This window comes from Nocardioides sp. (genome assembly GCF_036493135.1).
Classification (GTDB): domain Bacteria; phylum Actinomycetota; class Actinomycetes; order Propionibacteriales; family Nocardioidaceae; genus Nocardioides.
Window position 1 is genome coordinate 1 of record NZ_DASXQG010000045.1, and the last position, 57001, is coordinate 57001.

Annotated in this window: 56 protein-coding genes (1 of these 56 cut by a window edge); 16 read left to right on the forward strand and 40 right to left on the reverse strand. The window is 70.4% G+C overall.

Features of this window, described 5'->3' with window-relative positions:
- Positions 1–36 precede the first annotated feature (36 nt).
- Together infB and VGJ24_RS07065 are read right to left on the reverse strand one after the other, a co-directional pair.
- A complete protein-coding gene (infB, locus tag VGJ24_RS07060) occupies positions 37–2823 on the reverse strand; it encodes a translation initiation factor IF-2 (protein WP_331499807.1) in 2787 nt (928 codons plus the stop codon).
- Positions 2824–2963: 140 nt separating this feature from the next.
- Positions 2964–3278, reverse strand: a complete 315-nt coding sequence (locus tag VGJ24_RS07065; RefSeq protein ID WP_331499808.1) for a YlxR family protein — start codon at positions 3276–3278, stop codon at positions 2964–2966.
- Between the two features lie 71 nt (positions 3279–3349).
- Here VGJ24_RS07065 and VGJ24_RS07070 point away from each other — a divergent pair, with 71 nt between their 5' ends.
- Positions 3350–4081, forward strand: a complete 732-nt coding sequence (locus VGJ24_RS07070) for a hypothetical protein (RefSeq protein WP_331499809.1) — start codon at positions 3350–3352, stop codon at positions 4079–4081.
- 31 nt (positions 4082–4112) lie between these two features.
- Here VGJ24_RS07070 and VGJ24_RS07075 read toward each other — a convergent pair whose 3' ends face one another.
- From VGJ24_RS07075 to rimP, 3 genes are read right to left on the reverse strand one after another with little or no spacing between them, the layout of a single operon-like run.
- A complete protein-coding gene (locus VGJ24_RS07075) occupies positions 4113–4835 on the reverse strand; it encodes an aspartate/glutamate racemase family protein (RefSeq protein WP_331499810.1) in 723 nt (240 codons plus the stop codon).
- The gene (gene nusA, locus VGJ24_RS07080) at positions 4825–5790 is read right to left on the reverse strand and encodes a transcription termination factor NusA (protein ID WP_331499811.1); all 966 of its coding nucleotides are present in this window, start codon (positions 5788–5790) and stop codon (positions 4825–4827) included. The genes VGJ24_RS07075 and nusA overlap by 11 nt, the downstream gene beginning before the upstream one ends.
- Positions 5791–5793: 3 nt before the next feature.
- Positions 5794–6264, reverse strand: coding sequence for a ribosome maturation factor RimP (gene rimP, locus VGJ24_RS07085; protein ID WP_331499812.1), 471 nt, complete (start codon positions 6262–6264; stop codon positions 5794–5796).
- A gap of 131 nt (positions 6265–6395) precedes the next feature.
- Here rimP and VGJ24_RS07090 point away from each other — a divergent pair, with 131 nt between their 5' ends.
- Positions 6396–6845: a hypothetical protein gene (locus VGJ24_RS07090; RefSeq protein ID WP_331499813.1), complete on the forward strand. Its 450-nt coding sequence runs from the start codon at positions 6396–6398 to the stop codon at positions 6843–6845.
- Positions 6842–7273 (forward strand): DUF4439 domain-containing protein, encoded by a 432-nt coding sequence (locus tag VGJ24_RS07095; RefSeq protein WP_331499814.1) that lies wholly within the window; start codon positions 6842–6844, stop codon positions 7271–7273. Before VGJ24_RS07090 ends, VGJ24_RS07095 begins: the two co-directional genes overlap by 4 nt.
- 300 nt (positions 7274–7573) lie before the next feature.
- On the opposite strand, the gene VGJ24_RS07100 is transcribed toward VGJ24_RS07095, so the two are convergent.
- Positions 7574–8272: an HAD family hydrolase gene (locus tag VGJ24_RS07100; RefSeq protein ID WP_331499815.1), complete on the reverse strand. Its 699-nt coding sequence runs from the start codon at positions 8270–8272 to the stop codon at positions 7574–7576.
- Positions 8273–8294: 22 nt separating this feature from the next.
- On the opposite strand from VGJ24_RS07100, the gene VGJ24_RS07105 reads away from it, so the two are divergent.
- Complete coding sequence (locus VGJ24_RS07105) at positions 8295–9122, forward strand: aminoglycoside phosphotransferase family protein (protein ID WP_331499816.1); 828 nt, start codon at positions 8295–8297, stop codon at positions 9120–9122.
- A gap of 63 nt (positions 9123–9185) precedes the next feature.
- On the opposite strand, the gene VGJ24_RS07110 is transcribed toward VGJ24_RS07105, so the two are convergent.
- The 11 genes from VGJ24_RS07110 to VGJ24_RS07160 all read right to left on the reverse strand — a co-directional run bounded on the left by VGJ24_RS07110 (position 9186) and on the right by VGJ24_RS07160 (position 22887).
- Positions 9186–10958, reverse strand: a complete 1773-nt coding sequence (locus VGJ24_RS07110; RefSeq protein ID WP_331499817.1) for a proline--tRNA ligase — start codon at positions 10956–10958, stop codon at positions 9186–9188.
- 64 nt (positions 10959–11022) lie between these two features.
- Complete coding sequence (locus VGJ24_RS07115; RefSeq protein WP_331499819.1) at positions 11023–11880, reverse strand: GNAT family N-acetyltransferase; 858 nt, start codon at positions 11878–11880, stop codon at positions 11023–11025.
- A gap of 50 nt (positions 11881–11930) precedes the next feature.
- Positions 11931–13091, reverse strand: a complete 1161-nt coding sequence (locus VGJ24_RS07120; RefSeq protein WP_331499820.1) for an alkaline phosphatase family protein — start codon at positions 13089–13091, stop codon at positions 11931–11933.
- Entirely contained in the window at positions 13075–14226 is a 1152-nt protein-coding gene (gene ispG, locus VGJ24_RS07125) for a flavodoxin-dependent (E)-4-hydroxy-3-methylbut-2-enyl-diphosphate synthase (protein WP_331499821.1), read from the reverse strand. Before ispG ends, VGJ24_RS07120 begins: the two co-directional genes overlap by 17 nt.
- Before the next feature lie 77 nt (positions 14227–14303).
- Entirely contained in the window at positions 14304–16064 is a 1761-nt protein-coding gene (locus tag VGJ24_RS07130; protein WP_331499822.1) for a hypothetical protein, read from the reverse strand.
- 19 nt (positions 16065–16083) lie between these two features.
- Positions 16084–16509, reverse strand: coding sequence for a hypothetical protein (locus VGJ24_RS07135; protein ID WP_331499823.1), 426 nt, complete (start codon positions 16507–16509; stop codon positions 16084–16086).
- Positions 16510–16590: 81 nt separating this feature from the next.
- Complete coding sequence (locus VGJ24_RS07140) at positions 16591–17937, reverse strand: site-2 protease family protein (RefSeq protein WP_331499824.1); 1347 nt, start codon at positions 17935–17937, stop codon at positions 16591–16593.
- Entirely contained in the window at positions 17934–19034 is a 1101-nt protein-coding gene (locus tag VGJ24_RS07145; protein ID WP_331499825.1) for a 1-deoxy-D-xylulose-5-phosphate reductoisomerase, read from the reverse strand. The genes VGJ24_RS07140 and VGJ24_RS07145 overlap by 4 nt, the downstream gene beginning before the upstream one ends.
- A gap of 46 nt (positions 19035–19080) precedes the next feature.
- A complete protein-coding gene (locus VGJ24_RS07150) occupies positions 19081–19722 on the reverse strand; it encodes a hypothetical protein (protein WP_331499826.1) in 642 nt (213 codons plus the stop codon).
- Positions 19723–19747: 25 nt separating this feature from the next.
- Positions 19748–20020, reverse strand: a complete 273-nt coding sequence (locus VGJ24_RS07155) for a hypothetical protein (protein ID WP_331499827.1) — start codon at positions 20018–20020, stop codon at positions 19748–19750.
- Between the two features lie 47 nt (positions 20021–20067).
- Positions 20068–22887 carry a helix-turn-helix transcriptional regulator gene (locus tag VGJ24_RS07160; RefSeq protein ID WP_331499828.1) on the reverse strand — a complete coding sequence of 940 codons (2820 nt, stop codon included), beginning with the start codon at positions 22885–22887 and terminating at the stop codon, positions 20068–20070.
- A gap of 120 nt (positions 22888–23007) precedes the next feature.
- On the opposite strand from VGJ24_RS07160, the gene ddaH reads away from it, so the two are divergent.
- Positions 23008–23781, forward strand: a complete 774-nt coding sequence (gene ddaH, locus VGJ24_RS07165; RefSeq protein WP_331499829.1) for a dimethylargininase — start codon at positions 23008–23010, stop codon at positions 23779–23781.
- Positions 23782–23859: 78 nt separating this feature from the next.
- Here the strand turns inward: ddaH and VGJ24_RS07170 are convergent, their stop codons facing one another.
- Positions 23860–24555, reverse strand: a complete 696-nt coding sequence (locus tag VGJ24_RS07170) for a VOC family protein (RefSeq protein WP_331499830.1) — start codon at positions 24553–24555, stop codon at positions 23860–23862.
- A 164-nt stretch (positions 24556–24719) separates the two neighbouring features.
- On the opposite strand from VGJ24_RS07170, the gene gabT reads away from it, so the two are divergent.
- A complete protein-coding gene (gene gabT, locus VGJ24_RS07175; RefSeq protein ID WP_331499831.1) occupies positions 24720–26069 on the forward strand; it encodes a 4-aminobutyrate--2-oxoglutarate transaminase in 1350 nt (449 codons plus the stop codon).
- Positions 26070–26100: 31 nt separating this feature from the next.
- Complete coding sequence (locus VGJ24_RS07180; protein WP_331499832.1) at positions 26101–26616, forward strand: hypothetical protein; 516 nt, start codon at positions 26101–26103, stop codon at positions 26614–26616.
- A 50-nt stretch (positions 26617–26666) separates the two neighbouring features.
- On the opposite strand, the gene VGJ24_RS07185 is transcribed toward VGJ24_RS07180, so the two are convergent.
- Positions 26667–26831: a hypothetical protein gene (locus VGJ24_RS07185; RefSeq protein ID WP_331499833.1), complete on the reverse strand. Its 165-nt coding sequence runs from the start codon at positions 26829–26831 to the stop codon at positions 26667–26669.
- 12 nt (positions 26832–26843) lie between these two features.
- A complete protein-coding gene (locus tag VGJ24_RS07190; RefSeq protein ID WP_331499834.1) occupies positions 26844–27095 on the reverse strand; it encodes a DUF4242 domain-containing protein in 252 nt (83 codons plus the stop codon).
- Between the two features lie 55 nt (positions 27096–27150).
- Here VGJ24_RS07190 and VGJ24_RS07195 point away from each other — a divergent pair, with 55 nt between their 5' ends.
- Positions 27151–28236, forward strand: coding sequence for an AraC family transcriptional regulator (locus VGJ24_RS07195; RefSeq protein WP_331499835.1), 1086 nt, complete (start codon positions 27151–27153; stop codon positions 28234–28236).
- Positions 28233–29279 carry an LLM class flavin-dependent oxidoreductase gene (locus VGJ24_RS07200; protein WP_331499836.1) on the forward strand — a complete coding sequence of 349 codons (1047 nt, stop codon included), beginning with the start codon at positions 28233–28235 and terminating at the stop codon, positions 29277–29279. The genes VGJ24_RS07195 and VGJ24_RS07200 overlap by 4 nt, the downstream gene beginning before the upstream one ends.
- A gap of 1 nt (position 29280) precedes the next feature.
- Here VGJ24_RS07200 and VGJ24_RS07205 read toward each other — a convergent pair whose 3' ends face one another.
- From VGJ24_RS07205 to speB, 9 genes are all read right to left on the reverse strand, one after another.
- Positions 29281–30090, reverse strand: coding sequence for an ABC transporter permease (locus tag VGJ24_RS07205; protein ID WP_331499837.1), 810 nt, complete (start codon positions 30088–30090; stop codon positions 29281–29283).
- Positions 30087–30986 carry an ABC transporter permease gene (locus VGJ24_RS07210; RefSeq protein WP_331499838.1) on the reverse strand — a complete coding sequence of 300 codons (900 nt, stop codon included), beginning with the start codon at positions 30984–30986 and terminating at the stop codon, positions 30087–30089. The genes VGJ24_RS07205 and VGJ24_RS07210 overlap by 4 nt, the downstream gene beginning before the upstream one ends.
- Before the next feature lie 3 nt (positions 30987–30989).
- Positions 30990–32207 carry an ABC transporter substrate-binding protein gene (locus VGJ24_RS07215; protein WP_331499839.1) on the reverse strand — a complete coding sequence of 406 codons (1218 nt, stop codon included), beginning with the start codon at positions 32205–32207 and terminating at the stop codon, positions 30990–30992.
- Positions 32204–33253, reverse strand: a complete 1050-nt coding sequence (locus tag VGJ24_RS07220; protein ID WP_331499840.1) for an ABC transporter ATP-binding protein — start codon at positions 33251–33253, stop codon at positions 32204–32206. The genes VGJ24_RS07215 and VGJ24_RS07220 overlap by 4 nt, the downstream gene beginning before the upstream one ends.
- 1 nt (position 33254) lies before the next feature.
- Positions 33255–34469 carry a saccharopine dehydrogenase family protein gene (locus VGJ24_RS07225; protein WP_331499841.1) on the reverse strand — a complete coding sequence of 405 codons (1215 nt, stop codon included), beginning with the start codon at positions 34467–34469 and terminating at the stop codon, positions 33255–33257.
- Entirely contained in the window at positions 34466–35065 is a 600-nt protein-coding gene (locus tag VGJ24_RS07230) for an MBL fold metallo-hydrolase (RefSeq protein WP_331499842.1), read from the reverse strand. Before VGJ24_RS07230 ends, VGJ24_RS07225 begins: the two co-directional genes overlap by 4 nt.
- Before the next feature lie 2 nt (positions 35066–35067).
- On the reverse strand, positions 35068–36501 hold the full coding sequence (locus tag VGJ24_RS07235; RefSeq protein WP_331499843.1) for a gamma-aminobutyraldehyde dehydrogenase: 1434 nt from the start codon (positions 36499–36501) through the stop codon (positions 35068–35070).
- 108 nt (positions 36502–36609) lie between these two features.
- Positions 36610–38238 carry an amidohydrolase gene (locus tag VGJ24_RS07240; protein WP_331499844.1) on the reverse strand — a complete coding sequence of 543 codons (1629 nt, stop codon included), beginning with the start codon at positions 38236–38238 and terminating at the stop codon, positions 36610–36612.
- Complete coding sequence (gene speB, locus VGJ24_RS07245) at positions 38239–39240, reverse strand: agmatinase (RefSeq protein ID WP_331499845.1); 1002 nt, start codon at positions 39238–39240, stop codon at positions 38239–38241. It abuts the gene before it with no gap.
- A gap of 145 nt (positions 39241–39385) precedes the next feature.
- Between speB and VGJ24_RS07250 the strand changes: the two genes are divergently transcribed.
- Positions 39386–40822: an aspartate aminotransferase family protein gene (locus tag VGJ24_RS07250; RefSeq protein WP_331499847.1), complete on the forward strand. Its 1437-nt coding sequence runs from the start codon at positions 39386–39388 to the stop codon at positions 40820–40822.
- Positions 40823–40960: 138 nt separating this feature from the next.
- On the opposite strand, the gene VGJ24_RS07255 is transcribed toward VGJ24_RS07250, so the two are convergent.
- Genes VGJ24_RS07255 through VGJ24_RS07270 form a run of 4 tightly spaced genes read right to left on the reverse strand, consistent with a single transcriptional unit; the run spans position 40961 to position 44995 of the window.
- Positions 40961–41845, reverse strand: a complete 885-nt coding sequence (locus VGJ24_RS07255; protein WP_331499848.1) for an ABC transporter permease — start codon at positions 41843–41845, stop codon at positions 40961–40963.
- A 2-nt stretch (positions 41846–41847) separates the two neighbouring features.
- Positions 41848–42708 (reverse strand): ABC transporter permease, encoded by an 861-nt coding sequence (locus VGJ24_RS07260; protein ID WP_331499849.1) that lies wholly within the window; start codon positions 42706–42708, stop codon positions 41848–41850.
- Positions 42709–42717: 9 nt separating this feature from the next.
- Positions 42718–43887, reverse strand: a complete 1170-nt coding sequence (locus VGJ24_RS07265) for an ABC transporter ATP-binding protein (protein ID WP_331499851.1) — start codon at positions 43885–43887, stop codon at positions 42718–42720.
- Entirely contained in the window at positions 43871–44995 is a 1125-nt protein-coding gene (locus tag VGJ24_RS07270) for a spermidine/putrescine ABC transporter substrate-binding protein (RefSeq protein WP_331499852.1), read from the reverse strand. The genes VGJ24_RS07265 and VGJ24_RS07270 overlap by 17 nt, the downstream gene beginning before the upstream one ends.
- 236 nt (positions 44996–45231) lie before the next feature.
- On the opposite strand from VGJ24_RS07270, the gene VGJ24_RS07275 reads away from it, so the two are divergent.
- On the forward strand, positions 45232–45672 hold the full coding sequence (locus VGJ24_RS07275; protein ID WP_414691048.1) for an Lrp/AsnC family transcriptional regulator: 441 nt from the start codon (positions 45232–45234) through the stop codon (positions 45670–45672).
- Positions 45657–47066 (forward strand): FAD-binding oxidoreductase, encoded by a 1410-nt coding sequence (locus tag VGJ24_RS07280; protein WP_331499854.1) that lies wholly within the window; start codon positions 45657–45659, stop codon positions 47064–47066. The genes VGJ24_RS07275 and VGJ24_RS07280 overlap by 16 nt, the downstream gene beginning before the upstream one ends.
- 79 nt (positions 47067–47145) lie before the next feature.
- Here the strand turns inward: VGJ24_RS07280 and VGJ24_RS07285 are convergent, their stop codons facing one another.
- Entirely contained in the window at positions 47146–48564 is a 1419-nt protein-coding gene (locus tag VGJ24_RS07285; RefSeq protein WP_331499855.1) for a M1 family metallopeptidase, read from the reverse strand.
- A gap of 210 nt (positions 48565–48774) precedes the next feature.
- On the opposite strand from VGJ24_RS07285, the gene VGJ24_RS07290 reads away from it, so the two are divergent.
- Positions 48775–49680 carry a serine protein kinase RIO gene (locus VGJ24_RS07290; protein ID WP_331499856.1) on the forward strand — a complete coding sequence of 302 codons (906 nt, stop codon included), beginning with the start codon at positions 48775–48777 and terminating at the stop codon, positions 49678–49680.
- Positions 49681–49701: 21 nt separating this feature from the next.
- Positions 49702–50610: a Rossmann fold nucleotide-binding protein gene (locus VGJ24_RS07295; protein ID WP_331499857.1), complete on the forward strand. Its 909-nt coding sequence runs from the start codon at positions 49702–49704 to the stop codon at positions 50608–50610.
- 115 nt (positions 50611–50725) lie between these two features.
- On the opposite strand, the gene rlmN is transcribed toward VGJ24_RS07295, so the two are convergent.
- A complete protein-coding gene (gene rlmN / locus VGJ24_RS07300; RefSeq protein ID WP_331499858.1) occupies positions 50726–51862 on the reverse strand; it encodes a 23S rRNA (adenine(2503)-C(2))-methyltransferase RlmN in 1137 nt (378 codons plus the stop codon).
- Positions 51863–52023: 161 nt separating this feature from the next.
- Here rlmN and VGJ24_RS07305 point away from each other — a divergent pair, with 161 nt between their 5' ends.
- Together VGJ24_RS07305 and VGJ24_RS07310 are read left to right on the forward strand one after the other, a co-directional pair.
- Positions 52024–53559, forward strand: coding sequence for an MFS transporter (locus VGJ24_RS07305; protein ID WP_331499859.1), 1536 nt, complete (start codon positions 52024–52026; stop codon positions 53557–53559).
- Entirely contained in the window at positions 53522–54178 is a 657-nt protein-coding gene (locus VGJ24_RS07310) for a TetR family transcriptional regulator (protein ID WP_331499860.1), read from the forward strand. Before VGJ24_RS07305 ends, VGJ24_RS07310 begins: the two co-directional genes overlap by 38 nt.
- Here the strand turns inward: VGJ24_RS07310 and VGJ24_RS07315 are convergent.
- The 5 genes from VGJ24_RS07315 to VGJ24_RS07335 form a co-directional block, all read right to left on the reverse strand.
- Positions 54172–54690 carry a hypothetical protein gene (locus VGJ24_RS07315; RefSeq protein WP_331499861.1) on the reverse strand — a complete coding sequence of 173 codons (519 nt, stop codon included), beginning with the start codon at positions 54688–54690 and terminating at the stop codon, positions 54172–54174. The genes VGJ24_RS07310 and VGJ24_RS07315 overlap by 7 nt on opposite strands.
- Before the next feature lie 88 nt (positions 54691–54778).
- Positions 54779–55132: a hypothetical protein gene (locus tag VGJ24_RS07320; protein ID WP_331499862.1), complete on the reverse strand. Its 354-nt coding sequence runs from the start codon at positions 55130–55132 to the stop codon at positions 54779–54781.
- Positions 55129–55665 (reverse strand): histidine phosphatase family protein, encoded by a 537-nt coding sequence (locus VGJ24_RS07325; RefSeq protein WP_331499863.1) that lies wholly within the window; start codon positions 55663–55665, stop codon positions 55129–55131. Before VGJ24_RS07325 ends, VGJ24_RS07320 begins: the two co-directional genes overlap by 4 nt.
- Positions 55666–55667: 2 nt before the next feature.
- The gene (locus VGJ24_RS07330) at positions 55668–56507 is read right to left on the reverse strand and encodes a DUF3105 domain-containing protein (RefSeq protein ID WP_331499864.1); all 840 of its coding nucleotides are present in this window, start codon (positions 56505–56507) and stop codon (positions 55668–55670) included.
- Positions 56508–56587: 80 nt separating this feature from the next.
- A protein-coding gene (locus VGJ24_RS07335) for a phosphatidate cytidylyltransferase (RefSeq protein WP_331499865.1) crosses the window boundary here: on the reverse strand, positions 56588–57001 show its 3' portion. Its footprint extends 447 nt past the window's final position; only the last 414 of its 861 coding nucleotides appear in the window; its start codon lies off the right edge, out of view — the gene reads right to left on this strand; its stop codon occupies positions 56588–56590.

The following is a 57001-nucleotide window of genomic DNA, read 5'->3' on the forward strand; positions in this document are numbered from 1 at the left end:
ATCAGCGGTGAAACCGACACCCTGGAACGTGCTGGGTCAGGCGCGCGGGATCTCCCGCATCTCGAAGGCCTCGACGATGTCGCCCTCCTTGATGTCCTGGTAGTTCCGCAGCACGAGACCACACTCGAAGCCCTCGCGGACCTCGGAGGCGTCGTCCTTCTCCCGCTTCAGCGAGGCCAGGTCGAGGTTGTCTGCCACGACCGCACCATCGCGGATCACGCGGACCTTGGCGTTGCGCCGGATGACGCCGCTGGTGACCATGCAGCCGGCGATGTTGCCGATCTTCGACGAGCGGAAGATCGCGCGGATCTCCGCCTGGCCGAGTGTCGACTCCTCGTACTCCGGCTTGAGCATGCCCTTGAGCGCCGCCTCGATCTCCTCGATCGCGTTGTAGATGACCGAGTAGTAGCGGATCTCGACGCCTTCCTTGTCCGCCAGCTCGGTCGCCTTGCCCTGCGGGCGCACGTTGAAGCCGATGATGATCGCGTCGGAGGCCGCAGCCAGCATGACGTTGGTCTCGGTGATCGCACCGACTCCGCGGTCGATGACGCGCAGCGACACCTCGTCGCCGACGTCGATCTTGGCCAGCGAGTCCTCGAGGGCCTCGACCGAACCGGACACGTCGCCCTTGAGGATCAGGTTGAGCTCCTGGCTCTCGCCCTTCTCCATGGATGCCATGAAGTCCTCGAGGGTACGGCGTACCCGGCGCTGCGCCTGCATGGCCGCCCGCTCGCGGGACTCCCGCTTCTCGGCGATCTGGCGGGCCATCCGGTCGTCCTCGACGACCAGGAGGTTCTGACCCGCACCGGGCACGGCCGACAGGCCGAGCACCATCGCCGGCTGCGCCGGGAAGGCCTCGTCCATCGGCTCGCCGTGCTCGTCGAGGAGAGCACGGACGCGGCCGTGCGCCGGACCGGCGACGATCGAGTCGCCCACGCGGAGCGTGCCGCGCTGGACCAGCACCGTCGCGACCGGACCGCGGCCTCGGTCGAGGTGAGCCTCGACGACGAGACCCTGGGCGTCCTGCTCGGGGTTGGCGCGCAGGTCGAGCGACGCGTCGGCGGTCAGCACGATCGCCTCGAGCAGCTTGTCGAGGTTGAGCTCGGACTTGGCCGAGACGTCGACGAACATGGTGTCGCCGCCGTACTCCTCGGGGACGAGGCCGTACTCGGTCAGCTGGCCGCGGACCTTGGTCGGGTCGGCATCCGGCTTGTCGATCTTGTTCACCGCGACCACGATCGGCACCTCGGCCGCCTTGGCGTGGTTGAGCGCCTCCACGGTCTGGGGCATCACGCCGTCGTCGGCAGCGACCACGAGGACCGCGATGTCCGACGACTGCGACCCGCGGGCACGCATGGCCGTGAACGCCTCGTGACCCGGGGTGTCCAGGAAGGTGATCGCCCGCTCCGCACCGTCGACCTCGGTGCCCACCTGGTAGGCGCCGATGTGCTGGGTGATGCCGCCGGCCTCCTTGTCGACCACGTTGGCCGAGCGGAGGGCGTCGAGGAGCTTGGTCTTGCCGTGGTCGACGTGACCCATCACGGTGACGACCGGCGGACGGACGACGAGGTCGGCCTCATCGCCCTCGTCCTCGCCGAACTCGAGGTCGAACGACTCGAGCAGCTCTCGGTCCTCGTCCTCGGGCGAGACGACCTGGACGACGTAGTTGAGCTCCTCACCGAGCAGCTCGAGGGTCGCGTCGTTCACCGACTCGGTGGCGGTCACCATCTCGCCGAGCGAGAACAGCATCTGTACCAGCGACGCCGCGTCGACGTTGATCTTCTCGGCGAAGTCGGTCAGCGAGGAGCCGCGCGCGAGACGGACGGTCTCGCCGTTGCCCTTGCGGACACGCACGCCACCGATCGTCGGCGCCTCCATCTGCTCGAACTCCTGGCGACGCGCCCGCTTCGACTTGCGACCACGACGCGAGGGACCGCCGGGACGGCCGAACGCGCCCTGCGTCTGACCACGGCCACCGGGACGGCCACGGCCACCGGGGCCACCGCCGAACGCGGGACCGCCACGGCCCGGGGCACCGCCACCGGGACCGCCGCCACGGCTGGGCGCGCCGACGCCGCCGCGACCGGGAGCGCCGGCACCGCCGCGACTGGGTGCGCCGCCACGACCGGGCGCACCGCCGCGACCGGGACCACCCGCCGGGCCACCCGCGCCACCGGGGCCGCGGTTGGCACCGAAGGTGCTCGGGTTGCGAGCGATCATCGCCGGGTTGGGGCGCGGCATGCCGGGTCGGCCGCCGTTCGCGGGACGCGGCGGACGGCTGTCGTCGTCCTCGGTCTCGCGTGGCACGGGTGCCGGACGGCGACCCATGCCCTGGCTGGACGCGAACGGGTTGTTGCCCGGACGCGGCGTACCGGGGCGTGCGGCCGGGCGTGGTGCCGGCGGGGCCGGCGTGGCTGCCTGGGCCGCGGGTGCCTCGGGCGTCTCCGGCTCGGCCGGTGCGTCGGGCTCGTCGGTGGCCTCGGCCGCCGGACGCGGGCCGGGCTTGGGAGCCGAGGTCTCCGGCTCGCCCAGCACGGTCTCGTCGACGACCGCGGGCGCGGTGTCCTCGACAGCCGCGGCCGCCTTCTTCGGCGCGGCCTTCTTCGCCGCCGGCTTCTCGGCGGGCGCATCGGCCGGCTCTGCCTTGGCCCGGGCGGCAAGGAGGTTGTCGCCGTAGGTCTTCTTGAACTTCATCTCGACGGGAAGCTCGATCGTCGAGGAAGCAGACTTGACGAACTCGCCCATCTCCTTCAGCTTGTCGAGAACCTCTTTGCTCTCGATGCCGTAGGTCTTGGCGAGCTCGTGTACTCGGGTCTTGGCCACTTCTCTCCTTCTGGCCCAAGACCCGCTTCCCTCTCGCGAGGGGTGGATCTCAGACCGTTGGTGGGTGTTGCAAACTCATCGGGAGGTACTCATCGAGCGCTCATGAGCTGCTGCTCCAGTCCTGATCTGTCGGTCTTCGGTCACTGCTGTGTCACGAGTGAGGCGAGGTACGACGCCAGCGGTGCGCTGTCCAGCCCGGTGGTGACCCGAAGGGCCCTGCCGAACGCTCGACGGCGTACCGCGAGGTCGTAGCACGCGGAGGTGGGATGCAGGTGCGCCCCTCGCCCGGGCCGGGTGGCTGCCGGATCGGGCACCACGGCCGGTCGGCCGTCGGCATCCGAGCCGGCGGTCACCCGCAACAACTCGCTCTTCGCGGCCCGCTCTCGACACCCGATGCACGTCCGTACCGGTCCTAGGACCGGCGTGGAGGCAGGAGAAACCGATGCGCGAACCACTGTCCCCAACCCTACCCCGCGGCGGCCGTATTCCCCGAACCGGCCGTGGCGGGCGCGGCTATCGTGCGCCCGTGCCTCCGCTGCGTCCGCTCGCCACCCTGCTGGCCCCGGTGGCGCGCCGACTGGTGTATCCGGGCGCCGCGACCCGGTTACCGGCGGAGCGGACGGACCTCCAGCTGCGCGTCGACGGGGTCACCCTGCGCGGCTGGGAGGTCAACCCGGGCCGCGAGCACGCGTTGGTCTACTTCGGCGGGAACGGGGAGGGCGTGGAGTGGCTCGTGCCGGAGCTCGGGCGCCGGTTCCCCGACCACACGTCGTACCTGGTCGCCTATCGCGGGTACGGCGCGAGCGAGGGGACGCCCGGCGAACGGGTCCTCACCCAGGACGCCATGGTCGTCCACGACTTCGCCGCCGCTCGCCACGCGGGTCCGGTCGACGTGGCCGGCCGGAGCCTCGGTAGCGGGGTGGCGATGCAGGTCGCGGTGCGCCGTGCGGTCCAGCGGCTGGTCCTGATCACGCCGTTCGACAGCCTGGTCGCCACGGGGGCCGACCTGTTCCCGTGGCTGCCGGTACGCCACCTGCTCCGAGACCGGTGGGACTCCGCGGCGGTCGCCCACCGGTTGACCGCCCGGGTGCTCGTGGTCCGGGCAGGGCGTGACGATGTGGTCCGGCCCGCCCGCACCGACCGCCTGCTCGCGCTCCTGCCCGAGGACACCGCCGTGCTGGACCTGCCCGACGCGGCGCACGGGACGCTGCACGAGGACCCGGCGTACTGGCCCGCCATCGAGGACTTCCTGACCTGACGCCAGGTAGCCGTCGACGCCCTCGACCGGATCAGCGGCTCGGACTGAGCATCCAGTCCACCGCGGCCTCGGCGTGGAGCCTGGTGGAGTCGAAGACCGGGACCGTCGTGTCGTCGGCGCCCACCAGCAGCCCGATCTCGGTGCAGCCCAGGATCATGCCCTCGGCTCCGTCGGTCACCAGGTCGGCCATGATCTCGCGGTACGTCGCGCGTGACGTCTCGCGTACGACGTCACGGACCAGCTCGTCGTAGATGATCCGGTGCACCTCCGCCCGCGCCGGAGCGGGCGGCACCACGGCCTCGACCCCGCGACCGGCGAGCCGGTCGAGGAGGAACGACTCCTCCATGGTGTACGCCGTCCCCAGGAACCCGACCCGCTCCAGACCGGCGGCCGTGACCGCCGCCGCCGTCGCGTCGGCGATGTGCAGCAGTGGAAGACCGGCCGCACGCTCGACCTGGTCGGCCACCTTGTGCATCGTGTTCGTGGCGAGCAGGACGCCCTCGGCACCCGCAGCGGCGAAGCCCCGCGCCGCCTCGGCCAGGATCTCGGCGGTGCCCGCCCAGTCTCCCGCGTGCTGCCGGGCGGCGATCGGCTCGAAGTCGACGCTGTGCACCAGGAGGCGGGCGGAGTGCAGCCCGCCGAGTCGCTCGGCCACGCCGACGTTGAGGAGCCGGTAGTAGATCTCGGTGCTCGTCCAGCTCATCCCGCCCAGGACGCCGAGGAGCCGGGGCGCTCTCGTCTCATCACTCTTCATCGGAGCGGATGTCGATGCGCCACCCGGTCAACCGGGCGGCGAGGCGGGCGTTCTGCCCCTCCTTGCCGATCGCGAGCGACAGCTGGAAGTCGGGCACGACCACCCGCGCGGACTTCGCCTCGGCGTCGACCACCTCGACGCTGCTCACGCGCGCGGGCGACAGGGCGTTGGCGACGAACTCCGCGGGCTCCTCGGAGAAGTCGACGATGTCGATCTTCTCGCCGTGCAGCTCCGACATCACGTTGCGCACGCGCTGTCCCATCGGCCCGATGCACGAGCCCTTGGCGTTGACGCCCGCCGTCGACGACCGGACCGCGATCTTGGTGCGGTGGCCGGCCTCGCGGGCGATCGCGGAGATCTCGACGGTGCCGTCGGCGATCTCGGGCACCTCGAGCGCGAAGAGCTTCTTCACCAGGTTGGGGTGTGAGCGCGAGAGCGTGATCTGTGGTCCGCGCATCCCTTTGCGCACCGACACGACCAGGCACTTGATCCGCTCACCGTGCTGGTAGCGCTCCCCCGGGACCCGCTCGCCGAGTGGCAGCAGCGCCTCGAGCTTGCCGAGGTCGACCATCACGTCGTCGGGGTTGCGGCCCTGCTGGATGACACCGGAGATGAGGTCGCCCTCCTTGCCGGAGAACTCGCCGTACCGGACGTCGTCCTCGGCATCGCGCAGCCGCTGCAGCATGATCTGCTTCGCGGTCGTGGCCGCGATCCGCCCGAAGCCCTCGGGGGTGTCGTCGTACTCCGCGATCTGGTTGCCCTCGTCGTCGAGCTCGGCGGCGAACACGGTGACGTGGCCGCTCTTCCGGTCGAGCTGAACCCGCGCCTGCTCCACCGCGCCCGGGGTCTTGTGGTACGCCGTCAGCAGCGCCTGCTCGATGGCCTCGACGAGGACATCGAAGGAGATCTCCTTCTCGCGCTCGAGGGTGCGCAGGATCGTCAGGTCGATGTCCATGGCCTAGCGGTCCTTCCGGTTGAACTCGATCTGGACCAGCGCCTTCGCGATGGCGTCGAACTCCAGTCGGCGCGGTGTGCCCGAGACGTCGAGGGTCACTCCGGACTCGTCACTCTCACCGACCCGCCCGGTCAGTTGGGTGCCGTCGCGCAGAGCGGCCCGGACCAGCCGGTCGTGGTTGCGGCGCCAGTGACGCGGCGCGGTGAGCGGCCGGTCGACGCCCCGCGAGGTCACCTCGAGCGTGTAGGCCCGCTCGCCCATCAGGTCCTCGCCGTCGAGCTCTCGGGAGACCGCGCGGGTCGCCTCGGCGATGTCGTCGAGGGTGACGCCGCCGTCCTTGTCGACCGCGACCCGCAGCACGCGCTTCTTGCCGGCGGGCGTGAGCTCCACGGCCTCGAGATCGAGGCCGAGCACGGACAGCGGATCTCGGAGCGCACCGGAGATGCGGGAGCTGTCCGGACTGAGCGGGCTCACGACGCCACCTCCTGTGCTGTTGTCGTGGCCCACGATAGCGGGTGCCGGATGCCTCACCATCTCGCCGAACGGGGGACGAGCGAGGCGTGCGGAAGCCGGTCCGCGAGGCGCCCGGCGATAGGGTCGCGGGCGTGTCGGGCTCCCTTCTGTCGCGCCGTGCGCTGCTGCGTCTCGGCGGTGCCGTGGGAGTCCTGGGAGCCGGCCTCCTCGGCGGCTGTGACCTCGACCCCGGGTCGTCCTCGACGCCCACCGCGGTGCCGCCAAGCGACCCGGACCAGCACATCGTGCAGGCCGCCCGTGCGGAGCTGTCCGGCCTGGTGCTCCGGCTCTCGGCGACCGCCGGCGCCGGTTCCCTGGTTGCCTGCCACCGCGTGCAGCTGGCCGCGCTCGACGGCGATCCGGCGTCGACCACACGGCGCGGCCGGCCGCTGACGCCGGCCCAGACGGTGGCCCGCGAGCATCGGGCGGCCGAGCGGTTCACGCACTGGGCGGTCACCTGCCAGAACGGCGACCTCGCGCGCGTCCTCGCCTCCATCGCCGCGGGCATCCGGATGCAGCCCGTCCTCGGGGACGCGTCGTGAGCACGACGTCATCGGTCGACGCGCTCCAGCGGACGCTGGCGGCCGAGCACGCCGCGATCTTCGTGTTCGGCGCCCTGGGTGGCCGGGCCTCGGAGCTGTCGGATGCTCCCCTGCGCTCCGCGCTGTCTGCGGCGTACGACGTGCACCTGGAGCGCCGCAACCAGCTGCGGACGATGGTGACGACCGCGGGAGGTCACCCGGTCGCCGCCGAGCCGGCGTACCGGCTGCCGCGACCGTTGACCAACGCCGACCAGATCAAGGCCGAGGCACTCCGCATCGAACGCGCCTGCGTCACGACGTACGCCGCACTGGTCGCGGCGAGCGCGGGGCCGGACCGGCTCTGGGCGGTCGTGGCACTGGCAGCCACCGCCGTCGGCGAGAGAGCGTTCGGCGGGCGACCCGAGCCGCTGCCGGGGCTCGACGCCTGACGGACGACGGCCGGACAAGACGGCCGGACAAGACGGCCGGACAAGACGGCCGGAAGAGTCGGGCCGGGCAACGGAAGAGGCCCCCGGCCCAGACGGGCCAGGGGCGGACGCCTGGTGCTCCGAGGAATTCCCGAGACATTCCCCGAAGCACCAGGCGCCTGGCCAATTTGGGGGGAATCGGCCCGGGTCAGGATCCATGGGGGGGTGATCCATGACCCGTCATGCACAATCATGCAACGCGGGCGCCACACAAGGGCAACGGTTCGTGCCTCATGTTTGTGCAATGCCAAAAGATGAAGTTCAGAGAGCGGCCAGGGCTGCGGGCAACTCCGACAGCGCATGGACCACCGCGTCGGGCCTTCCTTCGGTGTGTCCCACCTGGCCCGACGGGATGGTGCTGAGCGGGATGTGCACCGTGTGCATCCCCGCCTGCTGGGCTCCCCAGACGTCGTCGAAGAGCCGATCGCCGACGTACACGCAGCGGGCCGGGTCGCCGACGCCGACGGCTTCCATCGCCGCGCGGAAGGCGCGCGGTGAGGGCTTGGTCCAGGGAATCTCGCTGGTGTACACGTCGCCGTCGATCAGGTCGTGGACCCCGTCGCGCTCGAAGAACGCGACGTGCCACTCGCGCGGCCAGATCGTGTTCGAGAGCACGCCGATCCGAAGCCCGTCTGCCCGCAGCCGCTCGAACAGCGGCCGCACCGCGGGGTCGGTATGGGTGTGCGGCTCCCAGAACTCGCGGTACGCCGTGAGCAGCGCCGGATCGTGGTCGAGCCCGGCCACCTCGAACAGGTCCGCGATGGTCGCGCTCTGCTGGCGGTCGCGTGACCTGCCCCAGACCACGTCGCCGGCCTGGTGCAGCGCGGCGCGCGACTGCTCGGGATCGTGCCCGGAGGTCGTGACGGCCGCGGCCAGGGCGAGCGACTCGGCGTGGAAGTCGATGTCGTGCCAGCGGGTCAAGGTGCCGCCCCAGTCGAAGATCACCGCATCGAGCTCCACGGCCCCGACCCTAGGACGACGTGTGCTGCGGCTCGAAATCGTGTTGCGGTCCGCCGCCCGGGACTGGTGGGGTCCGACCGTGGCGGACGACTTCGACGGCGGCTGGGACAACCGCGTCACCCTCGTGGACGGACGCTGGGTCGACCGGGCTCCGCGGTACCCGGACCGCGAGCCCCAGCTACGCCGTGAGGTGGGGTTGCTGCCCTGGCTGGCTCCCCTTCTGCCGTTGCCGATCCCCGTCCCCGAGATCGTCTCGGAGGACCCGTTCACGGTGCGCCACGAGTACCTGCCGGGCGATGCATGTCCCGGCACGTCGCCCGCGCACGGCGCTGCCATCGGCAGCTTCCTCCGGGCCTTGCACTCCGTGGATCCTGACGAGGCCGTGCACCAGGGTGCCCGCGACTCGGACGCGGCCCGCGGCGAGCTGCAGGGCACGCTGGCCCGGATGGAGCGCCTCGTGCTCCCGCTGCTGCCCGACCGTGCCGGCTCGAGTGGTCGGGCCCTCCTGGACCGGATGACCACCAGGCAGACCGCGAGCCGTCTGGTGCACGGCGACCTGGGTTCCGAGCACATCCGGGTCGTGGGCGAGCAGATCGGCGGAGTCATCGACTGGGGCGACACGTGTCTCACCGACCCGGCGGTGGATCTCGCATGGACGGCGCTGGGGTCGAGCGCGGCGTTCGCCGAGGCCGTGGTGGTGGCGTACCGACCCGACGAGGACCTGCTCGCCCGGGCCCGTGACTGGCACCTCCTCGGCCCCTGGCACGAGGTGCTCCACGGTCTCGACACCGACCAGCCGTCGTACGTCGAGAGCGGCCTCGCCGGCATCGTCGCCCGTCTGGAACGCTGACCACCGCCGAGTCGTCACGTGCCGACTCGGCGCGAAATCGACGTCGCTCTGCGCCGACTCGGGCTAGGAGCGGACCATGCGCACCAGGTGGTTGACGACGTGGTCCAAGGGGATCTCCTCGCGCTCGCCGGAGCGGCGGTCGCGGACCTCGATCGTGCCGTCGGCGAGGTTGCGGCCGATCACGACGATCGTGGGGACGCCGATGAGCTCGGCGTCCTTGAACTTCACACCGGGGCTGACCTTCTCGCGGTCGTCGTACAGGACGGTGACGCCGTCCGCGGCCAGCTCCCTGGCGATCCTGGAGGCGGCCGCGAAGATGGCCTCGTCCTTGCCGGTGGCGACCAGGTGGACGTCGGCCGGGGCGACGTTGCGGGGCCAGCACAGGCCGAGCTCGTCGAGGGTGCCCTCGGCGATGGCGGCGACGGCCCGCGAGGGACCGATGCCGTAGGAGCCCATGGTGACGGTGACGAGCTTGCCGTTCTCGTCGAGCACCTGGAGGCCGAGTGCGTCGGCGTACTTGCGTCCGAGCTGGAAGATGTGCCCCATCTCGATGCCGCGCGCCGTCTCGAGAGTGCCGACCTCGCAGTTCGGGCAGGGGTCGCCGTCCCAGACCTCGGCGGCCTCGATGGTGCCGTCGGGCGTGAAGTCGCGGCCCACGACCAGGTCCAGCACGTGGCTGCCCGTGACGTCGGCGCCGGTCACCCAGCGCGTGCCCTCGACGACCCGCGGGTCGACGAGATAGCGGATGCCGGAAGGCTGCTTCTCCCCCAGGGTCGCGGGGCCGATGTAGCCCTTGACCAGCGTGGGGTGCTTCGCCATCTCGGCCTCGTCCATCGGCTCGACCTCGATCGGCTCGAGCTGCCCGCCGAGGCGCTTCTGGTCGACCTCTCGGTCACCGGGTACGCCGATCGCGATCGGCTCGCGGGAGCCGTCGGGGTGCTTGAGCACGACGAGGACGTTCTTGAGCGTGTCGCTCGCCGTCCAGGGACGGTCGTCGCGGGGGTACTTCTCGTTGAGGTGGTCGACGAGCGTCTGGATGGTCGGCGTGTCCGGCGTCTCCTCCGCGTGCGCCTGGGGCGCGTCGTCGTACGCGACCGGCGCCGGCGGATGCACCTGGACCGCCTCGACGTTCGCGGCATAGTCGCAGTTGGTGCACCGGACGTAGGTGTCCTCGCCGACCGCCGCCTTGGCCAGGAACTCCTCGGACTTCGAGCCACCCATCGCACCCGACGTCGCCTTGACGATGACGTACTCGAAGCCGAGCTTGTCGAAGATCCGGATGTAGGCGTCGCGGTGTCGCTGGTACGACGCATCGAGGCCGGCATCGTCGATGTCGAACGAGTAGGAGTCCTTCATCGTGAACTCGCGGCCACGCAGCAGCCCGGCCCGCGGACGCGCCTCGTCGCGGTACTTGTTCTGGATCTGGTAGATCGACAGGGGCAGGTCCTTGTACGACGAGTACAGGTCTTTCACCACGAGGGTGAACATCTCCTCATGGGTGGGACCGAGCAGGTAGTCGCCGCCCTTGCGGTCCTTGAGCCGGAAGATGCTGTCGCCGTACTCGCTCCATCGACCGGTGGCCTCGTAGGGCTCGCGGGGCAGGAGCACCGGGAAGAGGAGCTCCTGCGCCCCGATCCCGTCCATCTCGTCGCGGATGATCGCGTCGATACGGCGAAGAACCCGCAGGCCGAGGGGCAGCCAGGTGTAGATGCCCGGGGCGTTGCGGCGGATGTAGCCCGCCCGGAGCAGCAACCTGTGGGAGGGCACCTCGGCGTCCGCCGGGTCGTCGCGCAACGTGCGGACGAAGAGGCTGGACATGCGCAGGACGGTGCTCATGGCGGAAGCCTACGGTCGGCCCCCGGCCGGCGACGAAGTGGTTTCGATCGCCCCCGGCGCCGGATCAGAACATCACGGTCGCGAAGGTGCCCGACTGGTGGAACCCGACGCGTTCGTAGGCGCGGCGGGCGGGCTCGTTCCAGACGTTGGCGTACAGCGACACCACCGGCGCGACGTCGCGACGACATGCCTCGACCACGGTGGCCACGCCGCGGGCGGCGAGCCCCTGACCTCGACGGTCGGGCGCCACCCAGACACCCTGGATCTGCGCGGCGGCGGGTGTCGCATGGGCGACCTCGGCCTTGAACACGACGCGGCCGTCCTCGACCCGCGCGAACGACCAGCCGAGGCCGATCAGCTGGCGAACGCGCGAGCGGTAGATGGGTGCTCCCCCGTCGGCTTCGGGGTCGACGCCCACCTCCTCGGTGTACATCGCCACGCAGGCCGGGTAGAGCATGGCGAAGTCGTCCGGCGTCGTACGGCGTACTGCGGGGTCGGGCTCCACGAGCGGGGACCCGGCCAGCTCGAGGTGCGGCTGGTCCCACCGGGTCTCGCGCGGCGGACCCCATGCGTCGGAGAGGCAGTCCCACAGCGGCCACACCTGGTCCTGCGGCCCGACGATGGTGACCACCGAGCGCGGTCGCGTCAGCGCGCGTTCGGCGAACGCGCGCGCGTCGTCGGGTGTGCACTCGATCGGCACCAGGTTGGCGCCGACGTGGCAGGCGGCGACGAGCCGACCCCCGTCGTACCGACCCCAGACCTCGCCGGCGAGCAGCCGCGGCTCGAGGTTGGTGCTGCGCGCGCGGTACTCCGCGAACGCGTTGATCACCGGGCTGCGTCCGGTGAGCTCGAGGAAGTCCGTGAGGTCGGCGGGCCCGAGCACATTCACTCCGTGACGCGCGCGGAACCTGGACAGGGTCACGCCGGTGAGCCTACGCGGATAGGAGCCTCCGTGGTCGGCCCCGCGAAGGGTCAGGAGGCGTTGTAGACGTCGCCGCCGAACACGTCGGAGACCGTCCGGGCGTAGCCGAGACGAGGCAGCCCGAACAGGTCCTCGATGCTGCCGAGCAACGAGTAGTGGTTGTACGCGTGGTCGCTGGTCGTCCCGGGCGCGACGTACGGCGAGATCACGAGGGCGCCGATGCGGCCGCCGCCCGGTCCCTCGATGCCGGGCCGGCCGGCGTTCGGGCCGGGCCCCTCGCCGCAGCAGGCGCGTGAGTCCTCCTTCGCGCCCTCGGACTCGTCGGCGGTGATCACCAGCATCCCGTTGGCCCTGAACGCGGGCGAGCGCAGGATCCGCGGCACCCAGGTCTTGAACCAGTTGTTCGCCGCGCGCAGGCCGCCCGGGCCGCCGTCCGCGCAACGCGCGTCGTGCGCGTCGTGGCAGAGGTCGGGCGTGATGTAGGTCAGCGTGCGGGTGTGCGCCTTCGTGCGGAGATCGCCCCTCAGCGCGGCGAGCGGCCGCACGTGCGCCTTGCAGTACGACGGGCGCGAGGTGATCGAGCGGAAGTACATGAACGGGTTGTGGCGCGTGGCGTACTGCTGTCGCTTCGTCGCCGACGTCCACCGCTCGTGCGTGCCCAGTCGCGAGTGCTGGCAGGGCCTGGCCATGTCCTGCATGTAGCCGCGCCAGCTGAGCCCGGCGCCCACCAGCTGCTCGGGCAGGGTGCCCACCTTCTTCGGGTAGACGCACCCGTTGCCGACCACCTGCCCCGGCGGGGCGACCGGTCGGCTCTCCTTGAAGCGGGTGTACATCGGACAGTCGTGCTGGGTGGCGAGATCAGGACCCTGCCCCGAGATCTGGGCGAGGTAGTTGCCGAGGCTGTGGTGGGCGGTGCCGTAGTACTGCGAGAGCAGCACCCCCTTCTTCCGCAGCGTCTTGGCCAGGTACGGCGCGCCCGAGCGTGGGCCCCAGGTGGTGCGGAAGCCCTTGTTCTCGATGTTGATGACGAACACGTGGCGGACGTGGGGCGTGGTGGCACGCGCGGACGGACCTCGGAGCGCGTCGTTCGGCGAGCTCGAGAACGTGTGCCGGTGGGCCAGGGTGAGCACGATGGCGAGCACGAGCAGCGTCGTACCGCCGATCGCCACCAGCGTGGCTCGCGGGCCGGCCGACTCAGCGGACCGAGACACTCGCCCCGGCCCCGTCGACCGGCTCCATGCCCTCGGCGATCCGCATCGCCTCCTCGATCAGGGTCTCGACGATCTGCGACTCCGGCACGGTCTTGATGACCTCGCCCTTGACGAAGATCTGTCCCTTGCCGTTGCCGGAGGCGACGCCGAGGTCGGCCTCGCGCGCCTCGCCCGGCCCGTTCACGACGCAGCCCATCACCGCGACCCGGAGCGGCACCTCGAGGCCGTCGAGGCCGGCGGTGACCTCGTCGGCGAGCTTGTACACGTCGACCTGGGCCCGGCCGCACGAGGGGCACGAGACGATCTCGAGCCGGCGGGGCTTGAGGTTCAGCGACTCCAGGATCTGGATGCCGACCTTGACCTCCTCCACCGGAGGGGCGGAGAGCGAGACGCGGATGGTGTCGCCGATGCCGCGACTGAGCAGCGAGCCGAACGCCGTTGCCGACTTGATCGTGCCCTGGAACGCGGGCCCGGCCTCGGTCACACCGAGGTGCAGCGGCCAGTCGCCCGCCTCGGCGAGCAGCTCGTAGGCCCGGACCATCACCACGGGGTCGTTGTGCTTGACCGAGATCTTGAAGTCGTGGAAGTCGTGCTCCTCGAACAGGCTCGCCTCCCAGACGGCGCTCTCGACGAGCGCCTCGGGCGTGGCCTTGCCGTACTTCTCGAGCAGCCGCTTGTCGAGGCTGCCGGCGTTGACGCCGATGCGGATCGAGGTGCCGTGGTCCTTGGCGGCCCGGGCGATCTCCTTGATCTGGTCGTCGAACTTCCGGATGTTGCCCGGATTCACCCGGACGGCGGCGCAGCCCGCCTCGATCGCGGCGAAGACGTACTTCGGCTGGAAGTGGATGTCGGCGATCACCGGGATCTGGGAGTGCTGCGCGATGTCGGGCAGCGCCTCGGCGTCGTCCTGGCTCGGGCAGGCGACCCGGACGATGTCGCAGCCGGATGCGGTCAGCTCGGCGATCTGCTGGAGCGTGGTGTTGACGTCCGCGGTCAGGGTCGTGGTCATCGACTGCACCGAGATCGGGTGGTCGCTGCCCACCCCGACCTTGCCGACCTTGATCTGTCGGGTCTGACGACGGGGGGCGAGCACGGGCGGGGGTGCCTCGGGCATCCCCAGGCTGACGGCGGTCATGCGCTGTCCTTGCGTTGTCCGTCGGAGGAGCGCAACGAGGGACACGGCGAGTGTGGTGAGGTGCGCATGCTCCCAGACTAGGCGCTCGGGGATGGTTCTCCACCGTCGAGGACCCAGGTCACCGGACGGTCCGGGTCGGGCTCGTAGACGCAGGTGCCTCCGGTCGAGATCCGGTCGCGCAGGAGGCGTCCGAGCCAGGGGTCTGCGGTCTCCACACGGTCGAGCGTGGCGACGATCGCCTTGCGCACGCTGACCCGCGCCCGCTCGCCGGTCGACGTCGTACGACGAGAGGCGCCGCCGAGGCCGGTCACCGTCCGCACGTGGTCGAGCAGGGCGTCGCGCTCCTCTGTCAGCACCGTGACCCGACCGGCGTCGTCCCAGCTCCGGGCCTCGTCGAGCTCGGCGTCCAGGGCGTCGAGTCGGTCCCGATAGGCACGCAGCGCCTGGGCGTCCACGAGGTCGTCGCGATCCTCGTGCGGGGCATCGTGGGCCCCGACCAGGGCAACGGCCGCGACGTCGACGCCCGGACGACGTAGCAGCGCCCGCACGTGGTGCAGCCCGCGCTGGTCCCGCAGCCGGGTGGTGCGGCCCTCGACACCGACAGTCCAGAGTCCGTCCGGTGCCGGGTGGAGGTAGACGGTGGCGCGAGGGGCGGACTCGGCGGGCACCGACGGGCCACCCAGCCGCTGCTCCCACCACGTGGCCCCGAGCCGCGCGTAGCCGGCCCCGGCCGAGGCGCGCCAGGTGTCTGCCTCGGGCCTGCCCAGCGAACGGGTCGCGAGGTGGAGGACCTCGTCGACGGTGCCGGCGAACGCGACGGCGCCCGCGTTGACGATGCCGCGTCCCGCGTACGGGGTCAGCAGGTCGAGGCCCTCCTCGGTCAGGTCTCGGACTCCCATCCGGGCGGAGGCCATCGTCATCGAGGAGACGGTGAGCAGCCAGTCGAGGTCACGCGGCACCGAGGAGAGCGGCCCGAGCCTGGTCATGGCCGACCGAGCCCGGGCGGACTCGCCCACCTCGAGCCAGAGCAGCGCGCCCTCGGCCAGGATCGACGGGACCGCTTCCGTGGTACCGAACTCGTCGTAGATCGCCGCCTCGAGCGCCAGGGTCGCGATGTCGCCCCGGAGCCGCGCGAGCGCTGACGACAGCACCCGCTCGAGGGCATACCCGTCGACCTCCCCGGACTCCTCGGCCGCGGTGCGCGTCGCACGGAGCCGGGCCTCGACCTCTTCGGCGTCGCCACGGAGCGCCGCCGCCATCCCGAGCCGCGACTCCGCGAACAGCCGGACCCGGGCGGAACCGGTCTCGACGGCGAGGTCCTCCAGCGCCCGCAGCATCCGACGGGTCGCGACGAGGTCGAGGGTCTCGAGGGTGGTGGTGAGGCGCCAGAGGTACGCCGTCAGCCGGGCCTGCGGGTCGGGCACGAGGGCGACCGTGTCCTCGAGCCGCGCGGTCGTGGACACGCGGACGTCGAGATCGTCGGGACCCCACCGCACCGTCAGCAGCGCGTCGAGGGCGTCCGCCAGCAGCACCGGGTCGTCGACCTCGTCGGCGGCCGCGACCGCCTCGGTCGCGAACGGCAACCCTCGGTCGGCCTCCCCGCCGTACGCCCAGATCCGGGCCAGGGCCGCCGCCAGGCCGATCCGACGCGGGCCATCGGCGGCGGCGTACGCCTCGTAGAGGTGGGCCGGCAGCCGGCCCGGATGGGTGCCGAAGCGATGCGTCGCGGCCAGTGCGAGGGCAGCGGCGCCGAGCGCGTCGGTGTCGCCGGCCGACCGCGCCTCCTCGACGGCGCGGGACAACCTCGCCCGAGCCTGCTCCCGGTCGACGGTCGGCACGGCGACAGCGTAGGACCGGTCAGGGGCGAAGGAGCGTCACGGCCGCGGCATGATCGGCGACCCGCTGCTCGTCCCAGTCGCCGGTGCAGTAGACGGAGAGGGCGCTGATGGCTCCGTCACGCACGTCGGCTCGCATGAGCTCGCGGCAGTACCAGTGCCCGCGGTCGTCCCACTCCTCCTCGAACTCGAGGACGAAGCCGGACGGCGTCGGGTCGATCCGGTGTCGGACCACCGAGCCCGTGATCGGGTGGCCGCCCACCCTCAGCTGGTGGACCGTCTCGGGGCCGACGCCCTGGAGCCGCCACTGGGGCAGGGAGAGATCGCAGAAGACGTCCGCGGTGAAGAGTCCGGCCGGGATCTCGTGGGTCTCCAGCCACCGGATGAACAGGGCAGCCAGGTCGCTGCGGTCGGCGACGGCGACGGGTTCGTGGTGCAGTGCGGTCATGAGCTCCTCCTCGGTGTGGGATGACACCCGGAAGGCGTGAGGAACGGCGTCACATCGTGACGTCGGCCCTGCCAGGACCGCTCAGGTCACCTGCACGGGGACGACCAGGTCGCCGACGATCAGCACCACGCCCATGACCAGCAGGAAGCTGGCGACGACGTACGCGACGGGGAGGAGCCTGGCGACGTCGACGTATCCCGGGTCGGGCCGGCGACGCAACCGGGCGATGCCACGCCGGATCGCCTCCCAGAGGGCGCCCGCGATGTGTCCGCCGTCCAGCGGCAGCAGCGGCACGAAGTTGAACAGGCCGATGAAGAAGTTGAAGCCGGCGACCAGGGCCAGCAGGCTGACCAGCTTCTCCTTGAGCGGGAAGTCCTGGGCGGACGCGGTCTCGCCCGCCAGGCGGCCGCCGCCCACGACGCTGACCGGGCTGTCGGCGGCGCGTGGCTTCACGCCGGCGATCGCCTCGGCCACTCCCCAGACCTTGACCGGGAGCGTGGCCAGCGCCTGCGCCGACTGCTTGGCGAGTCCGCCCATCTGCTCGATCGTGTAGATCGCGCCGCCGGTCGTGAAGGTGACCTCGGGCGACACACCGAGGAAGCCCACCGGGGTGAGCTTGGTCGGGTCGTTCTCGTCGGTGGGCCGCGGCGTGACCATGGTGTTGGTGTGCAGCGTGACCTGCCGGCCGTCTCGCTCGACGACGATCGTGGCGGCGCCGTTCTTGTTGCTGCGGATGAGGTCCTGCATGACGGTCCAGCTGCGCACGGGCGTGCCGTTGAAGGACACGAACCGGTCCCCGGCCTGCAGCCCGGCCTGCGCGGCGGGGCTGACCGGGTCCTTGGCGGTGCACACGCGTCCGTCCTCGGCGGCGGGGACGACGCAGGCCTCGACCTTGCTCACCGCCGTGTGGAGGACCTCGTCGGCCGGGTTGCCGTACGTCGCGAACAGCCCGCCGAAGATCAGGAACGCGATCATCAGGTTGACCGTCGGCCCGCCGGCCATCACCACGACCTTCTTCCACCAGGCCATCCGGTAGAAGAGCCGATCCTCATCGGCGGCCGTGATGGTCTCCCACTCGGCCGCGCGCGCGTCGGAGATCAGCTGGGCGAACAGACCGGTGTTCGACTTCCGCACCGTGACGACGCGGTTGCCGTCCTCGTCGTACTCCACCTTGCCGGCGTGCTCCTTGTCGGGCGGGAGCATGCCCACGATCTTCACGTAGCCGCCGAGCGGGATCGCCTTGACGCCGTACTCGGTCTCGCCCTTCCTCCGACTCCACACCGTGGGGCCGAAGCCGATGAAGTACTGCGTCACCTTCCCGCCGAACGCCTTCGCCGGGATCATGTGGCCGAGCTCGTGCAGACCGATCGAGGCCAGGATCGCGACGACGAAGGCCACGACACCGAGGAGGTACAGCAGGACGGTCATCTGGCTCTTTCGATCAGGCGGGCGGCCTCGTCGCGGGCCCAGGCATCGGCCGCCAGGACGTCGTCGAGGGTCGGTACTGCATTCGAGGGTACGTCGTGCGACCCGAGCACGTGGGCAACCGTGTCGATGATCTCCACGAACCCCAGCCGTCCTCGTCGGAACGCCTCGACCGCCACCTCGTTCGCCGCGTTGTAGACGGCCGGCGCCGTGCCCCCGGTCGTGCCGGCCTCTCGCGCCAGTCGGACCGCCGGGAACGCCTCGTCGTCGAGTGGGAAGAACTCCCAGGTGTTGACCTGCGTCCAGTCCACCGGCGGGGCGGTGTATGGCACCCGGTCCGGCCAGGCGAGGCCGAGTGCGATCGGGATGAGCATCGTCGGCGGGCTCGCCTGCGCCAGGGTGGAGCCGTCCACGAACTCGACCATCGAGTGGACCACGCTCGTCGGATGGACCACGACCTCGATCCGGTCGTAGGGGATGCCGAAGAGCAGGTGCGCCTCGATCACCTCCAGACCCTTGTTGACCAGGTTGGCGGAGTTGATGGTGACGACGGGACCCATGTCCCAGGTCGGGTGGGCCAGCGCCTGGTCGACGGTCACCTCGAGCAGCTCGTCACGGATGCGGCCGCGGAAGGGGCCGCCGGACGCGGTCAGCACGAGGCGACGTACCTCGTCGGCCGCGCCCCCGCGCAGGCACTGCGCCAGCGCGGAGTGCTCGGAGTCGACCGGCACGATCTGACCCGGCTTGGCGCGCTCGAGGACGAGCGGGCCGCCCATGATCAGCGACTCCTTGTTGGCCAGGGCGAGCGTGTTGCCGGCATCCAGCGTGGCCAGGGTCGCGCCCAGCCCGACCGCACCGTTGATGCCGTTGAGCACGACGTCGCACGGCCGGCCGGCGGCCTCGGCGGAGGCATCGGCACCCAGCCCGTTGAAGGCCGGCGAGAACTCCGCCACCTGCGCGTCGAAGAGCTCCCGGTTGCTGCCACCGGCGGTGAGCCCGACGATCCGGAACCGCCCGGGGTTGGCGCGGACGATCTCAAGGGCCTGCGTGCCGATAGACCCGGTGGAGCCGAGAACGACGACATCGCGGGGCCGGGTCATGGCGACATTCTCCCCCGGCCATGACCCAGCCCCGCGACCCCGCGCCTCAGGGCAGGCGGCTCAGCACGGTCTGCGCCTGGGTGCTCATCGCGTCCCGGCTGGGCGCCGACCCTCCCCGCACCTCGTCGATCATGTAGACGCCGACGGGACCCTGCAGGAACGCCAGACCCCGCCCGGAGACACCGATCTGCGAGAGGTTGAGCTCGACCCACTCGGCCCGGTCGCCGATGCTCGAGTCAGGAGTCAGCTGGACGAGGTTCGCTGCCTGCCCGGCGGCCGACTTCGCCTCGGCCAGCAGCTGGTTCCACTCGGCCTGGGCGTCGCCCGTCGTGGCGCCCTGGAGGACGAACACCATCAGCACGTTCGGGGTCTGCGCGCCGTACACACACGTGTGACGGACCTTCGTGCCCTCCTCCTTGCCGGGCCCGAAGCTGGCGTGCGCCATGTCCGAGGCCTCTTGCTGGGTGACCAGCTGGCAGGGGTCGATGGTCACCTCGGCGGCCTTGGGGCTGGACGACGGCGTGTAGGACTGAGTCGGCGAGGAGGAACCGGGTCCCGGGCCGGAGCCGGCGCGGGCGTTGTGGGACGCGGTGGGCGTCGGGTCCGCGGACGGCTGGTCCTTGCTGCCGCAGGCGGTGAGAGCGAAGGCCAGCACGACCGTCGCCGCCAGAGTGGGCGCGAGTTTCATCGATGGCTCCTTTGTCGATCTCAGGTCAGGTCCGGAGACGCGGGACGCAGTGCAGAATCCGCTCGGCGCGGATACCGGTGCCCTCGGCCACCTGCTGCACCGAGGCGATCGAGCCCTCGAAGAGGAAGAGCACGACGTCGTCGTCGGTGATGCGCAGGCAGCCGAGGTAGCTCGCGGGTCCCCCGGTCCCCGCAAGCTCTGACGCGGCACGCACCAACCGGCTGTCGAGGTCGCCGAGCTCCTCGTCGCTGGCACCGGGCCAGAAGCACTCGGCGACCCAGTGGTTGGTCCTCGTCATGACGCCGAACGTACGGATCGCGGGACCGGCACGAATCAGGGTTTCCCCTATGTCCGACCCACGTCCCCGATCTCGGCCAACCGGGTCGCCAGAGCCGCTCGGCGTACCCCGAGCTTGCGGTAGATCCGGGTCAGGTTGACCTCGACGGTCTTCGGGCTGAGGAACAACCGCTCCGCGATCTGCCCGTTGGTCAGGCCGTCGGCAGCCAGGCGGGCGACCCGGTCCTCCGTCGGGGTCAGGCCGTCGGACTGGTGGTCCGGGATCCGCGCGAGCTCGTTGCGAGCCCGCTCGGCCCACTCGGGTGTGTGCAGGTCCTCGAAGCTCGCCAGGGCCTCCTGCAACGCCTCTCGGGCGAGGCGCTTCTCCCTCCTGCGTCGGCGGAGCTGGCCCACCAGCAGGAGCGCCCGGGCGCGCTCGAACGGCGCTGGCAGCCCCTCGAACAGCTGGAGCGATCGGTCCGCCGTGCCCATGGCGTCCTCGAGATCGCCGTGGGCGGCCAGGACCATCGCCCGGGACCGGGCAGCGACGGCTTGGGACCATCGTCCCCGCGAGGTCGCGGCCTCGTCGTCGAGACGGGCGAGGACCTGGGAGGCCTCGTCCAGCGCTCCGGCCGCGACCAGCGCCTCGACGAAGTCACCCACGTGCGCGCACATCCGCGGCTCGCGGATCCCGGCCTGCCGCTTCAGCTGGTCGAGAGTCCTCAGGTGTGCGACCGCTGCCTCCAGGTCACCACGTGATACAGCAACGACGCCGAGGGCCAGCAGGGCGGGCGCTCTGTCCAGGCCGACCGTGTCACCGGCCTCCAGGACCTGCCCGGCCGCCGACTCGGCCTCGTCCACCCGGCCCAGCCTGGCCAGCGTGACGGCATGGAAGCCCACCTCCCACGGGAGACCGCCCTTGCCTCCCGTCTCCTGGGCCCGGTCGACGGCCTCGCGAGTGAGGTCGAGGGCCGCCAGGAAACGCCCGGCCATCAGCTGTGCTTCGGCCATCCAACCCAGGATCGCCGGCAGGATCGACCTGTTCTCGATGCTGGCTCGGTCGTACATGGCACGTAGGAGCTCGAGACCCTCGTCGACCCGGCCGTCGTACGCGAGCAGCCGGCCGACCAGGTCGTCGCCGTGTGAGGCGGTGCGGACCGGGGGGAACCGCGGCCTCGGTGCCGGGTCCAGACCTCGGAGGCGCTCCAGGTGGATGCCGAGGCCGGCGTAGAACTCTGCCTCGACCAGGGCCGCGCGGACCTGGAAGACCACCTCCGGATCCGGTCTCGGGACCCGCTCGACGGCCTCGAGCGCTCGGCGGGCCGCGTCCAGCTTGCGGTCGATGTCGTTGTCGGAGATCCGGGAGAGGAGCTCGAGCACCTCGGCCTGGAAGAGCGGGTCCCCGGCCGACTCGGCCGCGGCCTCGACCCCGTGCTCCACGGCGCGTTCGAGAGCGCCCGAGAGGCGAGCGACGTACATCAGGTGGAAGAGCGCCCCGGCCCGAAGCATCCCCTCGGGCAGGCTGCCCACCAACGACTCGAGCTCGGCGACGGCACCGGGGGCGTCGCCGGCGCTGTGCATGAGCCGGCCGTAGGCGGTACGACGCAGCGCGAGCGCTTCCGCGTCGGCCGGCGGCGTCAGCCGGCACGCCAGGTGCAGGAGGTCGGCAGCGGCATCGGGTGCTCCTCGAAGCCACGCCTGCTCGGCGGCACCTTCGAGCGCCACCGCCACCTCTGCGTCCGGCCCCTCCGCGGCGGTGGCCAGGTGCCGGGCGCGTTCCTCGAGGTTGTCGGAGAGCATCGCCAGGGCCCGGTGCAGGTCCCGGCGGCGGGCAGCGGGGATGGAACCGTACGTCGCCGCGGCCAGGATCGGGTGGGTGAAACGAACCCGGTCGTCCACCACGGTCACGATGCCCTGGCGGCCGGCCGCCTCGAGCGCCTCCCGGAGGTCGAGGGCCGTGGGATCGAGATGTCCGAGCAGGTTCAGTAGTGGGTCGCGAGGGACCGAGGCCAGCTCCAGAGCCTCGCGTACCCGGTCCGGGAGTCCGGCGATCCTGGACCGCGCGAGGTCCAGGACACTGTCGGACAGCGGTCCCTCTAGACCGTCCCCCGAGCCGACCGCGCCGAAGGCGCGCGTGAGCTCGAGCGCGTGCAACGGGTTGCCCTGCGACAGCTCCGCGATCCGGACCAGGCGCGGCCACGCCGGCGCCCAGCCGAGCACCCGGCGCAGGATCCGCGAGAGGTCGCTCGGCCCGACCGGGCCCACCTCGAGGGTGTCGAAGCGCCCCTCGGCCATCGCCCGGCCCAGCTCGGCGGGCCAGTCGACGGGGTCATCGTGCGCAGCGGATCGATCTCCGAGGCGAAGCAGCGGAACAGCGCCGAGGCTGCGCACGACGGCGATGCGCGTGCTGGTCCCGGCCAGGCGGCGCACCACGAACGCGAGGACCCGGGCCGTGGGCTGGTCGAGCCACTGAGCGTCGTCGACGGCCACCAGGAGCGGGCGGTCCGCGGCCACCGCCCGCAGGACCGCCAGGGTCGCCAGGTCGAGCGAGAGTCGGTCGACCGGCTCCACGGTCTCCTCCAGTCGCATGACGGTGCGCAGCACGCGGGCCTGAGGAGCGGGCAGCTCTCTCACGGCGTCGATGCCGAGGTCGCCGAGCAGCCCGACCAGGCCCGCGTAGGACAGCTCCATCTCCGAGCGCGTCGGCTGGCAGGTCGCCACGGCGTACTGCTGCTCGCGCGCCGACGCGAGCAGAACTCGCAGCAACGTCGTCTTGCCGATGCCGGGTGCCCCGTCGATCAGCACGGCTCTCGGCTCGGCGAGCCGGTCGGCGAGCAGGCGATCGAGGACGCCGATCTCTGCGGTCCTGCCCGCGATGGCCTGTGTCATGGCCGGCCCCTCCTCGCCAGCGGACCTAGGAGAACGGTCCCGCGTCCGGCGCACACTCGGCAAGGTCAGACGGCGACGAAGACCGGGGAGCGAGCACACGCCTCGTCCTAGACTCCGGCCATGCACGAGCGCCGGGCCCTGGTACGCCGTCCTTCGACCCGCCTGGCCGAGGGACTCCTCACGCACATCGACCGAAAGCCGGTGGACGTCGATCTGGCGATGCGCCAGTGGGATGGGTACGTCGCGGCCCTCCGGGACGCCGGGTGGGAGACCCTCGAGGTGTCCCCCGCAGACGGCTGCCCAGACAGCGCGTTCGTCGAGGACACCGTCGTGATGTACGGCGACCGGGCCGTGGTCACGCGTCCCGGCGCCGACGAGCGGAAGCCGGAGACGGCTGCGGTCGCCGACCTCCTCGGTGTGCTCGGGTACGACGTGGTGTCGATCCAGGCACCCGGCACGCTCGACGGTGGTGACGTGCTGAAGCACGGCGGCACGGTGTGGGTCGGGATGGGTGGCCGCACGAACCGGTCCGGCCTCGACCAGCTGACGTCGTACCTGGAACCGTACGGCGCGCACGTCGTACCGGTGCTGGTCTCGAAGGTGCTGCACCTGAAGTCTGCGGTGACCGCACTGCCCGATGGGACCGTGGTCGGCTATGAGCCGCTGGTGGACGATCCTGCGATCTGGGAGTCGTTCCTGGCCGTGCCCGAGGAGTCGGGCTCACACGTCGTCCTGCTGGGCGGCGAAACGGTGCTGATGAGCTCGGACGCCCCCGACAGCAAGAGGCTGTTCGAGGAGCGAGGGTTGGACGTCGTCGCGGTCGACATCAGCGAGTTCATCAAGCTCGAGGGCTGCGTGACGTGTCTGTCGGTGCGGTTGCGCCATACCCCCTGACCCGCCGCGTCGCGCGGCGGCCGTCTGCGTCTCCTCGGGCTCCGCACGGCCTCGGTGGCGAGGAGTCCCGCGTGAGGGTCAGTCGGTGAAGGCGCAGAACTCGTTGCCGGCCGGGTCCGCCATCACGGTCCATCCCAGGCCGCCGTCCCCCTTGGCTCGCACCACGGTCGCGCCGTGGGCGGTCAGCGCCTCGAGGTCGTCGGTGCGGACGTCGATGTGCACACGGTTCTTGACCGTCTTCGGCTCGGGCACGCCGCCGAAGACGAAGAAGTCCCAGGGACAGTCGGGCATGTCGCGGATGAAGGAGAAGCCACCCTCGTCGTCGTCGTCGTCGTCGTCGACGACCGACCCGCCCACGACCCCGCACCACCACGCGGCGAGGTCGTGGCTCGGCTGCGCGCCCTCGTGGCAGTCCCAGACCAGCTCGTACGGCCGCTTCTCGACCGGCTCGGCGCGAGGGAAGACGCAGTGCTCCTGGCCGTCCGGGTCGAGCAAGGTCGTCCAGCGCGGGTACTCCTCGACGACCGTTGCCCCGGCGTCGAGCGCGCGTTGCACCGACTCGGCGTTCACGTCGAGGTGGACGCGGTTCTTCACGGACTTCGGTTCCGGCACGACGTTCAGCCAGACCTGGATGCGTCCGGAGTCGTCACGGAGATGGGCGTCGCCGTCGTCGTGCATCTCGACGCGCCAACCCAGCATGGTCGACCAGTACTCGCCGGACGTGCGCGCATCGGCCACGTCGATGCAGAGGTCCTTGTACGTTGCCAGACCCACGAACGGATAGTACGTATCAAACGGTCGGTGGCGCGGCCGTACTCTCGCGGCCGTTTGATACGTACTATCCAACAGCTCGCCGCACCGGGAGCCGCGACGGAATCGGTGGATCGTGGCCACTCGGCCGGTGGAATCCGCAATCCGGACGGCCGTAGGCTGCTGGCATGAGCACCACACTCGCCGGCAGCACGACCCTCACCCAGCAGCGGAACCTGGTCACCGAGATCCCCGGGCCGCGGTCGCAGGAGAAGCTCGCCCGCAAGAAGGAGTTCGTCGCGGACGGGGTCGGCACCACCCTGCCCGTCTTCGTGGAGGCCGCGGGTGGTGGCGTGATCCGCGATGTCGACGGCAACACGCTGATCGACCTCGGCTCCGGCATCGCCGTCACCACGGTCGGTAACGCCGCTCCCGAGGTCGTCACTCGAGTGCAGGAGCAGGTCGCGGCCTTCACCCATACCTGCTTCATGATCACGCCGTACGACGGCTACGTGGACGTCGCGGTCGCACTCGCCGAGCTCACGCCGGGCGATCACGCGAAGAAGTCGGCGCTGTTCAACTCCGGCGCCGAGGCCGTCGAGAACGCCGTGAAGATCGCCCGCGTGGCGACCGGCAAGGACGCGGTCGTGGTGTTCGACCACGCCTACCACGGCCGCACGAACCTGACGATGGCGATGACGTCGAAGAACATGCCGTACAAGAACGGCTTCGGCCCGTTCGCCGGCGAGGTCTACCGCGTCCCGATGTCCTACCCGTTCCGCGAGACCGAAGGGATCAAGGGCCAGGACGCGGCCGCTCGCGCGATCGACCAGATCGAGAAGCAGGTCGGTGCGGAGAACCTCGCCTGCATCGTCATTGAGCCGATCCTCGGTGAGGGTGGGTTCGTGGTCCCCGCGGACGGGTTCCTGCCGGCCCTCTCGGCCTGGTGCCGGGAGAACGACGTGCTGTTCGTCGCCGACGAGATCCAGTCCGGCTTCTGCCGCACCGGCGACTGGTTCGCCTGCGACCACGAGGGCGTCGTCCCCGACCTGATCACCACGGCCAAGGGCATCGCCGGCGGACTTCCGCTGGCCGCGGTCACCGGGCGCTCCGAGGTGATGGACGCCGTGCACGCCGGAGGTCTCGGCGGCACGTACGGCGGCAACCCGGTCGCCTGCGCCGCGGCGCTGGGCGCCATCCACGAGATGAAGACGCACGACCTCCCCACGCGTGCTCGCTCGATCGAGTCGCTCATCCGCCGCCGGCTGGAGTCGATCGCCGCGGATCACCCGGCGATCGGCGACATCCGCGGCCGCGGCGCGATGATGGCGATCGAGCTGGTCAAGCCCGGCACCCTGGAGCCGGACGCCGCCCGCGCGGGTGCGGTTGCGGCGTACTGCCACAAGAACGGCGTCGTGGTCCTCACCTGCGGTACCTGGGGCAACGTCTTCCGCTTCCTCCCACCGCTGTCGATCAGCGACGAGCTGCTGGACGAGGCGTTCGACGTCGTCGCCGAGGCGTTCGCCGCCACCGCCTGACGACCTTGACGCGCGCTGTAATCTCGATTACATGATTACAGATGAGGCACGGGAGCGGGTGCGCGGCTGGTTCTCCGGCCGGCTGCCCGCGGACTGGCAGGACGCCCCTGCCGAGATCAGCATCGACCGCGACGAGATCGTGGTGACCCTCCAGATCCCCGACGTCGAGGCGGGCGAGAGCGACGCGGAGACCGAGGAGGCCCGAGCCGGGCGGGCCAGCGCGTTCCGCGAGGAGACTCGCGAGCAGCGGATGGCGATCGCCCGGGAAGCGCAGCGCCGGTACGAGCGCACGGTCAGCTGGGGGGTGACGGTCGGCGGCCACGAGGAGCTCTTCACACACCTGGCCGCCCCGACCATGACTCGGCTGCGTCAGCCCCAGCGCCAGGTGCTCGACACCCTGGTGGACGCCGGCGTCGCGCGGTCGCGGGCCGACGCGCTCGCGTGGTGCGTCCGCCTGGTCGCCCAGCACGAGGACGACTGGCTCACCGAGCTGCGCGGGGCGATGAGCCAGGTCGCCGACGTCCGGACCAAGGGCCCCCAGGCCTGATCCGGACGAACCAGGGCCGGGTACGACGTGCGTCGTCGTACCCGGCCCTGTCACTCCGCCCGCGCGAGCGCCAGGGACGCACGGCGTGCGGCGTCCCGGGCCCGGCGTGCCTTGTGACCGGCAGCGGCAACGCGACGGCCGCGTCGTACGCCCTCGGCCGCCGCCAGGCGGTCCGCCACCGTGGCTCGCGCCAGGTCCTCCAGCATCGGGTCCATCGGTCGATGACCTCAGGACCCTTCCGCGACGGCGAAGATGGCATCCGCCACGAGGCCGTGCGCCTCCTGGTGGACGCTCACCGCGGCGTCGGCGTCGGGTGCTTCCACGAGGCAGAAGATCTTCCCCTGCTCCTGGTCGACCCAGTACCGCAGGTAGCTCACGCCGTACCGCTGCTGCGTCCTCAGGTCCGCCGCGTGCGCCTGCTCGACATCGGTCAGGCCGACCGGACCACCCATCGTGTGCACATCCATGAACAGCGCCATGTGATGCTCCTTTTCTCGAAGGCACGGCGACTCTCGCTGTGCCACCATGAGCCTCGTGCAGCGCCCGTCTGCCGGCCATGACCAGGTGACCGAGGCGACTGATCGGGCAGCCAAGACCCCGTGGAACCCGTCCCTCCCGGACCCCTTCGACTCCGCCCTGCGGCGACTGCGCCTCGAGGGCGCGATCTTCCTGCGCGCGGAGTACCGCGAGCCGTGGGCCTACGAGTCGCTGTCCGGGCCGGCGACCGCCGCGATCCTGCGACCCGGCACGGAGCGGGTCGTCCTCTTCCACCTCGTCTCCAGCGGCACGTGCTGGGTGCAGGTCGGTGAGCAGGAGAAGCACTGGGCGGCAGCCGGAGACGTGATCGTGCTGCCGTACGGCGACCAGCACACCATGGGCGGGGTCGGCGCGAGCGAGGTCGTCCCGCTGCTGACCTTCCTCGAGCCCCCGCCGTGGAACACGATGCCGCTCCTCCGGCACGGTCGCGACGGCGCTCAGACCGACGTCGTGTGCGGCTACCTGCACAGCGACGACGTGCTCTTCGACCCGGCGCTCCGGGTGTTCCCGCCCGCCTTCGTCGTCCGCCCCGAGGGCACCACCGGAGCAGGGTGGGTGCGTGCCAACATCGACTTCGCGCTGGCCCAGGCGGACGCCTCCCCCCTCGGACCCGATGCGATCAACACCCGGCTGCCCGAGATGCTGCTCGTCGAGGTGCTGCGACAGCACCTCGCCACCGCACCGGCTGCCGACCACGGCTGGCTGGCGGCCCTGCACGACCCGATCCTCAACCCGGCGCTGTCCGCGATCCACACCGCGCCGGAGCGCAAGTGGACGGTCTCCGACCTGGCCCGCGTCGCGGTGGTGTCGCGGTCCGGGCTGGACGAACGGTTCCGGCAGGTGCTCGGACGCTCCCCGATTCGCTACCTCACCGAGTGGCGGATGCACCTGGCCGAGGACCTGCTGACCTCCACCGACCTCGGGGTGGCGGCCATCGCCCGCCGGGTCGGGTACGACGCGGAGGAGGCGTTCAGCCGCGCGTTCAAGCGCCATAGTGGCGCCCCGCCGGCGCAGTGGCGTGTCCAGCACCCCCTTCGGGCTTCCGGAATGGCCGACCCGTCCGCCGGCGTTGCCCCCGAGTGACCTCCCCCGCTCTCTCCGTCCTCGACCTGGTCCCGGTGCGCAGCGGCCAGACCACCGGCCAGGCCCTGGCGGCCACCCGCTCGCTGGCTCGGGTCGCCGACGAGCTCGGCTACCGCCGGTACTGGCTGGCCGAGCACCACAACATGCCGGCCGTCGCGGCGACCAACCCACCGGTGCTGGTCGCCCTGGTGGCGGCCGAGACCGAGCGGATCCGGGTCGGCTCGGGCGGCGTGATGCTGCCCAACCACGCGCCACTCGTGGTGGCCGAGCAGTTCGCGCTGCTGGAGGCGGCGTACCCCGGTCGGATCGATCTCGGCATCGGCCGCGCGCCCGGCACCGACCCGCTCACGAGCGTCGCGCTCCGGCACGGCGCCGGCGGAGTGAGTGACGACGCCGTCAACCACTTCCCGCAGTACGTCGACGACATCGTCGCGATGATGTCCGCCGACGGGGTGGCGATGCAGGTGATGGGTCGCGTCCAGGCGCTGCGGGCCACCCCGCGGGCGGAGTCAGCGGCCGACCTCTGGCTGCTCGGGTCCTCGGACTTCTCGGCCCGGCTCGCCGCGGCGCGCGGACTGCCCTACGTCTTCGCCCACCACTTCTCCGGCCGTGGGACCGCGGAGGCGCTCGAGCTCTACCGCTCGGAGTACCAGCCGTCGGAGCGCCATCGCAAGCCACACACCTTCCTGACGGTGAACGCGGTCGTGGCCGAGACGCAGGACGAGGCAGACCGACGTGCCTTGCCCAACCTGCTGACGATGGTCGCGCTCCGGACCGGCCAGCCGCTCACCCCTCAGCCGACGATCGAGGAGGCCGAGGCTCGTGGGCTGCCCGAGGAGCACCGCGCCCTGGCCGAGCAGATGAGCGAACGCTGGGTGGTCGCGACGCCGGAGCAGGCGGCGAAGCAGGTGGTCGACCTGGCCGCGACGTACGGCGTCGACGAGGTGATGCTGAACCCGGTCGCCGGCGCGCACGAGGGCTCTCCGCTGGACCGCGCCCCACACCGCGAAGAGACGCTCCGACTGCTCGCCGACGCGCTCTGACTCAATGCGCCGCGGCCGCTCCGGAGACCACGTCCCCCGAGAGTCGCTGGGCGAGGTAGATCGGGATCGCCGACACGAGCACCAGCACGGCCGCCACGACGTTCACCACCGGCGCCTGGTTGGGGCGGAAGAGGTTCTGGAAGATCCAGATCGGCAGCGTCTGCTCCTGGGGCCCGGCGGTGAACGTCGTCACCACGATCTCGTCGAACGAGAGCCCGAACGCGAGCAGCGCGCCGGCCAGCAGCGCCGAGCGGAGCATCGGGAACGTCACCAGCCGGAACGTCGTGAACGACCCGGCACCGAGGTCGGCCGAGGCCTGCTCCAGGGACGGCCCGATGCGTTGGAGCCGAGCCTGCACGTTGTTGAACACCGTGACGATGCAGAACGTCGCGTGCGCGATCACGATCGTGAGGAAGCCGAGCTCGACTCCGAGCATCGTCCGGAAGGCGTTGTTGAGCGCGATACCGGTGACGATGCCGGGAAGGGCGATCGGCAGGATGATCAGGAGCGACACGACATTGCGGCCGAAGAAGCGGGTACGCCGCAGCGCCAGGCCGGCGAGGATCCCGAGCAGGAGCGCGACCGCGGTCGCCAGGAGCGCGACCTCGACGCTCAACAGCAGCGCATGCCGGGCCCCACTGCTGTGCGCCGCGACCTTCCACCAGTGGAGGGTCAGCCCGCTGGGCGGCCAGGTGAACGTGCGGTCGACGTTGAACGAGTTGATCACCACCAAGGCCAGCGGCACGTAGACCACCACGAGCACCACTGCGGTGAGCAGGCGGAGCGCGGCCCTGGACCGTCGGTCGATCACAGATTCTCCAGAGCGCCGGTGCGACGTACGGCCGCGAGGTACAGGAGCATCACCACGACCGGAACGGTCGCGAACGCCGCCGCGAAGGGCAGGTTGTTGGCGGAGCCGACGTTCGCGTAGACGACCGTGCCGATCAGCTGGCCGGCGCCGCCCACGATCGTGACCGCGATGTAGTCGCCCAGGGACAGGGAGAAGGTGAAGATCGAGCCGGCCACCACGGCGGGAAAGGCCATCGGCAGCACCACCCGCCGAAGGGTCGTGAACGACCCCGCGCCGAGGTCGCCGCTGGCCTCGAACAGCGAGTCGGGCACCCGCTCGAGCCCGGCGTAGATCGGCAGGATCATGTACGGCAGCCACAGGTACGCCAGCGTGATCGTGGTGGCGGTCAGTCCGTAGCCCGGGGACTGGATGCCGAACGGCTTGCCCACGGCGTCGATCAGGCCGCCCTCGGAGAACATCCCCCGCCAGGCGTAGGCCTTCACCAGGTACGACGCCCACAGCGGCATCAGCACCGCGATCACCAGCAGCCGCCGCCCCCGGGGAGACGCGACCTTGGCCATGTAGAGCGCGATGGGGAAGGCCAGCACGGCGTCGATGACCGTCACCAGCGCGGCGATCCCGATCGTCCGGAACGCGATGGTGCGGTACACCGGGACCTCCCACAGCTGCCGGTAGTTGTCGAGCGTCCAGACCCGCTCGATGTCACCGGTGAAGTCGTTCTGCGCCCAGAGCGAGGTGACGAACAGCGCCCCGAGAGCAGCGAGGTACGCCACCCCCAGCCACAGCATCGGCGGCAGGAGCAGCAGCCCGGTGCGCAGCCCCTCAGATCGCCCGAGCAGCGAGGCCCGCCCGGGCTCGGGAGCCCGGGCGGGAGCCGGCGCCGTGGGTGCGGACAAGAGCTACCCCTTGACCTCGGTCCAGGCCTGCGTCCAGTCGCCGTAGTTGGTGCATGTGGCGTTGGTGCGGCCGTCCAGGCACTGCGAGATCGGCGTGGTCCAGTACCAGATCTTGTCCGAGAAGGCCTGGTCGGTGACGTGATAGGCCTTGCAGAACGCCGCGCCCGTGATCTTGCAGGCCTGCCCGTTGGCCGGGGCCTCCCCGAAGTACTCCGCGACCTCCGACTGCGGCTTCGGCTCGGTGATGTAGGACATCCAGGCGTAGGCGCAGTTCGGGTGCGCCGCGTGCGCGCTGATCATCCAGGTGTCCGACCAGCCGGTCGCTCCCTCCTTGGGCAGGATCGCCTTCACCGGCGCCTTCTCGCCGGCCGCAACCTGCGCGATGACCTCCCAGGTCGTGCCGATCACGGAGTCACCGGTCTTGAACGCCTGCACCTCCTTGAGGTAGTCCGACCAGTACTCCGAGATGTTCTGCCGCTGGTCCTTCAGCAGCGAGACGGCCGCGTCGAGCTGCTCCTGGTCGAGGGCGTAGGGATTCTTGATGCCGAGGTCGGGCTGGGTCTTCATCAGGTACAACGCTGCGTCTGCGATGTAGATCGGCGAGTCGTACGCCGTGACCTTGCCGTGGTACTTCGACGCGTCGGTGAACACCGCGCCCCAGCTGGTCGGGGCCGGCTTCACGTCGTCGGTCCGGTACATCAGCAGGTTGGCGCCCCAGCCGTGGGGCACGCCGTACATCTGGCCGTTGACGCTGTTCCAGGCACGCTTCTTCAGGAACGGCTCGATCTCGGAGTAGTCCTTGATCAGAGAGGTGTTGACCGGGGCGACGTCGCCCGCGGCGATCAGCCGCAGCGTGGCGTCGCCGGACGCCGAGACCACGTCGTAGTCGCCGGTCTTGATCAGGTTCACGGCCTCGTCGGACGTGCCGAAGTACTTCACGTTCGCCTGGCAGCCCGTCTGCTTCTCGAAGGGCGTCACCCAGTCGACCTTGGGGTCGTTGGAGCCGTCCTCGGCGTAGCCCGGCCAGGCCAGGATGTTGACCTTGCCCTCCATCTTGCCGAGCGACTTCTGCATCGGGATGTCCGGTGGCGTGAACCCTTGGGCGCCCGGCGTGGCGGTGCCGCTCGATCCGGCCGACGTGCCACATGCGGCCACGAGCGCCAGAGCGGCGACGCCGAGCAGAGCACCGAGCGGTCTGAGCTTCCTGCGGGTGATGGTCATGCTGTCTCCTCGGTTTCCTCGGTCACTTCCGAGAGTGCGATCAGTGAGTCGCGGTGGAGCACGACGGCGACCGGTCGGTCGGAGGCCGCGAGCGGTGGCTCGGAGGCGTGCCCGGTGTTGGGACGCGACACGGTCAGGCTCGGGCCGTCGTCGAGCTCGACGATGGCGTGGGTGATCGGACCCAGGTAGACGACCTCACGCACCCTGCCCGGGAGGGCCACCTCACCGGACTCGACCGACTCCCCGGCAGCCACGACACGCAGCCGCTCGGGACGTACGGCGTACTCTCCCGGCATCCCGAGCAGACGACGCGCCGCGTCGCCACCGATCCGGTTGGAGGTGCCGACGAAGCCGGCGACGAACGAGCTGGCCGGGCTCTCGTAGAGCTCGACCGGGGACGCGACCTGCTCGACCCGACCGTCCCGGAACACCGCGACCCGGTCGCTCATCGACAGCGCCTCCTCCTGGTCGTGCGTCACGAACACGAACGTGATGCCGACGTCGCGCTGGATCTGCTTGAGCTCCAGTTGCATCTCTCGGCGCAGCTTGAGGTCGAGGGCCCCGAGCGGCTCGTCGAGCAGGAGCACCTTGGGCCGGTTCACCAGAGCGCGGGCGAGCGCCACGCGCTGCCGCTGGCCGCCGGAGAGCTGGGTGGGTCGGCGTCTGCCGAACCCCTCGAGCCGCACCGCGGCGAGGGCCTCCTCGGCCCGGCGACGACGCTCCTTGCGATCGACCTTCTTGACCCGGAGGCCGTACTCGACGTTCGCGAGCACGTCCATGTGGGGGAAGATCGCGTAGTCCTGGAAGACGGTGTTCACGTCTCGCCGGTGCGCCGGCAGCGCGGTCACGTCCTGGTCGCCGAGCAGCACCGACCCGTTCGTCGGGCGCTCGAACCCGGCGACCATCCGGAGCACGGTCGTCTTGCCGGAGCCCGAGGGACCGAGCATGGAGAAGAACTCACCGTCGGCGATCTCGATGTTCAGGTCGTCGACGGCGCGCACCTCGCCGAAGTGCTTGCTCAGCCCGACGGCGGTGACCGCGGCCACGTCAGGCGCTCATCTCGCGGCGGCCCCAGGGCGCGCCGTACTCGGTGAGCAGGTCGAGGAACGGCACGGCATCGAACGCCTCGGGGCCGAGCACGCCGGCGCCGGACCAGGTGCCGCGCGCGAGCAGCTCGAGTGCGACCACGGGGTTGATCGCGGTCTGCCAGACCACGCACTGATGGCCGTACTCCTGCATCGTCCACGCGTTGTCGACCACGTGGTAGTAGTACGTCGACCGCGCCTGCCCGTCCTTGCCCTTCCCGGTCACCCAGAGCCCGGCGCAGGTCTTGCCCGTCATCCGCGGACCGACCGTGGCCGGGTCGGGCAGCACCGCGGCGACGACGTCGCGGGGGGTGACCTCGACGCCCTTGACGCGGACCTTCTCGGTGCGGTCCAGGCCGAGCGTGTTCAGTACCTTGAGGATGTTGATGAACTCGTCGCCGAGGCCGTACTTGAACGTCGCGCGCTTGCAGTCGACCCACCGCGGCATGAGGAGCACCTCCTCGTGCTCGACGTTCACGCACTCGACCGGGCCGATGCCCTCGGGGAAGTCGAAGACCTCGGGCTCGCTGAACGGCGCGGTGGTGTGCCACTCGCCGTCCTGCCAGATCACCGGGGGGTTGAGGCACTCCTCGATCGTGGTCCACATCGAGAAGGACGGCGCGAAGATCTCGCGGCCGGCGTCGTCGGTCACCACGAGGTTGGCGCCGTCCCGGGTGCCGAGCTCGTCGATCTCGGAGAAGTCGTGGTCGGCGGCGTAGCGCGCGAACACGTCGGAGAGGCCGGGCTCGACGCCGATGCCCACCAGCGCGAGACGGCCCGCGGACTCCCACCGGTCTGCGACGGCGAACTGCTCGTCGCCGAGCTTCACACCGGTCTTCTCGTACGGCGCCTCGGGGTGCGGCTTGGACAGCGACATCGCCATGTCGAGGTAGTCCGCGCCCGCTTCGAACGCCCCCTCGAAGATCGGCATGTTGAACACCGGATCCACCGCGTTCATCACGTGGGTGATCGCGTGATCGCGGCACAGGGCCGTCACCGACGACGCGTCCGAGGCGTCGACCTGCGCCGCGACGTACCGATCGTCGGCGGCGGCGGCCCTCTCGGCACGCGCGGGGTCGTAGTCGGCGACCACGATCGCCTCGAAGAAGTCGCGGCGGGCCGCGATCGCCGTGAACGCCGCCCCCACGCCACCGGCGCCGACCAGCAGGATCCTCATGTGCTGCCGCCTCCTCGAGGCTCGGTGTCCGTCTTCGGTGGCCGGAAGGCCGGCCCGTGTCCCGGTACGACGACGTCCGCGAGCCCGAGGATGCGCTCGCGGCTGTTCTCCAACGCCGCCTGGTCCCACGCCAGCGGGTCCTGCACAGGCGTCATGTCGGCGAACCACCAGGCGTGGGTCAGCACGACCGTACCGTCGTCGGTCCCCACGACGAGGGCTGCGCACTCCTGCGCGTGTCCGGGCGTCTCGATCACCGCGATGTCGTCGCTCAGGTGGTGGCCGTCGCCGTCGTGCGACAGCCAGAGCGACCCGTCGTACACCGAGTCGACGTCGACCACGCGCGCGGTCGGGAACATCCCGACGTTCCGCGTGTGGTCGAGGTGGTGGTGGGTGACGAAGACGTGGGTGACGTCGCGCGCAGTGAGCCCACGGGCCGCCAGCGCGTCGGTCAGCAGGCCGGGGTCGGACAGGATCCCGGGGTCGACCACGATCACCAGGTCGCCGTCGCGGACCAGGCTCACCGTCGGGTGCACGGACGAGTCCCCGGACTCCGTCTGCTCGACGTGCCCGGTGACGAGGACGTCGACGGTGGCCATCGCTACTCGCCGATGTAGCTCATCACGTGCTTGATGCGCGTGTAGTCCTCGAGGCCGTACATCGACAGGTCCTTGCCGTAGCCCGAGTGCTTGAAGCCGCCGTGCGGCATCTCGGAGATGAACGGGATGTGGGTGTTGATCCACACCACACCGAAGTCGAGGTGCTTCGACATCCGCATCGCCCGGCCGTGGTCCTTGGTCCACACGCTCGACGCCAGCCCGTACTCCACGCCGTTGGCCCAGCGCAGGGCCTCGGTCTCGTCGCTGAACTTCTGCACCGTGATGACGGGTCCGAAGATCTCGGCCTGGATCTGCTCGTCGTCCTGCTGGAGACCGGCGAGCACGGTCGGCTCGTAGAAGTAGCCGACACTGCCCTGCCGGTGACCGCCGGCCGCGACGTTCGCGTGGTCGGGGAGCCGGTCGACCATGCCGGTGACCCGGGCCAGCTGGCTCTCGTTGTTGAGGGCGCCGTAGAGCACGTCCTCGTCGTCGGGAAGTCCGGTCTTGGTGTTCTTGGCCTGCTCGGAGAGGGCGGCGACGAAGTCGTCGTGCACGCCCGGGCCGGCGAGCACGCGCGTGGCGGCGGTGCAGTCCTGGCCGGCGTTGAAGTAGCCGGCGACGGCGATGCCCCCGGCCGCCCTCTCGATGTCGGCGTCGTCGAAGACGATCACCGGCGCCTTGCCGCCGAGCTCGAGGTGCACCCGCTTGAGGTCCTTGGCCGCGGAGCCCGCCACCTCCATGCCCGCGCGCACCGAGCCGGTGATCGCCACCATCTGCGGGGTCTTGTGCTCCACCAGCCGACGGCCGGTGTCGCGGTCGCCGCAGACGACGTTGAGGACCCCGGGCGGCAGGAACTCCTGGCACAGCTCGGCGAGCAGGGTCGAGCTCGCGGGGGTGGTGTCGCTCGGTTTGAGGACGATCGTGTTGCCCCCGGCGAGCGCCGGGGCGATCTTCCAGATCATCATCATCAGCGGGTAGTTCCAGGGCGTCACCTGGCCGACGACGCCGACCGGCTCGCGCCGGACCCATGACGTGTGGTCGGCCATGTACTCGCCGGCCGAGCGGCCCTCGAGGAGGCGGGCCGCGCCTGCGAAGAACTTGAAGTGGTCGGACGCGTACGGCATCTCCTCGGACATGGTGAGACCGAGCGGCTTGCCGGTGTCCTTGCACTCGACCGCGTTGATCTCCTCGATCCGGTCCTCGATCGCCTGTGCGATCTTGAGGAGCGCATTGCCGCGGTCCTGGGGCGTCGTCTGGCCCCACGACTCGAACGCCGCGGCCGCCGCGGCGTACGCCCGATCGACGTCCTCGGCGCCGGACATAGGGGCCTGCGCGTAGACCCCGCCGGTGGTGGGGTCGACGATGTCGTAGGTCTCGCCCGAGACACTGTCGACGAGCTTCCCGTTGATCACGTTCTTGAAGGTCTGGTCCGCCATGGCGGGAGCCTAACCAGGCGGCTGCGGATTCGACAGTGCCAGCCGACCCATCCGACGGATTTCGTGATCAGGTCGCGCTCTTGATGTCCATCTGGTCCCTACGAGCGATCAGCCGCGGTCGAAGACGGCGCGCCCGCCGACCCAGGTCGAGGCGACCCGGGCGGCGCCGATCTCGTCGACAGGACCGGCGAACGGGTCGCGGTCGAGGACGGCGAGGTCGGCGGCGTTCCCCGGTGCGAGCACGCCGGCGCCATCGATCCGGTCGCGGCCGTTGAGCCACGCCGATCCCGCGGTGTACGCCGCGAACGCGGTCGTCAGGTCGACCGCCTGCTCCGGCAGTAACGGCGCCCGCGGGTCGTCGTACGACGTGCGCGTGACCGCGGTGTGGATCGCCGCGATCGGGTCGGGCGAGGTGACCGGCCAGTCGCTGCCCATCACCAACCGGGCACCCGCGCGGTGGAGCCCGCCGAAGGGGTACTGCCAGGTCGCCCGCTCGTCCCCGAGGAAGGGGATCGTCAGGTCGTCCATCTGCGGCTCGTGGCAGGCCCAGAGCGCCTGGGCGTTGGCGGCCACGCCCAGCTCGGCGAACCGCGGCACGTCGTCGGGGTGGACCACCTGGATGTGCGCGATGTGGTGCCGCAGGTCGGCGGAGTGGCCGGCGTCCCTGGCGGCCGCGAAGGCGTCGAGCGTCTCCCGTGTGCCCCGGTCTCCGATGGCGTGGACGTGCACCTGGAAGCCCTCGGCCGCCAGCGCGACGACGACCTCCTTGAGCTCGTCGGCCGCAACGAACGAGTGGCCCGCGTTGGATGTGGAGTGCCCGTGCCCGTCGAGGTACGGCGACAACATCGCCGCCGTGAAGTTCTCGCAGACGCCGTCCTGCATGATCTTGATGCTCGTCGCGCGATACCGACCGCCCGTCTGCGTCCGGCGACGCTCCACGAGGTCGGGGACCTGGTCGAGGCCGAGCTCCCGGTCCCACCAGAGCGCGCCGACCACGTCGGCCACCAGGTCGCCACTCGCGACCGCGTCGAGGTACGTCGACCCGGTGTCGGCCATCCCCGCGTAGGCGCCCACGATCGCGTCCTGCCAGGCCGTGACGCCCAGCGAGAACAGATATCCCTGACCCTCGAGCAGGCCGGCGGCGTACTCGGCCGGCGACAGCTCGGGGAGGAGCGCCGCCACGCGGTCCACGGCACCCTCGTGCAACGTGCCCTGCGGACTGCCGTCCGGGAGCCGCTCGATCCGCCCGTCCGGCGGGTCTGGCGTCTCGGCGGTGATCCCCGCGAGCTCGAGTGACCGCGAGTTGGCCCAGGCGCCGTGGTGGTCACGGTTGTGGAGCAGGACCGGCCGGTCCGCGACCACTGCGTCGAGGTCGGCCGCCGAGGGCGTGCCTCCCGGGAACGCCGCCAGCGCCCAGCCGCCACCGGTGATCCACGGCCCGCCGAACCCGGCGGCGTACGCACGGACCATCGCGATGTACTCCTCGCGCGTGCTGCCGTCGGTCAGGTCGCACTGCATCCGCTCCAGCCCACCCTGGATCGGGTGGCAGTGCGCGTCGGTGAAGCCCGGCGAGACCAGCCCGCCGGCCAGGTCGACGACATCGGCCGGCTGGTCGAGGGCCTCGAGAGAAGGTGGCCTCAGCACCGCGACGACCTTCCCGTCGTCGACGAGCAGGCCGTGGTCGGGCAGGTGGCGGTGGCCGTCGAAGACCGAGCCGCCGGTGAACAGGGTCGGCATTCAGCGTCCTTCCAACAGTGGGCCGGCGGGGTCGTGGGTGATCCCGACCTTGCGGGTGGCCAGGCCCGACAAGGCCTCGAGGCAGACCCGGTTGGCGAGGTACGCGGTGATCTCGGCGTGGTCGTAGGGCGGCGATACCTCGACGACGTCGATACCGGCGACGGGTAGCTCGCGGCAGATCCGGCGTACGGCGTCGAGGAGCTGACGCGACGACAGCCCGCCCGGCTCCGGGGTACCGGTGCCCGGTGCATGACCGGGGTCGCAGACGTCGATGTCGACCGACAGGAACACCGCGTCGCAGTCGTCCATCGCGATCTCGAACGCCTCGTCGAGGCACGTGTCGAGCCCGCGCCTGCCGATCTCGGTCATCTCGTAGGACCGCATGTCCTGGTCGGCCATCCACTTCATGGTCTCGGGGCCGGGCCAGTAGCCACGCAGCCCGATCTGGAGGAACCGGTCGCCGCGCAGGGCGCCGGACTCGATCAGCCGCCGCATCGGCTGACCGTGCCCGTACAGCGAGCCGAACTCGATGTTCCCGGTGTCGGCGTGGGCGTCGAAGTGGATCATCGACACCCGCCCGAACCCCAGGTGCCGCGCGACGCCGGTCGCGTCCGGGAGGGCGATCGAGTGGTCGCCGCCGAGCACGAGCGGCACCGACCCGGCGGACGCGACGGCGTACACGGCGTCCTCGAGGTCGTGCAGCGCCCGCTCGATCTCGCCCGGTGGCATCTCGACGTCCCCCATGTCGACCACGGCGACGTCCTGGAGCGCGTCGACCCGGAGCGCGAGGTGGGGCCGGGAGCCGTCCTGGGGCAGGTAGTCGGTCTGTCGGATGGCCATCGGCCCGAAGCGCGTCCCGGGCCGGTGCGACGTACCGCCGTCGAACGGCGCGCCCACGACCACGACGTCGGCCGCCGCCAGGGCCGCGGCGTCCTCGACGTCCACGGCGGGGACGCCCAGGAAGGTGATCTCGGGACCGAACTGGGCGCCGTACCGGGTCATAGAGACTTCCTATCAGTCGGGCCTATCCGGCGCCCACCTTCGGATTCCGTAACGAATCACCGACGAGACCTACGGATCCGCTTGCAGACACCCAATCCCACCCTCATGATGGGGGCACACCACGACATGCAAGGAACCGATATCCATGCCCGGCGAGATCGCCTACGACAACGCACGCCTGCAGCAGGCTGCCCGCGACCACCTGTGGATGCACTTCACGCGCCACTCGACCTACGACTCGGCCGATGTTCCCGTCATCGTCCGCGGCGAGGGTCCCTACATCTACGACGTGAACGGCAAGCGGTACCTCGACGGTCTGGCGGGACTGTTCGTGAGCCAGCTGGGCCACGGCCGCAAGGAGCTGGCCGAGGCGGCCGCGAGGCAGACCGAGCGGCTGGCGTTCATGCCGCTGTGGTCCTACGCCCACCCGAACGCGATCGAGCTCGCCGAGCGGGTCGCCGGCTATGCGCCGGGTGACCTCAACCGGGTCTTCTTCACCACGGGTGGCGGCGAGGCCGTCGAGACCGCGTGGAAGCTGGCCAAGAACTACTTCAAGATCACCGGCAAGCCGTACAAGCACAAGGTGATCAGCCGCGCGATCGCCTACCACGGCACGCCCCAGGGTGCGCTGTCGATCACCGGGCTGCCGGGAATGAAGGCGCCGTTCGAGCCGCTGGTGCCCTCGACGTTCCGGGTGCCCAACACCAACTACTACCGCGCACCGTACTTCGAGGACGACGAGAAGAAGTTCGGGCTCTGGGCGGCCAACGAGATCGCGGTCGCGATCGAGAACGAAGGCCCCGAGACGGTCGCCGCGGTCTTCCTGGAGCCGGTGCAGAACTCCGGCGGCTGCTTCCCGCCCCCGCCCGGATACTTCGATCGCGTCCGCGAGATCTGCGACGAGTACGACGTACTGCTGGTCAGCGACGAGGTGATCTGCGCGTTCGGCCGGCTCGGCCACATGTTCGGCGCCGACCGCTACGGCTACCAGCCCGACATGATCACCTGCGCGAAGGGCATCACCTCCGGCTACGCCCCGCTCGGCGCGATGATCGCCACCGACCGGCTGATGGAGCCGTTCCTGCACGGCACCGAGACGTTCCTCCACGGGTACACCTTCGGCGGCCACCCGGTCTCCACCGCGGTCGCGATGGCCAACCTCGACATCTTCGAGAAGGAGCGCATCAACGAGCACGTGCGGGAGACGGAGGGCGGCTTCCGCGAGACGCTCGAGAAGCTCAAGGACCTGCCGATCGTGGGCGACGTACGCGGCGACGGTTTCTTCTTCGGCATCGAGCTGGTCAAGGACAAGAGCACCAAGGAGACCTTCAACGACGAAGAGTCGGAGAAGCTCCTGCGCGGGTTCCTCTCCAAGGCGCTGTACGACGCGGGCCTGTACTGCCGTGCCGACGACCGCGGCGACCCGGTCATCCAGCTCGCTCCCCCGCTGATCTGCGACCAGGAGCACTTCGACGAGATGGAGCAGATCCTCCGCGAGGTGCTGACCAAGGCCGGGGACCTCATCGACCAGATCGACGCCGGCACGGGTCACGCGCACGTACGTCGGGCCCCCGAGGGCTGAGCTCGCGAAGCCTTGGGCTTGCTCAGAGGGTCGATGTCGTACCGGCGCGATCGCGCGGTTACGACACTCCGCGCGCTGCCCCCGGCGTGTCATAACGGCGCGATCGCGCGGTTGTGACACCCCGGGCTCGCTCGACACCTACGAACGCGGCCCGACGATCACCAGCGACTCGGCCTCGGTCTTCGGCTGCCGCCTCGACCGCTGGTCTGCGGGAGTCTCGCGCCTGAACGCCCGCCGGCGACGTCGGGCGTTGACCTCGCCGCCGACCACGACCAGCACCGACACCAACAGCATCACGGTGCCGACGACGTTGATCTGCATCGGGATGGTCTTGCGCGAGACGCCCCAGACGTACATCGGGAACGTCGTGGTGTTGCCGGCGTTCAGGTTGGTGATGATGAAGTCGTCGAACGACAGCGAGAAGCTCAGCATCGCCGCGGCCGCGATGCCAGGCAGGACCAGCGGGAAGGTGACCTTCCAGAACGTCTGGTTCGGCGTCGCGTAGAGATCGGATGCCGCTTGTTCCAGGGTGTCGCTGAGCCCGGCCAGTCGGGACCGGACGGTCACGACCACGAAGGACAGGCAGAACATGATGTGGGCGATCAGGATCGTCCAGAAGCCGAGCTGGCCGGCGAGACCCGCGGAGACGAACAGCGCCAACAGCGACGAGCCCATCACGATCTCCGGTGCCGCCATCGGCAAGAAGATCAGGACATTCGTGCTCGATCGGCCTACGAAGTCATGTCGCACCAGCGCGAATCCTGCGAGCGTGCCGAGGACCGTGGCACCGAGGGTCGCGAGGAGCCCGATCTCGATGCTGCGCTTCAGGGCGTCGCACATGCTCGGGTCGGCGCACGGATGCAGCCAGTTGTCGAGGGTGAAGGAGTTGAACTTGTAGATCTTCGACTGCTCGCTCGGGAGCTTGTTGAAGCTCATCAGGATCACGACGAAGATCGGGACGAACGTGTAGACCAGGACGAGGATCCCGAGGATCAGCACGATCCGGCTGCGCAACCACCGCATGATCACAGCAGGTCCTCCGTTCCTGCGCGCTTCACGTACACCAGGACCATCGCCACGATCAGGACCATCAGCATCACCGACAACGCCGCGGCGGCCGGATAGTCGTTGGCCTGGGTGAACAGGCTCTGGATCGTGTTGCCGATCATCCGGGTCTTGGTGCTGCCGAGCAGCTGGTCGTTGATGTAGTCGCCGACGGCCGGGATGAACGTCAGCAGCGTCCCTGAGATCACGCCCGGGAGTGACAGCGGCCAGGTGACCTTCCAGAACCCGACGATCGAGTTGGCGTACAGGTCGTTGGAGGCCTCGATCAGCCGGTAGTCGATCTTGTCGATGCTGGCGAACAGCGGCAGCACCATGAACGGCAAGAAGTTGTAGGTGAGCCCCATGATCACCGCGAACGGCGTGTAGAGCAGGTGCCCGTCAGGTCCGAGGATGTGCACGAACTGCAAGGTGTTCACCACGACGCCGTCGTCCGCGAGGATCAGCTTCCACGACAGCGTGCGCACCAGGAAGCTGGTGAAGAACGGCGCGATCACCAGCACCAGCATCAGGTTCTTCCAGCGGCCCGCCTTGAACGCGATGGCGTAGGCGAGCACGTAACCGATGATCAGGCAGATCAGGGTCGCGATCCCGCCGTACACCAAGGAGCGCACCAGCTGCGGCCAGTAGTCCCTGAGTGCGTCGGAGTAGTTGCTCCACTCGAACACCATCGTGTACCCGCGGAAGTCCGACCCGTCCTTGTTGAACAGGCTGGTCGCGACGAGCGAGTAGAACGGGACCAGGAAGAACAACCCCAGCCACAGGATCGCCGGCACCAGCAGGATGTAGCCGGTGGCGCCCTTCTTGCGGACGGTCTCACTCATCTGCGGGGCTCACTCGTCGTCGAGCTGGGCGCCGGCCGAGGCATCCTGCTCATGATCGAGCAGGAACGCGTACTCAGGCCGCCAGGACAGCTCGACCTTGTCGCCGACCCGGAAGATACGGCGGCGACCGGTGTTCTGCTCGAACACCTGGAGCTCCTGGCCCCACGGCATCCTCACGAGGTACTGCGTGCTCACGCCGACGAAGCTCACGTCGGTGACGACGCCGCCCGGGACGGTGTTCCCGGGGGCGTCGAGCGCCTCGCCCTCGTCGCCGATCAGGACCTTCTCAGGACGGATGCCGATCCAGCCTCGGTCGCCGTCCGCGTGCGATCGCGCAGCGGTAACCGAGACGTCGATGCCGTGCATGCCCACGGTCACGAGGTCACCGCTGCGGCTCTTGATCTGGCCGTCGATGAGGTTGGACTGTCCGAGGAAGTTGGCCACGAACGTGGTGCGCGGGTTCTCGTAGAGATCGTCGGGGGCACCCATCTGCTCGATCACACCGGCGTTCATCACCGCGATGGTGTCGGCCATGGTCATGGCCTCCTCCTGGTCGTGGGTGACGTGGATGAACGTGATGCCGACCTCGTCCTGGATCCGCTTGAGCTCGATCTGCATCCCACGGCGCAGCTTCAGGTCGAGGGCGCCGAGCGGCTCGTCGAGCAGCAGGACCTCGGGCTTGTTGATCAGCGCCCGGGCCAACGCGACGCGCTGCTGCTGACCACCGGAGAGCTGCGCCGGCCGCTTCCGGGTCTGGCTGGTCAGCTCGACCAGCTCGAGCATCGACTGCACCAGCTCGTCGACGTTCTTCTTCTTTTGACGACGGAGCCCGAACGCGACGTTCTCGAAGATGTCGAGGTGCGGGAAGAGCGCGTAGTTCTGGAACACGGTGTTCACCGGGCGCCGGTAGGGCCTGTCGAAAGTGATGTCGCGCTTGCCCAGCCGGATCGTGCCCGACGTGGGCGTCTCGAGCCCGGCCACCATCCGCAGGGTCGTGGTCTTGCCGCACCCGGACGGGCCGAGGAGTGCGAAGAACGACCCGGTCGGGACATCGAGGTCGAGGTCGTCGACCGCGGTGAACGCGGCGAACTGCTTGGTCAGGCCGCGCAGCTCAAGACCCCCTGCCGCCTGGTCTGCCCCCGATGACTGCGGCTCGGTCTGCTCAGCCAGTTGTGACATCGGACCAGTCCCTTTCGTAGGCGATCTCCTGCTGGTCGTTCAGTGCCATGAAGCCCCACGTGTTGGAGAGCATCTTCTCGTCGGGGAAGATCAGGGGGCTCGTGGCAGCGAACTTGTCGAGCTTGAGCATCTCCTCCTGCGCACCCTCGACCGGGCAGATGTACCAGTTCCAGTCGGCGAGCTTCGCCGCGACCTCGGGCTGGTAGTAGTAGTTCATCCACTCCTCGGCGTTCGCCTGGTGCGTCGCGAGGTTGGGCACGATCATGTTGTCCGCCCAGAGCGACAGGCCCTCCTCTGGAGCGACGAACTTGAGGTTCGGGTTGTCCTGCTGAGCGATGATCACGTCGCCCGACCACGCCTCGCAGGCCAGCGTGTTCCCCGACGCCAGGTCATTGAGGTAGTCGTTGCCGTTGAACGACCGCACCTGCCCGTCGGAGACCGCCTTGTGCAGGGAGTCGATGGCGTTCTGCCACTGCGTCTCGGTGAACTCCTCCGGGTTCGCCCCCACGGTCCGGAGCATGAACCCCATCGTGTCGCGCATCTCGGTGAGCAGCGTGATCTTGCCCTTGAGGTCGGGGCGGGTGAGCAGCTCGGTGAAGCTGCCGACCGCGTCCGTCTCGTCGGCGTTGTAGGCGATCCCGGTCAGACCGCTCTGCCAGGGAGCGTGGTACTTCAGGTCCTTGTCCCAAGGCTTGTTCCGCAGTGCCGGGATCAGGTTCTTGTGAACGTTCGGAATCTTGCTGGCGTCCAGTGGCTGGATCCAGCCGAGGCCGATCATTCGCGAGGCCATCCAGTCGGTCATGATGATCATGTCGCGCTTGATCGACTCGCAGGCCGCGAGCTGGTTCTTCACCTTCGCGTAGAACTCGGAGTTGTCGTTGATGTCGTCGGTGTAGTCGACCGAGATCCCGGTCTGGTTCGAGAAGACCGAGACGGTGGAGTCAGGCTTGTGGATCGGGTCGATGTACGCCGGCCAGTTGCTGATGATCAGCTTCTTGTCGGTGGCCGAGACGTCGGTGGCTCTGCAGGTGGCGGGGTCCTGCTGCGCGCCCGACACCGAGAAGAACGGCAGCTTGAGCGCGGCCAGGCTCGCCCCGGCGAAAGCCACGCCCCCCGCTCCTCGGAGCACCGTTCGACGACTGAGGCCCGCCCCACCGGGTCCTGACATCTGCCCCTCCTCGCTGCCGACCGGTTCGGATCGTGTCACGCGGACCGGGTCGCGACAAGGGAATCCGTGCATCAAATACCCTGGGACTACGAAATCCGGCGGTCTCGCGGTGCTGGACCGGTGGTGCTGTGCCTGTCAGCATAGGGCTCGTGACCAAGAAGCAGCCTCGGGCAACGCTGGACGAAGTGTCGAAGGCGATCATCGAACAGCTCCAGGCCGACGGCCGCCGATCCTACGCCGCGATCGGCAAGGTGGTCGGGCTGTCCGAGGCGGCCGTCCGGCAACGAGTCCAACGGCTGATCGACGGGGGCATCATGCAGGTCGTCGCCGTCACCGACCCGCTCGAGCTCGGCTTCGCCCGCCAGGCCATGGTCGGCGTACGCGTGAACGGCCCGATGGAGCCGGTCGCCGACGCGCTGGCCGATCTCGACGAGGTCGACTACGTCGTGATCACCGCCGGTGTGTACGACCTCCTGGTCGAGGTCGTCTGCGAGAGCGACGAGCACCTGCTCGAGGTGATCTCGGGCAAGATCCGGCGGATCTCCGGGGTCGTCGGCACCGAGACGTTCATGTACCTCAAGCTGCGCAAGCAGACCTACTCGTGGGGTGTGCGCTGAGCTCCCAGATCAGCAGTGCCCACCGCGACTACCGTCACCTGAGCTTCTGGCACGAGACCGCACCGGACGACTGGACCCCTCGGCCCTCGCTGCCCGGCGACCGCGAGGCCGATGTGGCGATCGTCGGGGCCGGCTTCACCGGCCTGTGGACGGCCCTGTACCTCGCCCGCGCTGAGCCGTCCCTGCGGATCGCCGTCGTGGAGGCCGAGACGGCCGGATTCGGCGCGAGCGGCCGCAACGGCGGCTGGGCATCGGCGCTCTTCCCCTCATCCCACGCGTCCGTGGCGAAGCGCTCCAGCCGGGCCGGGGCCCTCGCCCAACACGCCGCGATGCGCGGCAGCGTGGACGAGGTGCTGCGGGCCGCTCAGGAGGAGGGCATCGACGCGCACGCCGCGAAGGGCGGGACGATCGTGCTGGCGCGGAGCCCGTCGCAGTGGGCCCGGGCCAGGGCCGAGGTTGACGACACGCGTGCCTGGGGGCTCGGTGAGGACGACGTGCGTCTGCTCGACTCCGCCGAGGCGACCGACGTGCTGGCCGCCACCCGCGTGCGGGGTGCGACGTACACCCCGGACTGCGCTGCGATCCATCCGGCCCGGCTGGTGCGCGGCCTCGCCGACGCCGTCGTACGCCGCGGTGTCTCGGTCTACGAGCAGACTCCCGCCCTCGCGATCGCCCCCGGGCGCGTGACCACCCGACACGGGACCGTGCGGGCCGAGCACGTGATCCGTGCGACCGAGGGCTACACGCGGTCGTTGGACGGCGAGCGTCGACGGCTGATCCCGGTGTACTCGCTGATCATCGCCACCGAGCCGCTGTCCGCGGACGTGTGGGAGCAGATCGGGCTGCGCCGGCGTGAGACGTTCAGCGACCACCGGCATCTCGTGATCTACGGCCAGCGCACGGCCGACGACCGGCTGGTCTTCGGCGGCCGCGGCGCGCCGTACCACTTCGGCTCGCGGATCCGGGACTCCTACGACCGGGTGCCGCGGGTGTTCGACGCCCTGCACACGACCCTGGTCGACCTGTTCCCGGTGGTGAAGGACGCGGCGATCACCCATCGGTGGGGCGGGGCGCTCGGCATCTCCCGCGACTGGACGGCGTCGGTCGGGCTCGACCGCACGACCGGTCTGGGTTGGGCCGGCGGGTACGTCGGCGACGGCGTCACCACCACGAACCTCGCGGGCCGGACCCTCGCCGACCTCGTGCTCGGCCAGGACACCGAGCTGACGCGACTCCCCTGGGTCGGGCACCGGTCGCGCTCCTGGGAGCCCGAGCCCCTGCGGTGGCTGGGCATCAACGCGGGGCTGCGGGGGATGACGTTGGCCGATCAGGAGGAGAACCGGACCGGCCGCCAGAGCGTGATCGCGAGGGTGGTCTCGCCGTTCATCCACTGAACTCCGCTGGATAGTACGTATCAAACGGCCGGTAAAAGGCCGGCCCGTCACCGGCCGATTGATACGTACTATCCAGCCTTCAGAGCCCGTTGGCCGCGGTCTCGGCTGGCCGACTGGGCTGTCGCACCCAGGCGTCGAAGAACGCGGTGAGGTCCTGTCCGCTCTGCTTCTCCGCCAGGGCCTCGAGGGCGTCGGTGGTGCCGTGACCGTGCCGATGCAGGGCGGTCCAACTGCGGAGCAGGTGGCCGAACGTGTGGTTGCCGATCCGGTTGCGTAGGGCGGCCAGGGTCATCGCACCTCGCTGGTAGACCGGCCAGTCGAAGAGGTCGCGGGGACCCGGGTCGGCCACGACCAGGTCCCAGAACGAGCCGGCAGGCGTCGCGTTGTAGGCCTCGTGCAGCCAGCGCGACGTCGTCGGGCCACCGTGGCCCTCGGTCCAGCGATGCTCCATGTACGTCGCGAAGCCCTCGTTCAGCCAGACGTCGGCCCAGTGATGCACCGACACCGAGTCGCCGAACCACTGGTGGGCGAGCTCGTGGACCATCAGCAGCCGCGAGACCGCGACGGGGTAGACCGGACGCGTCTGGTTCTCCAACGAGAAGCCGGGATCGAGCGAGGTCACGACACCCCCGGTCCGCGAGAACGGGTATGGACCGACCTGGTGCCGGAGCCAGGCCACGATCTCGGGGGTCTGCTGCAGGTCACGCATCGCCGCATGGCGCAGGCCCGGCCGGAGGAGCCGCGACACCGCGAGGCAGTACGGCAGGTGGTGTGCGGTTCCCTGATGGATCGCGAAGCGCCCGGCCACGAAGAACGCGAGGTACGTCGCCATCGGCCCGCCGCCGCCCCAGTGGTACGTCGCGCGCCGGCCGTGTCGCCGTACGTCGATGAGGCGGCCGTTGGACACGACCTGCTTCGACGACGGCACCGTGATGTGGACATCCATCCTGGCCTTGTCGAGCGGGTGGTCGTTCGCCGGGAACCACCACGGCGCCATGTGCGGCTCGTTGACCGCCTCGACCTCGCCCTCGGCCGCCGACCAGTTGCTCTCCCCCAGGTAGCTGTGGCGGGAGGGGTGGCCCGCATATTGCACCGTGACCCGGACCGTCGTACCGGTCGCGAGCGGACGCCGGGGCTGGATCCGGAGCTCGTGGTGGTCGGTTCCGCTGAACGTCGCCGGCCCGGTCGACAGGTGCACCGCCGAGACCGGCAACAGGAAGTCGAGGTCGAACGAGCCCAGCCGCTCGGTCGTACGCAGGGTCAGGCGCGTCCATCCGGACAGCCACCCGGAGAACCGGTAGCGGTCGTGGATGGCGTAGGAACGTACGTCGATACCGCCGTTGCCGTCCTCGGGGAAGTACGGGTCGCCGATGCCCATGGCGCCAGCCAGCGTCGACGAGCCCGCCGCGACCGCGTCGTTCGAGGTCGACTGGCGCACCGCCGATCCGCCTGCGACGAGGCCCAGGGCGACCAGCACGGTGGCGAGGCGGGTGAGCACGGCTGCAACCTAGCCGCAGCGGACCGGGACCGACCGGCCGTCGGTCGAACCGATACCGGATCGGTAAATCGCGTTGCGAGAGATCCCGGTCCCTGCCACACTCGTCGCGCCCGGCATCCGGCCGGTCCCGAGTGGGAGGAGGCGTCATGACGACCGAATTCTTCGGCATGTCCACCGCCGTTCACTCTCACGTCTGGAGCACCACCACCGATGTCATCGGAGCACTACACCGAACGCGTTGACGCGTTCGACGACTTCTTCACCGACAGCTACACCCAGGTCGACCCGCTGAGCGGGATCGATCAGTCGTTCGTGTTCGACTTCACCGAGTACGACGACCTGGACGACGACCAGCGCTGGTCCACCTGGATGTCCGTCGAGCCGCTGCAGCGCGGTCCCGAGCCTCGCCCGGACTGGGTCGTCACCTCGCAGGGTGCGATCGACACCGAGCTCGGCATCCTCAAGACCGGCAAGGAGGCCGACGTCTTCCTGGTCGAGCGGGCCGACCCACTCGAGTCCGAGAACGGCGTCGTGATGGCCGCGAAGCGGTACCGCGCACCCGAGCACCGCACCTTCCACCGGTCCGCGTCGTACACCGAGGGGCGCTCGATGAAGCGCTCCCGCGACGAGCGCGCCCTCAAGCGGAAGAGCACGTTCGGCCGCGAGGTCGCGGCCGGCGAGTGGGCGGTGTCCGAGTGGGGGGCCCTGGTCCGGCTCTGGCAGCTCGGCCTCCCGGTCCCCTACCCCGTGCAGATCGACGGCACCGAGATCCTGATGGAGTGGATCACCTACGACGGGGAGACCGCCCCGCGGCTGGCGCAGACCCGGCCCGCCCCGGAGCTGCTGGCGTCGTACTTCGACCAGCTGCGCGAGGCGCTGGCGACGTTGGTACAGGCCGGCCTGGTGCACGGTGACCTCTCGGCGTACAACATCCTGGCGGCCGGGCCGCGGCTGGTGATCATCGACCTTCCCCAGGTCGTCGACCTGATCGGGAACGCCAACGGGATGGACTATCTGCTCCGCGACTGCGCCAACATCTGCGGCTGGTTCCGCGGCAAGGGGCTCGCGGTCGACGAGCAGGAGCTGTTCGGCGAGCTGATGGCGCACGCGTTCTAGGGGCCGCCCTAGAGTCGGGGCGTGCGCAAGCTCCGCGGTCGGTCCATCCGGGTCCGCCCGATCGCCGAGGCTCCGCCGCTCGACTACGGCGATGCCCCCGTCGATCCCTACCGGCACTCGCTCTACACCCCGGCCGAGCTGTACGACGTGCGGCCGTACGCCGACTCCCTCGATGCCCGCACCTACGCCTGGTCGCGGGAGACCCCGACCCCGCAGGCGACTCTCGCGCAGGCCCTGCACGACCACGCGATCGACGAGGCGCTGACCACGTGGGTCACCGGCCGACACCTGGTCGGCGTGATGGGTGGGCATGACCTGGACCGGTCGTCGGCCGGGTATGCCGACGCCGCGCGCCTGGGCTGGATGCTCGGCCAGCACCACGTCGTCGCCACCGGAGGCGGACCGGGTGCGATGGAGGCCGCGAACCTCGGCGGGTTCCTCGCCCACTTCTCGCGCGACGACCTGGCGTCCACGGTCGCGACTCTGGGCGCGGTGCCGTCGTTCCACCCATCGATCGACCAGTGGGCGGCCAAGGCGCTCACCGTCGTCGACGGCATGCGGGGCGGGGAGTCCCTGGGGATCCCGACCTGGTTCTACGGCCACGAGCCGCCGAACGTCTTCGCCACGGCGATCGCGAAGTACTTCCGCAACGCCACCCGCGAGGCGATCCTCCTCCAGGTCTGCGGCGCGGGGATCGTCTTCCTGCCCGGGGCCGGCGGCACGGTGCAGGAGATCTTCCAGGACGCCTGCGAGAACTACTACGCCACCCCGGAGTCGGTGGCGCCGATGATCCTGATCGGTACGAGGTACTGGACCGAGACGCTGCCCGCCTGGCCGCTGCTGCTCTCGCTCTCCCGCGGCCGGGCGATGGAAGGTCACGTACACCTGGTCGACACCGTCGACGACGCGGCCGACCTGTTCAGCGCCTGACCACCACGCGCCGTCCGCTGGTGGTGCACAAACAGCGCGATCGCGCGGTTGTGACAGTGAAATCGGCCCACCGGCTGTCCTAACAGCGCGATCGCGCGGTTATGACAGCCCGATCTCAGGCCTCGGTGGCGGCCAGCTGGCCGCAGGCGCCATCGATCTCGCGACCCCGGGTGTCGCGGACGGTGGTCGGGATGCCGCGGGCCTCCAGGCGGCGGACGAACTCCCGCTCGTCGGCGGGGTCGGAGGCGGTCCACTTGGAGCCGGGGGTGGGGTTCAGGGGGATGAGGTTGACGTGCACCCAGCCCCAGTCGCCACGGGCGAGCAGGACGTCGGCCAGCAGGTCGGCCCGCCAGGCCTGGTCGTTGATGCCGCGCATCATGGCGTACTCGATCGAGACGCGGCGCTTGGTCACGCGCGCATAGTTCCACGCCGCGTCGACCGTCTCGTCGACCGAGTAGCGGGTGTTGATCGGGACCAGCTCGTTGCGCAGCTCGTCGTCCGGGGCGTGCAGGGACAGGGCCAGGGTGACCGGGATGCCGAGCTCGGCCAGCTGGTTGACGCGCGGCACCAGCCCGACCGTCGACACGGTCACACCGCGGGCGCTCATCCCGAGCCCGGAGGGCGCGGGCTCGGTGAGACGGCGTACCGCGCCGACCACGGCCTTGTAGTTGGCCAACGGCTCGCCCATGCCCATGAACACGACGTTCGAGACGCGCGCGGGACCACCCGGCACCTCGCCGCGCGCCAGCGACCGCGCCCCGGCGACGACCTGCTCGACGATCTCGGCGGTGGACATGTTGCGCTGGAGACCTCCCTGCCCGGTGGCGCAGAACGGGCAGGCCATGCCGCAGCCGGCCTGCGACGAGACGCACATCGTCACCCGGTCGGGGTAACGCATCAGCACCGACTCGACGAGGGCGTTGTCGAACAACCGCCACAGGGTCTTCCGGGTCGTGCCGCGGTCGGCCTCGAGCGTGCGGATCGGCGTCATCAGCGGCGGCAGGAACGCCGACACGATCTCGTCGCGCTGCACGGACGGCAGGTCGGTCATCTCCGCCGGATCGTCGACGAGCCGGTCGAAGTAGTGCGTCGAGAGCTGCTTGGCCCGGAAGCCCGACAGGCCCAGCTCCGCGGCGTACGCCGTGCGCTCGTCGAGCGAGAGGTCGGCGAGGTGCCGCGGCGGCTTGGCGCGGCCACGGGGCTCGGCCATCACCAGCGGCAGTGCAGGCGGTGCGGAGTCGGGCGAGGTCATCGGCCGATCATCTCAGCCCGCGCGGGTCCCTCTGAAAACCACGGCACCTTGTGTCCTGCTCAATGTGACAGTTGCTATTCTTTCATAGTAACATTCTTTTAAGTCTGACTCTGGGAAGGGGCCGGACGACGACCCGCTCCCCGCACGCGCGCTGGTGGGCGATGGGCGCGACCGCCCTCACCGTGCTCGTGGTCGGGCTCGACATGACGGTCCTCAACGTCGCCCTGCCGACGATCGCGGTCGACCTGCAGGCCTCGAGCTCGCAGCTCCAGTGGTTCGTCGACGCCTACACGCTGGTGATGTCGGCGATGCTGCTGCCGGCCGGGATGCTCGGCGACCGCTACGGCCGCAAGCGGCTCGCGCTGGCGTCCCTCGTCGTGTTCGGCGCCGGCTCGCTCTGGTGCGCGTACGCCGGGTCTGCGGCCGGCCTGATCGCCGCCCGCGCCGTGCTCGGGCTGGGCTCTGCGGTGCTGATCCCGCTCGCCATGTCGGCGGCCGTCGTGCTGTTCGAGCCCGAGGAGCGGCCGCGGGCGGTGATGGTCCTCGGCCTCTCGACCATGGTCGGCCTCCCCATCGGCCCGATCATGGCCGGCGTCATGCTGGAGCACTTCTGGTGGGGCTCGGTGTTCCTGGTCAACGTCCCGGTCGTCGCCTTCGCGCTGGCGGCGGTGGCGCTCTGCATGCCCGAGACCCGGGGCGAGCGCGACCGTCCGATCGACTGGGTCGGCGTCGTGGCCTCCGGGCTCGGCCTGCTCGGGGTCACGTACGGCGTCATCGAGGGACCCGAGCGCGGATGGGCCGACCCCCTGACCCTGGCCCCGCTCGTGGGTGGCGCGGCCGTGCTGGTCGCGTTCCTGGTCTGGGAGCGTCGCCAGCGGCACGCCGTACCCGTCTTCGACTACGCGGTGTGGGCCGACCCGACCTTCCGCTGGGGAGCCGTAGGCGCCACCGTGGCCAGCCTGACGATGTTCGGCCTGATGTTCGTCACCCCGCAGTACTTCCGCGCGGTGCTGGGCAGCGACGCGCTCGGCACCGGACTGCGGACCCTCCCGATGGTGGCGGGCCTGCTGGTCAGCATGCGCGGCTCGATGCTGCTGCTGAGGCGCGTCCGGCCGCGGACCCTCGCCAGCGCAGGCTTCGCGCTGACCACGGTCGGTCTCGCCCTCGGCGCCACGACCGGCGTCGGCAGCAGCCTCGCCCGCTGCGCGGTGTGGACGGCGTTGGTCGGGCTCGGCTTCGGTGCGGCCCTCTTCTCCGCGCAGAACCAGGCCCTGATGACGTTGCCGCGGCAGCGCGCCGCCTCCGGATCCGCTCTCATGCAGGCGATGCGGCAGGGCGGCAGCGTGCTGGGCATCGCGGTCCTGGGTGCGATCCTCAACGCCGCCTACCGCTCGCGCGTGGGTGAGCTCTCCGTGCCGGACGGCGCGCGCGCTGCCGTCGCGGACTCGCCCCAGGGCGGGATCACGATGGCGGAACGGCTCGGTGACCCCGGCCTCACCCACGGGGTGCAGGCCGCGTTCGTGCACGGCATGGACGGCACGCTGTGGGTGTCCGCGGCCGTGGCGGTGCTCGGTGCGCTCGCGATGTGGTGGCGACTCCCCGGCGACGTACCGGTCACCGCATCCCGGACGCCGGCCGAGGATGCCGCAGAATCGGACCATGCCGTCGCCGCGACCGACTCCCCCACCCGGGTCTGACGTGCCCGCCCTCGGTCTGCGTGAGCGGAAGAAGGCGCGCACCAAGGCGGAGATCCAGCGGCAGGCGCTCCGGTTGTTCAACGAGCAGGGGTACGCCGAGACCTCCGTCGAGCAGATCGCCGCGGCGGCGGAGGTCTCGCCGAGCACGTTCTTCCGGTACTACCCGACCAAGGACGACGTCGTGCTCGCGGACTTCATGGACGCGCGGACCATGCAGCTGCTGATCGACGCACCGGCCGACCTCGAGCCGCTGGCCGCACTGCGACACGCGGTGGTGGGGGGCATGACCACGCTGCCGGCGGAGGACCTCGAGCTCGAGACCCTGCGCAACCAGCTGATCCGGACCATCCCCGCGCTGCGCCGCGGCATGATCGCGGAGATGACCCGGCCGATCGGCCTGCTGGCCGAGGCGCTCGAGCAGCGCCTGGGCCGCGGCCGGGGCGACCCGGACGTCCGGATGTTCGCGGCCGCCGCCATCGGCGCCCTCCTGACCATCGCCGAGCCCGAGGGCGCGGAGCCGCCGGCCTCCCCCGACGTCGAGGGGATCACACACCGCCTCGACGACGCGATCACCCGGCTGGAGACGATGCTGGTCCTACCGCCGGCGGTCGATCAGTAGCCGTATCTCCCGCCGGACGAGGACGCCGGTGACGAGGGAGCGCTCGCCGCGCCGGTGACGGGGTTCCCCGTCGGCGAGGCGGCGTACCAGGTACCGCCGAACTCGTTCACGCCCTCGCCGTTCACGTCGCCGGGCTGGTGGTCGAGAGAGAAGGTGTAGACCGGATGTCCGGCGACGGTCGCGATGGCCGTGCCGTCAGGGGTCGCGGTGCGACCGGTGGCGATCGAGGCCTTGCCGGCGCTGCCGGGCGACGCGGCCGGCCAGAACTGCAAGCACTGCGTCGAGCACGTCGAGTGATCGTGGCCGTCCGCGGAAAGGACGTACAAGGTCATGCCCTGACCATCGACGAGCACCTTCCCGAGGGACGTCTGCGCGACGCTGACGCCGGACGTGCCGCCTCCGCTGTTCTGGGTCGCAGTGCTGCCGGCACCGGTGCTGGAGCTGCCCGAGCCGCATGCGCTCAGGGTCAGCAGGGCGGTCGCCGCGATGGCGACCACGGTGGGGATCTTCATGGTTCCTCCTGATGACTTCACAAGGAGGTACGACGAAAGGCCACCGGCGCGTTCGATGTGACACCTGTGAACGTCCTGAGGAAACCGCTCAGCCGTCGAGCGCGACCATCGCCCAGATGACCAAGGTCGCCGTGGCTCCGATCACCACCGCCGTGAGGACCACGCCCAGCAGCATGAACTGGGCGAAGCGCCGTGTCTTGCGCGGGATGAGCATCACCAGCGGCACGACCAGCGCGACGATCACGAGCGGGAAGAGGCGCTTGGCGGCCTCGTCGCTGAGCAGCAGGCCGAGCAGCGCGGCGTACAGGCCCGGCACGATGATCACGTAGGCGACACCGCTGAAGAAGCCGACCAGGCTCGCGAAAGTGGGGTGCGACCGATGCCACCAGCTGGGGTCGGGAGCGGGCTCCTCGTCGACGGTCGGCGTCCCGCTCTCGGTCATGGAGCCAGCATGTCACCCGGGGGATCGCCCACGTTGCATTGAGCCAGGTCGGGCATCGCGAGGCGGGCCCACCACTCCAGGTCGGGCGGCTCACCCGAGAGCGCGGAGCGCAGCACGGTCCACGCGGTGCCGTGTCCGACGAGGACGACGTCGTGGTCGGCGCGCCGGTCGAGGATGCCGGCCACGGCGGCCATGACACGGCGTCGGGTGTCGGCCAGCGGCTCCCATCCGTCGTACGCCGAGACGTCGGGGTGGTCGAACGCGCGACGTACGACGGGCTCGAAGTCGTCGAGCCAGTCGCTGGTGTGCCGCTCGTGCTCACGGAGGTCCGGGACGATCTCGACGGACTCCTCGGTGAGCAGCCGAGCGGTGGCGAGCGCCTTCGGCTCCGGCGAGGAGCGCCACGCGGCGTGCTTCGGCAGGCTCGGGCGGAGGGCGCGGACATCGTCGGCGTACGCCGGGTCGAGCGGCCACTCGTGCGCCGGCCTGGTTCGGTCGATCAACGGGCGGCCGTGCCGCACGAGGTACAGCACACTCACAGGTTGGGCTGGCTGGATCCGTTCAGGGCCGGCGAGCCGCCCGTCTGGACCGGGATGCCGTCGACGGCCGCGCCGTACTCGGGGGAGTACTTCGGGTTGTGCCGGAAGGTGTCGATGAACTGCTGCAGCCGCAGGTCGTCCGGTGACGGCACCTCGAGCTGGTAGCCCCAGGAGCTGATCACGATCGGGGCCGGCAGGGTGTTGTCCGCCCACGGCGAGACGTCCATGAACCGGTTGGAGCGGCCGCCGTCCTGCGGCTCGGCGATCATCGTCTGCTTCTTGAACAGGTCGACCAGCTGGCCGACGGCACTGCTGGAGAGGCTCGGCCGGTAGGTGATCCAGACGGCACCGTGCTCGAGGTTGTGCACGGCGCGCTCCGAGGGAATCGGCTTGGTGTAGACGCCGGCGTTCATCCAGACCGGGTTGTGCGGCCCGCCGACCGGCGGCGTGACGGCGTAGGCCACCGGGCCGTCCACGTGGTCGTGCGCCAAGGCGTCCGCGCCGGGCTTTCCCGGGCCGGGGTAGTCGCCGGTGTTGTAGGCGACGACGCCCTTGATGTCGGTCGGGTTCGCGACCGTGGACGGCTTGACCTGGGTGGTCGTCGCGCCCGAGGGGGTCGAGGGGAGCACCTGCTGGCCGGCGTCCAGCGTGCCGGCGGACTTGCCGTCCTTGGTGAGCGAGAAGAACACGCCACCGGCGATCGCGAGCACGATCACCACGACCACCGCACCGCCGATCAGGTTGCGACGACGCTCGCGAGCCTTCTGCTCGCGCTTCATCCTCTCGACCACCGCCCGCCGCTCGGAGGCCCGCTGCTTGCTCGATTGCTTCGCCACAGCCACGAAGCGTAGGCCCCGACTCAAAGAGGGCTGGTGCACGATCGCACCCGGGCCCGGTCCGGCCGCGTCGTATCCCGCTAGAACACCAGGTAGTGCAGGAGCAGCCAGATCGGGGCGATCGTGGCGAGCAGGGAGTCGAGGCGGTCCATGAGGCCGCCGTGCCCGGGGATCACGTGGCTCATGTCCTTGATCCCCAGGTCGCGCTTGATCACCGACTCGCAGAGATCACCGAGCGTGGCCATCACCACCGCGATCAGCCCGAGGCAGACCCCGATCCACCAGTCGGCGTCGAGCACCCAGACGATCATCGCGACACCGACGGCGACGCAGAACACGGCCGAGCCGGCGAAGCCCTCCCACGACTTCTTCGGGGAGATGATCGGCGCCATCGGGTGACGGCCGAACAGCACACCGGCCACGAAGCCGCCGATGTCGGAGGCGGCGGTCACCGCGATGAAGGTGAGGATGCCCTTGACGCCCGCGTCGTACCG

Coding starts and splice junctions, on each gene's coding strand:
- VGJ24_RS07075 (WP_331499810.1), bottom strand. CDS start 4,835: ATGAAGAGTGATGAGACGAGAGCGCCCCGGCTCCTCGGCGTCCTGGGC.
- nusA (WP_331499811.1), bottom strand. CDS start 5,790: ATGGACATCGACCTGACGATCCTGCGCACCCTCGAGCGCGAGAAGGAG.
- VGJ24_RS07110 (WP_331499817.1), bottom strand. CDS start 10,958: ATGAGCACCGTCCTGCGCATGTCCAGCCTCTTCGTCCGCACGTTGCGC.
- ispG (WP_331499821.1), bottom strand. CDS start 14,226: ATGACCGCCGTCAGCCTGGGGATGCCCGAGGCACCCCCGCCCGTGCTC.
- VGJ24_RS07135 (WP_331499823.1), bottom strand. CDS start 16,509: ATGACCGCACTGCACCACGAACCCGTCGCCGTCGCCGACCGCAGCGAC.
- VGJ24_RS07140 (WP_331499824.1), bottom strand. CDS start 17,937: ATGACCGTCCTGCTGTACCTCCTCGGTGTCGTGGCCTTCGTCGTCGCG.
- VGJ24_RS07145 (WP_331499825.1), bottom strand. CDS start 19,034: ATGACCCGGCCCCGCGATGTCGTCGTTCTCGGCTCCACCGGGTCTATC.
- VGJ24_RS07150 (WP_331499826.1), bottom strand. CDS start 19,722: ATGAAACTCGCGCCCACTCTGGCGGCGACGGTCGTGCTGGCCTTCGCT.
- VGJ24_RS07155 (WP_331499827.1), bottom strand. CDS start 20,020: ATGACGAGGACCAACCACTGGGTCGCCGAGTGCTTCTGGCCCGGTGCC.
- VGJ24_RS07160 (WP_331499828.1), bottom strand. CDS start 22,887: ATGACACAGGCCATCGCGGGCAGGACCGCAGAGATCGGCGTCCTCGAT.
- ddaH (WP_331499829.1), top strand. CDS start 23,008: ATGCACGAGCGCCGGGCCCTGGTACGCCGTCCTTCGACCCGCCTGGCC.
- gabT (WP_331499831.1), top strand. CDS start 24,720: ATGAGCACCACACTCGCCGGCAGCACGACCCTCACCCAGCAGCGGAAC.
- VGJ24_RS07180 (WP_331499832.1), top strand. CDS start 26,101: ATGATTACAGATGAGGCACGGGAGCGGGTGCGCGGCTGGTTCTCCGGC.
- VGJ24_RS07185 (WP_331499833.1), bottom strand. CDS start 26,831: ATGGACCCGATGCTGGAGGACCTGGCGCGAGCCACGGTGGCGGACCGC.
- VGJ24_RS07190 (WP_331499834.1), bottom strand. CDS start 27,095: ATGGCGCTGTTCATGGATGTGCACACGATGGGTGGTCCGGTCGGCCTG.
- VGJ24_RS07215 (WP_331499839.1), bottom strand. CDS start 32,207: ATGACCATCACCCGCAGGAAGCTCAGACCGCTCGGTGCTCTGCTCGGC.
- VGJ24_RS07225 (WP_331499841.1), bottom strand. CDS start 34,469: ATGAGGATCCTGCTGGTCGGCGCCGGTGGCGTGGGGGCGGCGTTCACG.
- VGJ24_RS07230 (WP_331499842.1), bottom strand. CDS start 35,065: ATGGCCACCGTCGACGTCCTCGTCACCGGGCACGTCGAGCAGACGGAG.
- VGJ24_RS07235 (WP_331499843.1), bottom strand. CDS start 36,501: ATGGCGGACCAGACCTTCAAGAACGTGATCAACGGGAAGCTCGTCGAC.
- VGJ24_RS07240 (WP_331499844.1), bottom strand. CDS start 38,238: ATGCCGACCCTGTTCACCGGCGGCTCGGTCTTCGACGGCCACCGCCAC.
- speB (WP_331499845.1), bottom strand. CDS start 39,240: ATGACCCGGTACGGCGCCCAGTTCGGTCCCGAGATCACCTTCCTGGGC.
- VGJ24_RS07250 (WP_331499847.1), top strand. CDS start 39,386: ATGCCCGGCGAGATCGCCTACGACAACGCACGCCTGCAGCAGGCTGCC.
- VGJ24_RS07255 (WP_331499848.1), bottom strand. CDS start 41,845: ATGCGGTGGTTGCGCAGCCGGATCGTGCTGATCCTCGGGATCCTCGTC.
- VGJ24_RS07260 (WP_331499849.1), bottom strand. CDS start 42,708: ATGAGTGAGACCGTCCGCAAGAAGGGCGCCACCGGCTACATCCTGCTG.
- VGJ24_RS07265 (WP_331499851.1), bottom strand. CDS start 43,887: ATGTCACAACTGGCTGAGCAGACCGAGCCGCAGTCATCGGGGGCAGAC.
- VGJ24_RS07290 (WP_331499856.1), top strand. CDS start 48,775: ATGTCATCGGAGCACTACACCGAACGCGTTGACGCGTTCGACGACTTC.
- rlmN (WP_331499858.1), bottom strand. CDS start 51,862: ATGACCTCGCCCGACTCCGCACCGCCTGCACTGCCGCTGGTGATGGCC.
- VGJ24_RS07305 (WP_331499859.1), top strand. CDS start 52,024: ATGGGCGCGACCGCCCTCACCGTGCTCGTGGTCGGGCTCGACATGACG.
- VGJ24_RS07310 (WP_331499860.1), top strand. CDS start 53,522: ATGCCGTCGCCGCGACCGACTCCCCCACCCGGGTCTGACGTGCCCGCC.
- VGJ24_RS07315 (WP_331499861.1), bottom strand. CDS start 54,690: ATGAAGATCCCCACCGTGGTCGCCATCGCGGCGACCGCCCTGCTGACC.
- VGJ24_RS07320 (WP_331499862.1), bottom strand. CDS start 55,132: ATGACCGAGAGCGGGACGCCGACCGTCGACGAGGAGCCCGCTCCCGAC.